This is a genomic window from Mucilaginibacter lappiensis, assembly GCF_050433765.1.
Lineage (GTDB): Bacteria > Bacteroidota > Bacteroidia > Sphingobacteriales > Sphingobacteriaceae > Mucilaginibacter > Mucilaginibacter lappiensis_A.
Genome location: NZ_JBNPWP010000004.1, coordinates 1 through 57,671, shown reverse-complemented (window position 1 = coordinate 57,671; position 57,671 = coordinate 1). Strand labels below are relative to the sequence as shown.

The following is a 57,671-nucleotide window of genomic DNA, read 5'->3' as shown; positions in this document are numbered from 1 at the left end:
CCTTGAAATAGGCGAGGGGCTGATAGATGGCTTAAAGCGTGAGTTTGTAGAGGAGTGCGAGGCAGAGATTGAGGTGACAGGGCATTTTTACACAACTGATTTTTTTGTACGGTCGGCTTTCAATAATTCACAGATTATCAGCGTGTATTATAAGGTGAAAAATATAACACCATTAAATTTTTCCGTAAAAACCATTGCTTATGATTTTGATGGTGAAGGCGACGTGCTGCAGGCTTTCAGATGGATAAAAATTGCCGATCTAACCACTGATGATGTTACCTTCCCTACAGATAAGCGTGTTGTAGAACTATTAAGAGCAGAACTATGAATTTGACTGAGCGTGACCTTAAAGTAATATGGCATCCGTATACCCAAATGAAAACGGCTGCCCCCCCAATAGGTATTGTACGGGGCGAAGGTACCTGCCTGTTTGATGAGCAAGGCAAAAAATATATCGATGCGGTATCGTCATGGTGGGTAAATATCCACGGCCATGCGCATCCGTACATAGCCCAAAAAGTATCAGAGCAATTGCATAAACTGGAGCATGTGATATTCGCAGGCTTTACCCATGAAGGCGCGATTGAACTGGCCGAAAGACTGCTGGCCATTTTACCGGATAACCAGCAAAAAGCATTTTATTCAGATAATGGATCAACCGCTATTGAAGTGGCTATAAAAATGTGCCTGCAATACTGGCTTAACAATGGTGATCAGCGTACTAAAATTATAGCATTTAAAAACGCTTATCACGGCGATACCTTTGGTGCCATGGCCGTGAGTGGTCGCAGTGCATTTACCGCCGCATTTGATAGCCTGCTGTTTGAGGTAGAGTTTATTGATACCCCAAACAAAGACAATATGGAAAGCCTCAAAGCTCAGATCTCACATCTGAAATCTGAGACAGCATGTTTCGTATTTGAACCGCTGGTACAGGGATCAGGAGGGATGCTGATGTACGATGCCGGATACCTGAACCGGTTAATGGCTCACTGCCGGCAAGAAAACGTATTGATGATAGCTGATGAGGTATTTACCGGGTTCGGTCGTACAGGTAAGCCTTTTGCCAGCAACCATGTACAGGTACAGCCCGATATTATGTGTTTTTCAAAGGGTTTAACAGGCGGTACCATGGCTTTAGGCTTAACCACCTGCACCCAGCAGATCTATGATGCTTTTTTATCAGATGACAGGTTGAAAACCTTGTTTCACGGACATTCGTTTACTGCCAACCCTATAGCCTGCGCGGCGGCATTAGCAAGCCTCGATCTTTTCCTGGAGCCTGCAACCGCGGCTAATATCAGCCGTATTGAAACGTCACACCGGCAGTTTGCAGCTAAAATACAGCATCACCCTAAAATAAAAGTTGTAAGGCAAACCGGCACCATCGTAGCTATGGAATGGGAAACCGGTGATAATACTTCCTATTTTAATTCGCTGCGCGATAAATTATACCAATACTTTTTAGCCGAAGGTATTATATTGCGTCCGCTGGGCAATATCATATACATTTTACCTCCGTATTGCATTACTAATGCCGAACTCGATTATGTTTACAGCAAAATTGAACAGGCGCTTGAAGAAATATAATTATGCTGTTGAATACACTATTACCCCGAATAATTGCTGATAACGAATTGCACTCACGCTGGTTAAATACACTGTCGCTGATGGAAAATACTGGCGCACGCAAAATATCGGCCAGTGAGGATCCGCTTACTGTTACCTACATTATATTAAAACACGCCGCCGAGGAGCACCGTCATGCTTTTTATCTTAAAAAACAGCTGGAAAAAACCGGTGTAGAGTTACCAACTTATGCCGCCGAATACCTGCTTGCCCCGGGTTCGAGCAAATATTATTTAAATCAGCTGGATATTGATGTTTGCCGCTACCTGAAAAAGGAACTTAACCTAAGCGGCAGCGAACTCCGTTTTGCGGCCTATTTATTGGTTACCTACGCCATTGAAGTACGTGCTGATGAACTTTACCCCATTTATCAGGATGCACTTGATGAAGCAGGGAGCAAAGTAAACGTAAAATCGATTATTTTAGAGGAAGAAGGCCATCTGGAAGAAATGCTGAACCAGCTGCACAAATTCTCGCCCGATTGGGAGCTTCACGCCAATAAAGCCGTTGAATTTGAAACCCGCCTGTTTAATCAATGGGTGGAGCAACTGGGGAAGGCTTTAGGATAAATGTGCAGAGATTGTCTGAACCTGGATTAAGCAGATTAAGAGATTTTTAGGATTTTTATATATACATTGTCATTCGCTGCGCTCAGGATGACAAACCCTTTTAATCCAGGTAATCCCTAAATCCTAAAAATCATGGTTCCGACAAAAAATCTGCGAAATCAACGTAATCCAACCAATCAACGGTCAAAAAGCCATATACTCCGTATACACCTGCTGCAAAAACGCTTTGCCGTATAATAGTGTTTTATCTGTGGTCTTCTGGTCAATGCCTTTATTACTGGTATAAACAATCCTGCGGCCCGAATTATCGTAGGCTACAGTTTGGTGTGGCAGCATAAAGGCAAAGCCATTATCCCAATCAAAAAAGGCAAAATCGGCCGACTGTGGGTTAAGCAGATCCTTTGACCATTTAAACTGATCATGTGGCATACCCAACTGCGATAGCAGGGTGGCGGCAATATCCGTTTGTCCTCCTAATTTACTGATCTTTTTGCCGCGGTATTCGGGCTTTATCACATCGCCAAAAAACAATAGCGGGATATGATATTTGGCCGGATTATAAGCCTCAGATATATTACGCGGCAGGCGGTGACCATGATCGGCCACTAAAATAAACAGGGTGTTTTTATACCAGGCTTGCTTTTTGGCCTGCTCAAAATAAGCGTTAAGGCATGAATCGGTAAAGTAGGCGGTGCTCCTGAACTTATTGCTCGCATCACCTTCAGCATCATCATCCGGATAATGTGCTTTTACAGGCAGCACAAAAGGCTCATGGTTGGTTGATGTTTGCAGATATGAAAAAAATGGTTGTTTTTGATGCTCATTATATTGTAAATGCTTGCTTAAAAGCACATCATCATACACGCCCCATTCTGTTTTTACCTGACCTTTATTAAAGCTAAATTCATCAATAATATGATCAACCAGGTGGCTTTTCATAAATATGTTAAAGTCCATATAGGTGCTTTTACCACCATAAAAGTAAGTGGTTTGATATCCCGCGTTTTTAAAGACGGTGGATAATGCCGGCAGCTTTTTTTGCTTAATGGTATCGGCCACCACAGTACGGATAGCCTGCGAGGGAAAGCCGCTCATGATAGATATGATCCCTTTGTCGGTACGGTCGGCAGATGAGTAGATATTGTTAAACAGGATACCGTTATGGATGAATTTTTCAAAGTTTGGGGCTACGCCCTTATCTCCGCCTAATGATTCAATAATGCTTGCCGTATAGCTTTCCAGCTGAATGATCACCACGTTGGGCCGGTTGGTGGTAAGTACCTTTAGTGTAGAATCGCCTTTTACACTAAATATATCTTGTACCAGTTGCGCCGCGCTGCCGGGCTGCATAAACACATAAGGATTATATGGCCTGCGGAAATTTTCGAAAATGTTGTTAAATAAGTTCCATTCTGTATTTAAGGCACATTGGTTCATGATCTCCTTATCAGAAAAGTAAGCCGCGTTTTGATTTACAGGCTCAGTTTGTAAGCCGCCCCTCATCAAAACAAAGTTTGCGAATAACAGTAAACATATGGCAACAGTTTTAACGCGTGGTTCGGTAACGGGCTTTTTAAAATTGTAGTTTATAATGTAATTGGATAGCAATATACCCGTACCAAGCAGTAATATGCCAATGGTGATACACCTGGCTACAGGAGAAGACCCGGTAGAAGCCAGGGCCTCTGATGGGGCATGATATAACGAGCTAAACACCCTGAAGGTAACCTTTGTACCCCACTCCCTGAAAATGTTAAAGTTAAGTATCGTATTTAATGATATGCAAAACAAGCAAAACCAAACGTAACCTTTAAGCCATATGGGTTTAACTGAGCGGGAAGGGATACACCAGTAAACAACGAATACAAGTAAAGGGATGATACAGATATAAGCGGCAGCCGAAGCATCCAGACGCAGGCCATAGAAAAACGTTTGTAGTATTTCACCAAAACCTGCTCCGTTAAGCTTGTGAAAAAAATACAATTCAAATGTTACCCTGGTGATTGCGAAAAACACCAGCCAGAAAACAAAAAATCTGACTATACTAAAAAGGTTTCTTAACATATGGGGGTACAAAAATAGTACTTTAACCGCAATGTTAAGAAACCTTTAATGAATTGTTAGTGAAGACGCTTATCGGCCTCCACTCATGGCTTTAAGATCGTCCATAGATATTTTCTCAAAATCAGCAGGGATGCCAAATGTACCGGCAGGTGCTTTTCCTTCAGTTACACTTTTTACAGTAACCTCGGTGCTTTGACCCTGACTAAATGAGGTATATTGGATAGGGAAACCACCGGCTTCTCTATAATATTTAGCTATACCGGTAATAGGCACTTCAATATCATTGGTAACCCAGATATCATAAGTTTTTTTAGTTTTTGAATCTGTAGCCACTACTTTTTTACAGTTAAAGCCCGATATCTGTTTGGTTTCGGTACCTGGTGCAAAAGTGAAAGTTGGCATTGCTGCTATAGCCTGATCAACTTCGTCGGGATTGGCAATTGCTGCTTTTTTAATATTAGCAACAGGTACATCAACTAAAACAGCCATTGATTTTCCGCCGGCATCTGTTAATATTTTTATGGTTGCCGGTCCGGTGGTAAAAGCGAATGCACTTGAATCGGCCCTGAAGTAGCCTTTAGCATCAACCTGCTGGCCCTGCATGGCCGTAGAAAGTACTACTACACCTTCTGTGTATTTTTTTTGTGCGCTGGCGCTCATGGCTGTTGCGGTAAGAGCAAGGCCCAATGCAACGTTGAAAAATTTAATATTCATGTTTTTAGTTTGATTTATACCAATTTACTGGTTTTAGGTTAAAAGACAAATTTTTTGGTATTTGGTTTAATTTTTTTCAGTTAGATAGTGCAATTAACGAATTGTTACGCTTTAATATGCTATAATTTATATGCATTTCCTTTGCTTCGCCTTCAAGTTGATTAATTAATTTGCTGGTATTACTGCCATCGATCACAAGCACCTGGTAATCATAATTTTTGCCGATCTGGTGCAGATCAGTATGCGGGTTACCGGTAATGTAAAGGTAATCGGTTTTTAGTTTTTGGGGTAGTTGTATGTTTGGCAGTTCGCTGTTGTATATCAATATCCTTTTATCATAAAACTGGATCAGGTTACCTTGTTTTTTGAAATAAGGTGTACTAATGCCCTGTTTAAGATCATACAACTTTGCATTGCTTACTTTGTTGCTGTCCAGATAGGGCTGTACCGAATAGCTGTAGTTTTTGTCGGTATCGGCAAGGTTACTTAGTATAATGGCATTGTTACCGCTTTTAAATACCAATCCGGTGTTTTTGCGCAGGTTTAAAAAGGCAATTGATTTGGTATTGGTCAAATCATATCTTTTTATGCTGATACTTATACACAGCAACAGCAGGCAGCCTATACTTAACCGTAGCAGCCAGGGCTTTTTATCGTACAAAAAATAAAACAGGGTGATGAGGAAGGCATAGGTAAGCAGATACTCGGTTGTGGTGAACCATATTTTACCAATGCTGGCAAAAGGGGCATGTTCAATAAGTGCCAGCGCTTTATTCATGAACAGGATAGTATTTTCAAGTACCCAGGCCAGTAGTGTTGACAGTATAGGCACCCACGAAAAAAGCAGATAGCATAATCCGCTATATATAATGATCATGGTTGGTATAATGATAAGCAGGTTGCTCGCCAAAAAATAAACCGGGAACTGGTGAAAATAAAACGCGCTTAACGGAAAAGTAATTACCTGCGCCGCTATAGATACCGAACACAAGGCCCATAATTTATCGACCCATTTGTTTTTAAACGTTACCCATTTATATACTACCGGCTGTAAAACGATCAGACCTGCAACAGCGAGATAGGAGAGCTGGAAACCGACATCTGTTATAAAAAACGGATCATACAGCAACAATAAAAAGGCTGATATGGCCAGGATATTCAGCATATTAATATACCGCACAAAGGTGTTGCCGATGATAACCATGCTGATCATGACCGCGGCACGGCAAACCGCCGGCGAAAAGCCTGTTAACATGGCGTAATACCATACCAGCAGGATAATGACCGTTGTTTTTAAAGCTTTACCGTACTTGTACCGGTTCAAAAAGCCAAGCATCCACTGTAATAAAAAATATATAATGGCCACGTGCGCTCCCGAAACCGATAAAACATGAATGGTTCCCGTTTTTGAATAAGCCTGTAAAACATCATTACTCAGGTCGGCTTTGTAGCCCAGTATCAGGGTTGAAGCCACAGCAATAGCATCGGGGTTGTGCAGTTGTTGTTTAAATTTTGCCACCATTTGCTGCCTTAACTTAAGAGCATAGGCAATGAGCGGGTTGCCTTTGTTGTGTTGTAATACCCGGTATTGCCCCGGATATAAAAACAGCTGGTGATAAATATTCTGATGGGCCAGGTATTTTTTATAATTAAATTCTGCCGGGTTAAAGGGTGGGTCGATAGGGGTGTATGTGGCCGGTACCAGTAGTTCATCACCATATTGCAAGCCTATGGCGGCGCTATCTTTCAGGGTAATAAGCAGCGTTCCTGTAACTGCTGTAGCTTGCTTACGATTGATGCTTTGCTGAACCGTAGTTGTAAACCGGATGAGTCCGTTCTTAAGCTGAGGTTCATTATTGATCTTTACCGATAAGTATGGTGATGGTAACTTTGAAAAATGATGCCGGTTATTTAGTTCGTTATAACTGATCGCGCTGATCCATCCGGCCGCCAGTAAAATAAGGCTAATGAGCAGACCGCCAAGCCATCGTCGTTTATAAATTTTTAGCCGCTGATAGTTTAAATTAAGTACTATAAATACAATACTTAAACCAATAAAAGCACCAAGTAAAAAAGGTAAATAAACTGCCGAAATAAAGCTGATACCTAATGTTATGCCTAACAACCAGGGCATCAGCAGTACAACAACAGGTATTTCGCCTTTATGGTTTGCGAGCATGTATATCAATAAAAAATAAAAATATGATTTAGTATCAAGTAGCGAGTATCAAGTATTAAGATTTTTGGAGGTATTATGAAAAAATATCACTGTCGTGATACCTGATACTCGTTACTTGATACGATGTGCACACCTACAACTGGTCGCGCACTTCGAGCAGGAATTTTTTTATGTTTTCGAGCGAATCAATAACACGCTGATTTTCTTTGGTATCGGTCATGTTATGCTTTAAATGCTCTTTGGCTCCGTTCAGGGTGTAGCCTTTATCGCGTATGAGGTGAAAAATGATCTTAAAATTCTCAATGTCCTCGGGAGTAAAATAACGGTTGCCTTTTTTGTTCTTTTTGGGCTGCAGTACATCAAACTCCTTTTCATAGAAACGGATAAGCGACTGATTAACATCAAACATGGCCGATACCTCGCCCATGGTGTAATACATTTTGCTTATCTCGCGGTCTTTGTAAGGCATATGCAAATGTATTTGATAATTTCGAAATTTTTGGCTTGTTGTTTATTTTTTAGGGGTACTCAGGAAAACTCCGCTGTTTCGGAATGTCAATTTCGGAGTTATAATTTTAGTAAGGATATTATGATTTACCCTCGTCCCAGGGCAGAGATGATGTTTTACCGCTCAGCAAATCGGCTTTACGCTCATCCAGATCTTTTAACGGGGGTGTGGTTACATCAATATCCTTATCAATGCTATATTGATAATTCAAACTGTCTAAAAAAGCCAGGAGTACTTTTTTTTCCTGATCATTTTGAATGTCAACTCTCAACGTTTCCATAAGCGAATTTAGTTTTTATTTTTCATAATGAGAACTACCGTATTTTAAAATAATAACGCATAAGCATGTGAACGGCTGTCAGAACCGGGATTTATTGGATTAAAGGATTACCCTGATTTTTTATTTAATCCTGTTCAGCTAATAAATCCCATAAACCGCGAAGCCATCTTGAATTCCGTTAAAAACAAACAACATGTGAAAAATCTCGGTTCAGACAAAATCCCGGTTCAGACAAATCCCACAAATCCTGACCCGACCAAACAAAAATTCTGTCAATTCATTAATTCTATACATTCAGGTTCAGACAAATTCCGACTAATAATTACATTTGCACACTATGACAGCTTCACAAATACGACAGGCTTTTCTTGATTTTTTTGTTTCTAAGGGACATATCATCGTTCCTTCTGCGCCAATTGTAATAAAAAACGACCCAACCCTCATGTTCACCAATGCGGGGATGAACCAGTTTAAAGATATATTTTTGGGCGAAGCACCTGCAAAAGCGCCGCGCGTGGCTGATACTCAACGCTGCCTGCGCGTATCAGGCAAACATAACGATCTGGAAGAGGTGGGTATTGATACTTATCACCACACCATGTTCGAGATGTTGGGCAACTGGAGCTTTGGCGACTACTTTAAAAAAGAAGCCATTGCCTGGAGCTGGGAACTACTTACCGAAGTTTATAAACTACCTAAAGACCGCCTGTACGTAACCTATTTTGAAGGCGACGATAAGGAAGGTTTGGAAAAAGATACCGAAACCTACGAACTATGGAGAGCCCTGGTTGCTGAAGACCATATCCTTCGCGGCAATAAAAAAGATAACTTTTGGGAAATGGGCGAAACCGGTCCATGTGGTCCATGTTCCGAGATTCATTATGACAGCCGGCCGGATAATGAGCGTGCCGAAGTAAGTGGTGCCACCCTGGTAAATGCCGACCATGACCAGGTGATAGAGATCTGGAATAACGTGTTTATGCAGTTTAACCGCTTAAAAGGTGGCGCGCTTCAACCATTGCCAAACAAGCATGTGGATACTGGGATGGGCTTTGAACGTTTGGTGCGTGTGCTGCAAGGCAAAACATCCAACTATGATTCAGATGTTTTTCAACCGATGATCCAGTTTATTGCTGAAAAAAGCGGCAAGAAATATAATGGAAGTGCTACAAAGGATAACAACACAAATTTTGAAAGTTTTGGAGAGTGGGATGAAGCTGTTTCGATGAGAGTTATAGCGGATCATATTCGGGCTATTAGCTTTGCCATTGCTGATGGACAATTGCCATCCAACAACAAAGCAGGTTATGTTATTCGTCGTATTCTACGCAGAGCTGTAAGATATGCTTATCAATATCTAAATTTTAATGAACCTTTTTTAAATCAATTAGTTCCATTGCTTGCTGAGCAATTTAAGGGCGTGTTCAATGAATTATATGACCAAAAAGATTTTGTCCAAAAGGTGGTTTTAGAAGAAGAAAAAAGTTTTTTAAAAACCTTAGCCGATGGTTTGCTACGAATTAGAACATTAAAAATCAACCACTATTTTGCAGAGTACGAGCGAGAATTTGGTAAACAAGACAGTAGAACTCAGACTGAAAAGGAATCTTACATCGCTGAAAAGATGGTTGATAACACAAGTTTTGAAGTCTCAGGCAAAAGCGCATTCGAACTGTATGACACATATGGCTTTCCAATAGATTTAACTCAATTGATTGCGAAAGAAATGCACTGGACTGTTGATATGGAAGGTTTTGAAGTCGCCCTCCAAGAACAAAAAACTCGTTCTCGCGCTGCATCCGTTATTGATACCGGCGATTGGGTGGTATTAAAAGATGTTGATTCAGTCGAGTTCACCGGTTACGAAGAAACTGAAACCATAGCACACGTAGTAAAATACCGCAAGGTAACCGCAAAAGGTAAAGAACAGTTCCAGATAGTTTTGGATAAAACACCGTTCTATGCCGAAAGTGGCGGTCAGGTAGGAGATAAGGGTGAGTTGGTGTTCCCGGATGGTGAGATCGTTAAAGTAACTGATACCAAAAAGGAGAACGGCCTGATCGTTCATTATGTAGATACCCTGCCCGATGATATTGACGATGCCCTTACCGCTATTGTCGACCCTTCATTGCGCAACCAAACCAATGCCAATCACTCGGCTACACACCTGCTGCACGCCGCTATGAAACAGGTATTGGGCAGCCACGTGAACCAAAAAGGTTCACTGGTAAATGCTGATTACCTGCGGTTCGATTTTTCGCACTTCGCCAAAGTAACCGATGAGGAACTTGGGCAGATCGAAGCCATCGTTAACCAAAAGATACGCCAGAACATCCCACTAAAAGAAGAGCGCAGCGTTTTATATGCCGAAGCCATCAGCAGTGGTGTAACCGCCCTGTTTGGCGAAAAGTATGGCGAATATGTACGTGTAATTACTTTCGACGATGAGTTTAGCAAGGAGCTTTGCGGTGGTACGCACGTAAATGCCACGGGGCAAATAGGCTATTTCAAAATAATTGCCGAAAGCGCCGTAGCCGCCGGGGTTCGCCGTATTGAGGCTATTACCGGTGTTGGTGCCGAAGTTTATATCACTAATCAAAACCAACTGGTAAATCAGCTAAAGGATCTGCTTAAAAACCCTAAGGACCTGACTAAAAGTGTGGAGAGTCTGCTTGACGAAAACTCCAAGTTGAAAAAGGAAATTGAAAAAAGCATTCTTGAAAAGTCATCAGGGTTAAAAAATGAACTGGCACAAAAGGCCGAGGCTATAGGCGATATTAACTTCATCGCCCAAAAAGTGGCCCTGCCCAATGCCGAAGCTGTTAAAAACCTGGCCTACCAGTTAAAAGATATTGTACCCAACCTATTCCTGGTACTGGCTGCCGATTTCGACGGTAAACCGAGCCTCACCGTAATGATAGCCGAAAACCTGGTAAAGGAAAAAGGTTTACATGCCGGTAATATTGTTAAAGAACTGGCCAAAGAAGTAAAAGGCGGCGGCGGTGGTCAGCCGTTTTTTGCAACTGCCGGTGGCAGCGATATAAGCGGACTGGATGCCGCGCTGGCAAAGGCTAAAAGCTTTGTTGGATAAACGAGCTCAAGTAAGAGCATTTCAACCACGCGTCATTGCGAGGTACGAAGCAATCTCTATACTATACAGAGCCACTCTGCTAATCAGGGATTGCCTCGTGCCTCGTAATGCCATGATGATTTAACAAAAAAGACCGCTAATCAGCGGTCTTTTTTGTTAATATATATTTTCTAACACTTTTAATAATTAACGTTCTTAGTGTTTGTCATGTCCTTTATGCCGGCCATTATCATGATGACCGTGTTTTTCTTTGTTTACATATTTTGTGCGGTTCACCACCCTTGTACGGTTTACCACGCGGGTGTGGTAATGGTCGCGGATAATTACCTGCCTGTCATGCGTGCCCCTGTAGCGGGAATAGCGGGCACGGTCATCATTATAATACCTATATGCACGTGGCCTGTTAACCGCTACTTTATAGCCATTTCGTATATTGTATGAACTATAACGTGGTGGTAAAGATTTTCTGAATACCCAGCTGTTGCCCTCTAAATAAACATATTGATGGGTTGGTACATAGTAATAGCTCTCTACATCGGGTAAATAGTAATAGTTAACGCCCGAGTATTCCGCAGGTGGGTCCCAAATACCCAGATTTACATTTACACTTACCTGCGCTTTTGTTTCGGTAACCGACGCTGCAAGTATAAAGCATCCTGCAAGCATTCCTAAAATTATCTTTTTCATAGTATCTTCTTAATATGCGGCTTATATTTCAATTATTGTGCCGAGTTATATGGTAGACGGGGTAATGCCGCAAAGGTTTAATAATAATGGAGAAGAAAGATGGGGAAACATGACGTGTTTGTTTTAGTTCCCCTCTTGAGAGGGGAGCGCAAGAATCGAGGGAGGCAGGGGTGTGTTTATACGTTCGATTAAAAGTACACACCCCTCTACTCCTCTCAAGAGGGGAACCGCACAACCCTCCGCTTCCTACGTCATTTAACCTTTAGATACCGCTGGTTTTGATATCTCAGGATGACAAAATTTCAACATTGATTTAAAGTTCTCCTTTCCATAAAGTGTAGGTTGAGTGCTTACACTTTAAACTATACAAAATCAATAGTTTTAATCAGCATATTTACCCCATTTACCGCTGTGGCAGCGGTATTCGCATAAATTTTATGGCATGTTTAATAGTAAAATGATGCTTATACTGTATTAACTTTTATATATTTGACCTTACAATCAGTAGTATTATAGCTGAATCTTTATTTTTATGACAGTTCTCACAAACGGGGTAAGTGACAAGTACGAAGTGGTTATAGGCCTCGAGGTACATGCCCAGTTATCCACTTTAAGTAAGGCATTCTCGGCAGATTCAGCTGCCTTTGGCGCCGAGCCTAATCACCACATTAGTGCCATATCGCTGGGGCATCCCGGCACCTTACCGTTTCTTAATAAACGAGCGGTTGAGTATGCGGTAAAAATGGGCCTGGCCTGTAACTGTACTATCAACCTTAATAATAGCTTTGCCCGTAAAAATTATTTTTACGCCGATTTGCCTAAAGGGTATCAGATCACACAGGATCAGGCACCGGTTTGTTTGGGCGGATATGTACCGGTGAGGTTAGCTGATGGTACCCAAAAAGATATTGCCATTCACCACATCCATATGGAAGAGGATGCTGGTAAAAGCATGCACGATCAGCACCATGCCGATTCGCTTATTGACCTGAACAGGGCAGGGGTGCCATTGGTAGAGATCGTATCGCAACCCGACATGAGGAGCGCCGAAGAAGCTGGGCAGTTTTTAACCGAAACCCGCAAAATACTGCGTTACCTTGACATTTGCGATGGCAACATGGAAGAAGGCAGCATGCGCTGTGATGCCAATATTTCGGTAAGGCTTAAAGGTGCAACCGAATATGGTAACCGTTGCGAAGTGAAAAACCTGAACTCGATACGTAATGTGCAGCGTGCCATTGAGCACGAATTTGCCCGTCAGGTTGATATTATTGAAAATGGCGGCCATATAGATCAAAATACATTGAACTTTAATGCAGATACAGGCGAAACATCGGTTTTACGCTCCAAAGAAATGGCTAATGATTACCGCTATTTTCCCGAGCCCGACCTGCCGCCATTGGTGCTTACCCAGCAATACCTGGAAAATATCCGCAAAACCCTGCCGGTACTGCCAAACCAGCTATACTATAAATATACCGAAGAGCTGGGCCTTTCGGCCTATGATGCTTCGGTAATAACAGCCGACAGGGACCTGGCTTTTTATTTCGAAGAACTGATAAAATTTACAGGCAATTATAAGGCTGCAGCCAACTGGTTAATGGGTGCGGTGAAATCATATTTGAATGATCATGACGTAACCATTAGCAACTTTGTTGTTACACCGCAGCATCTGGCCGGTTTGATCAAACTTGTTGACGCAGGGGTGATAAATAATTCTGTAGCTTCGCAAAAAATATTCCCGGCCATGGTCAAAGAACCGGGTAAAAACGCCGAAGAACTGGCTAAAGAACTTAACCTGCTGATCAGTTCGGATAACGACGAGGTGAGCCGCTTTATACGCGACGCCATAGCCAAATATCCGGATAAGGTTATCGAGTATCAAAAGGGTAAAAAGGGAGTTTTAGGTTTGTTTATGGGCGAGATCATGAAAAGCTCGAAAGGGAAAATTGATCCGCAAAAAACAAACCAGCTGCTGATAAAAGAATTAGAATCAAAATAAGAATGGGGCCCCACCCAACCCTCCCCGGAAGGGAGGGCTTAAAAAAGCGAAGTTAAAGTCTCCCCTACCGGGGGAGATTTAGAGGGGGCTAAATAGATTACAAATCAAAATAAGAATGAAGAATCGCATAATTGCATCAGGCATATTTTTACTATCTGTATTCCTGTTTTCGTGTAAGGACAAATCGGCATTTACCATCTCAGGTACCATTAAAAACCCATCAAGCTTAAAAATAGTGTACCTGCTTGAAGCCGACAGCAGCCAGGTAAAAGTTATTGATTCCACCACTTTGAGCGAAGACGGCAAGTTTAAGTTTAAGCACGAGGCACCTTATGCCAATTTATATAAACTGCGTACCGGCGAAAGTATTTATGACCTGATAGCTAAAAATGGCGATGATATTGAGTTTACTACCGATCTTAAAGATAATACCCATGCTTATACCATTACCGGGTCTGATGATTCTGATAAGATAAAGGAATTTAACAGGATCAGTAACCTTTACGGCGAAAAAAATAATAAGGTAGTTACAGAATACCAGGAAAAATCGCAGGCGCTGGGTAAGCAGTCTGATTCGTTGCTGAAAATATATATGCCCATATTTCAAAAGAACATGGGCGATTATAGCAATGCGGTATTGAAATTTGTTAACGATAACAAAAATTCACTTGCCGGTTTTTATGCAGCCACTTCACTGGATGTGTTTAAATATGAGCCACAGCTGGTAGCTTATGCCGATGAAATAAAGGGCAGCTTTCAGACCAACCCCGGGGTACAGCAATTCATCAAACAAATGGAAAGGGCCAAGCCGGTTTCTATTGGTCACAAAGCCCCTGATTTTACCACTGCCGGTATTGATGGTAAGCCGGTAAAATTAGCTGACTATAAAGGAAAATATGTAATGATTGATTTTTGGGCTTCATGGTGTATGCCTTGCCGCCAGGAAAACCCTAATGTGGTAAAACAGTACAATGCTTTTAAATCAAAGGGATTTAATATTTTAGGTATATCCTTAGATAAAGAGAAAAAAGACTGGCAAAAAGCTATTAATGATGATAAGTTGACCTGGGCCCATGGCTCAGACCTTAAGGGTTTTGAAGGCCCTACAGAAGAGCTTTATCATGTTGAAGCCATACCGTCAAATTTTATCATTGACCCTCAGGGAAATATCGTGGCAAAGAACATTACAGGTGCCGATCTTGAAGCTTTTTTAAACAAAACATTTAGCAAGCCTCAATAAATCGTTAATATAAGGTAACCTTTAACAATTTGTTAATATTAGCTTAACTTTTAGCTTTTGTAAAGCGTATACTTTTATACAAAAAATTTAACGTGCCATGAGCAACTCCTCCAAACAGAAAATACTTATTGTTGATGATGAACCGGATATTTTAGAGTTAATAGAATACAATCTGAAAAAAGAAGGTTATCAGGTGTTTTTGGCGCGTAACGGACAGGAAGCTGTTGCCGAAGCAAAAAAATCATTACCTGACCTGATTGTTTTGGATATTATGATGCCTAAAATGGATGGTATTGAAGCTTGTCGCATTATGCGTACCATGCCCGAGTTTAAAAATACTTTTATGGTGTTTTTAACGGCCCGCAGCGAAGAATACTCTGAAATTGCCGGCTTTAATGTAGGTGCCGACGATTATATTGCTAAACCGATAAAGCCGCGTGCCTTGGTAAGCCGCATAAACGCCATATTGCGCCGTAACGCCCCGGCCGAAGATGCACCTGATAACAAACTGGAAATAGGCAACCTGGTTATTGACCGCGAAGCTTACCTGGTTTATAAAGACGGTGTTAAAGTAGTTTTAGCTAAAAAAGAATTTGAATTACTTTATTTGCTGGCCTCAAAGCCCGGCAAAGTGTACACCCGCGAGGTGATCCTGAAAAACATTTGGGAAGACTCTGTAGTAGTTACCAACCGTACCATTGATGTGCACATACGCAAACTGCGCGAAAAACTGGGCGACGACTGTGTAGCTACCGTAAAAGGTGTAGGCTACAAGTTTGAAGCATAAACTTTTCGTTACGGTTTAAAATCTTGTCCAACTATTTAATTTTAGAATAGTTGGATTTTTTTTGGAAAAAGAATTACCTTTAAGGCAAACTTAAACCGATGAAAAAATATCTGCCTCTCTTGCTGGTGGTCTGTTTTTTTGCCTTCTCCTGTAAAAAAGACCACCATCCCGGTACAGATCCTGATGCTAAAACCTACAACGTAAAATTTAATTTAGCAGGCTTTACACAATCAATAACCAGCGCAACCAGCCATAAAATTGTAAACGGGATAAAAACCAATGCAACCCCGGTGCCTGTTACCAATGATTATTTTAAAATTATTAAATACGTTGTTTATGATGCCTCCGGACATGAAGTTCGTAATCTAAGTATAGATTCAACCGCGAGTAATTTCGGTACAATTTCAGATAAGTTGCCAGCCGGGACTTACACTATTGGAATTGGTGCAGGTAAAGGTGGCTTACAAAGTGTATTAAGGGATGTGGTTGGTAGTAATTATCGATATTTTTATGGAGTTAATTCTAATTCCCCAAAGTTCCCCTGGGGAGATACATTTGTTGACAAGTTTAAAATAACCGTACAGGGTGATATTAACCAGGCCGTTACATTAAGCAGAATAGTAGGTCAATTAGAAGTAAATATTGAAGATGCAATTCCGGCTAACGTTAAAACCATTGTGGTAACGGTAAATAAGGATTACTATTATTACACATTTGGAGCAGAACAGCCTGATGTTCCCGATTTGGCTACTTTAACAACAATTGTTCCTGATGCTGTAAAAGGAACCACCAATTTTAAAATTGATAATATAATTTGTAATACCATAACCCCGTTTTCGGTAACTATTACTCCATATGATGCCAACCAAAAAAAAATAAATACAGGCGTTATCGTAACTAATGTAACATGCGAAAAAAATAAAAAAACAATATTGTCAGGGAAATTATTCAATAGTCCGGTCAATAATGGCTTCTCTATCGGTATTAATGATTGGGATCCTAATACTAATACTATCCAATATTAATTATTGATTTTTTAGCCGCCAACAAATAGTTGTCAAATTAAACTTAAAGAAATGAAAAGGAATTTTTTCGCTTTGATGCTTGTTTGCCTGATCATGTGGTCTTGTAAAAAAGAAAGCTCAAAGGATACTACAGATACCGGAGGTAAAAGCTCCCACAAAATTACCTTCATGGTTGGGTTTTCAAAGCAAACTACCGATTTTAAAACCAACGGTTTAACTGTTAATAGCACCAATCGACCGCTTAGCACACAAGCCCTTGCAGATCAGGTTGACGTTATATATTTTGCAATTTACAATAACAAGGGTAATAAAGTGAAAGTTACCAAGCAGGTATCAACCGATGCCGGTTTTGGAACCTTTACAGAGGGGTTAACTACCGGAAATTACACCATAGTAGTAGCAGCCGGAAAAACAGGTTTAGCCCTGGCAAATGATATTTCTGTTGATAGTAGCAGTTTAAACACGGATATATTAACATATAGTCCTTTAAATCAAGGCGTACTATTTAATAAAGATGCGTTTTATAAAAAAGTTCCCTTAACAATTCCTGGCGATGCATCGCAAACAATTAACCTGGATAGGATAACCTCAGAAATGAAGGTCGTAATAAAAGATGCTATCCCCTCAAATGCTAAAATATTGAGTATTACTGTTGCAAAAATTGCTAATAAATTTTATATAGGTAGTGGTACTGCCGCAAGGACAATTGGCGGCTTAGAGCTAAGGAGTACTTTTACACCCACAGATATTGGTGCCTTAAATTATACAGTTAGCAGCCAACCTTTTTTGGCTCTTCCTAAATCAGATGTAACACTTTATTGCTCATCAGGTCAAATCAATGATGGTATATCGAGAGCTGTAGTAGCCGATGTAATGTACATGCCTAATAAAAGAACAGTTTTAACCGGTAGTTTATTTGGCGGTGCAGGTAATCCTGTTGGTAACGGTTTTCAGCTTGTTGCTGATACCAGCTGGAATGGAACTCATAGTAATAACCCATTTTAAGAATAAGTTAGCCTCTCAAAATAAAACTAAACCGATGAAAAAATACGCGCCTCTCTTATTATTGGTTTGCTTTTTTGCTTTTTCCTGTAAAAAAGATCACCGTTCCGGTACAGACCCTGATATTAAAACTTATGATATAAAATTTAACTTATCGGATTCTACCCAATTAATAACCAACGCAACCGGCCATAAAATAAAAGTAAACGGTGTAAAAACAAATGCAACGCCGATACCAATTACCAATGATTATTTTAAATCTATTCGATACGTTGTTTATGGTGCTGCTGGAAATGTATTTCGCGCACTTAATATAGATTCAACCGCGAGTAATTTCGGTACTATTTCGGATAAGTTGCCAGCCGGGACTTACACTATTGGAATTGGTGCAGGTAAAGCCGGGTTAAAAAGTATATTAGGGTATCCTGCGGTTGGTAGTGATTATCAATATTATTATGCAGATAATAATAATTCTAATGCTGCCGTATTTCCCTGGGGAGATACATTTGTTGGCAAGTTTAAAATAACCGTACAGGGTGATATTAACCAGACCGTTACATTAAGCAGAATAGTAGGTCAATTAGAAGTAAATATTGAAGATGCAATTCCGGCTAACGTTAAAACCATTGTGGTAACGGTTAATAAAGATTACTATTATTACGCATTTGGAGCAGAACAGCCTAATTACTCTGGTTTGTCTACTTTAACAACAGTTGTTCCTGATGCTGTAAAAGGAACCACCAATTTTAAAGTTGATAATATAATTTGTAATACTATAACCCCATTTTCGGTAACTATTACTGCTTATGATGCTAACCACAAAAGCGTAGGTGCCGGCGTTACCGTAACTAATGTAATATGCGAAAAAAATAGAAGAACAATATTGTCAGGGAAATTATTCAATGGCTTGGTCAACAATAATTTCTCTATAGGCATTAATGATTGGGATCCTGATCCTATTAATGTCGAATATTAATTACTGATTTATTTAGCCGCCAACAAATAGTTATCAAATTAAACTTAAAGAAATGAAAAAGAATTTTTTCGCTTTGATGCTTGTTTGCCTGATCATGTGGTCTTGTAAAAAAGAAAGCTCAAAGGATACTACTGATACCGGAGGCAAAAACTCCCATAAAGTTACCTTTACAGTAGGGTTTTCAAAGCAAACTACCGATTTTCAAACCAACGGTTTAAAGGTCAATAGTGCAAATCGTCCGCTTACCACTCAAGCCCTTGCAGATCAGGTTGAAGTTATACTTTTTGCTATATATAATAACAAGGGCGATAAAGTGAAAGTTATCCAGCAATCATCAACTGATGCTGCTTTTGGAACCTTTGCAGAGGAATTACCTGATGGGAGTTACACCGTAATAGTAGCAGCCGGAAAAACAGGTTTAGCACTGTCAAATGACCTTGGTGAAGATGGTAGTTATTATGTTGCCAAAAGCAGTTTGACTACAGATATATTAACCTATGGAACAAGTCCTGAACGTATTTACCCCACTATATTTGATAAAGAGGCGTTTTACAAAAAGGTCCCTTTAACAATCCCCGGCAATGCCCCACAAACTGTTTATCTCAATAGGATAACCACAGAAATACAAGTAATAGTAAAAGATGCTATCCCTCCAAATGCCAAATTTTTCGGGCTCGCAATCGAGCAGGTTGCTTATAAATTTTATGTCAGTTGCGGTTGTTCCGCAAGCATAACCGACAGCAGGCTTCTCGGCTTATATCGTAGTTTGGATATTTCCCCAACAGATATAGGGACCTTAAATTATACATTTAGCCAACCTTTTCTGGCTCTTCCTAAATCAAATGTAACACTTTATTGCTCATCGGAAGATCTGGGGAGCAATAGTGATAGCTGGAGCGGTGATATATCGACAGTCCTAATACCCAATGTAACTTGTTTGCCTAATCAAAGAACAATTTTAACCGGTAATTTATTTGGTGGGGGAGGTAACCCTGTTAATAATGGTTTTCACGCTGTTGCCGATACCAGCTGGAACGGAACCCCTATCACCAAACCATTTTAATAGTAAGAGGCGTAAGTTCTGCGTCACGGTTAAAAAAATGAAAGGAAAATATACAGAGGGTATTTGTTTGGTACGCCAACCAATGGTTCAGGCTTCCAAGTAACCATCAATCCAGGTTGGAGTACAGATCCCTCCAATAATCAGAATTTTTGATTCTGCGTAATAAAAAAGCGACCTGTATTAAGCAGGCCGCTTTTTTTATATCCTAAGCGATAATTATTTAGCTGCTGAGGCCTTTTTCTTGACCGTTGTGGCAGCTTTAGCTGTTTTGGTGGCAACAGCTTTTTTGACATTAGTTGCCTTTGCTTTTGCATCAGTAGTTATCGCTTTTGCTTTGGCAGTAGCTTTTTCTTTCACGGCAGTCACGGTTTTTTTGGCTGCAGCAACTTCGTTATTAGCTTTGGCAGTTATAACTTTTGCTTTGGTATCGGCCCTGGCTTTTACGCCGGCAGCCGCGGTTTTGGCTTTGGTTACGGCAGTGTCGGCCTTTTTAGTAACGACAGCTTTGGTTGCACTGGCTTTTTTAGCAACAACTGGTTTTTTAGCAGTTGCTTTTTCTTTTATCTCTTCTATTTTCTCTTCGGCTTTATCTTTTAGTTCTTCGGCTTTGTCTTTAGTGCTATCCCAAAATTCCTCGATTGTTTCTTTTACCTTTTCAAAAAATCCCTTTTCTTCAGGTTTGGTTGTTTTATTACTCATTTTGTTTAATAGATAGGTGTTTGTATTTGTTAGTTATGGTATTTAACCATTGTGGTTAATGTTTGTTTTACAGTGTGTTAACAAATGGTGTTTTACGCTGGTAACTGTTTAAATTATAAACCGTATTTTTGCCGGCTATATTTAAAATATGAAGTTCCCGAAATTTGCCGATCTGATATTGTTTGAGAATGATGATGTGATTGTAGTGAACAAGCCACCCTTTCTAAGTTCGCTTGACGAGCGTGAAGGGGGCGAGGTTAACTTGTTGCGGTTGGCTAAGGCTTATTGGGATGATGCCCAGATCTGTCATCGGCTGGATAAGGAAACGTCTGGTGCGCTTATCATCGCTAAAAACCCTGGGTCATATCGTATGGTATCTATGCAGTTTGAAAAACGGCAGGTAAAAAAAGTTTATCACGCGGTAATTGATGGTACACATACTTTTGAAAATCTGTTGATTGATTTGCCTATTTTAAATGTGGGCAAAGGCAATGTTACCATAAGCAGGCAGGAAGGCAAACGTGCCGAAACCTGGTTTCAGTCGTTAAAATACTTTAAGCATTATACATTGGTAGAGTGTCGCCCGGTAACCGGTCGTATGCACCAGATCCGTATACACCTGGCCACACAGCGGGCATCAATTGCTGGGGATGATATGTACAAAGGCGAGCCGGTTTTTCTGTCAAAAATTAAACGTAAATACCATTTGGGTAAAGATCAGGAGGAATTACCTATCATGAAACGTTTTGCCCTGCATGCATATGAGGTTACTTTCAAAATAAACGCCGAGACCGAGATCACTATACATGCCCCATATCCCAAAGATTTTGAAACGCTGTTAAAGCTGCTCGAAAAATTTGATAGTTAGTTAATAATATGTGTAATGTTTGCTTTTACCATGCGCAAGCGTAAATTTATATTTTATATGAAAAATATGCCTGCATGTTAAAAATGCTACGCTTAACGCTATCAATTTTATGCATATGCTGCTTTAATGCTGCTTTTTCAAAGCCTCTTATTGAAAAAGACAGCCTTTTAAATTTTATTCGGCTAAAGGATAAGGATCTGCGCGAGCAAAAATTAGTATATTATATCAAATGGCATATTCAGGATCTTCCGCTTAATGGCCTCGCTTTTAAAAAAGATTCTGTTACCAGGACAATTTCTGGCAGCAATATCGAAAACAAGCAGGCGCTGATACTTTTAATAGAGAGTATTTACCTGAAACGTCTGTTGAGATTTGATGAAGCGCAGCAAGTATTAGTAAAAGCAATTGAGGAGCAGCAAAAAAAATCAAATCACTTTTTGCTATATACGTTTTTTAGTCAACTGGCATTTATACAAACTGATGCAGGTAATGCCATTGATGCGATTTATAGCTATTCTTTGGCAAAAAATGAGGTTAAAGAACTTCATGATCCCTTTTTAGAAGCATTGCTTTACGTTAACATTTCTGATATATATTATAAAAGCGGCTTATACAGCCAATCGTTATTTTATTTGGATGAGGCACAAGACTTATGCGACAAGTATAAACTAAACTCCATCATTATTTTAAGGCTCATAAACTATAATAAAGCCGAAAACTATTTCAGGGCAGGTAAGTATGATTCATTAAGCATGTATCATGAAAAATTAAACCTGCTTAAAGATCAAACCAATAAACTATACACCTCTCAAAAACGTACCGGCTATTATTTGCTGTTGTTAAAACGTGATTATAAAGCGGCTATACCAGTTATAAATGCTTTATTGAAAGATAGCTTGTATATAAAAGTTGATATTGATGAGCAATGCCTTGCTGACGCTTATTTTAATAACGGACAAATTGATTCGGCCAGGTATATTATAAATGAGCTGCTTGCCCGGCCTTTATTAGGCAATCATCCCGAAATAAAGTTTCATTTGTATGAGATGCTTGGTGAAATCGCTCAACTTAAAAATGATAGTAAAAAGGCCGCTTATAATTTTAAACAGGCCTTGCAGCAATCAAAACAGAATGTTAATAACCTTACACAGGTTGGGAATATATCATCGCAAGTGAAAATTAATGATGTGCAAGGCCTGTATTACGAAAACATGCTGCTTTACAAAAAAGAGCAGCTAAAGCTCAGGTTTATTGTAGCCCTGGCATTTTTAATAGTTGTTGTAATAGCCATTTTTTACCGCAGCAACAGGCAAAAACGACACTATGAAAAGCTGTTATATGCAGCACAAAAGCATGAGCTTGCCACCATTAATTCGCACGAGGTACGTAATCACCTTTCAAATATATTGGGTCTGCTTGATTTGATGAATGATAAGAGTAATAAAGGGGCTGAACTTTTACAAACAAAAAATTACCTGAAATACTCTGCCGAACAATTGGATAAGGCCCTCAAAAATGTATCGCAAAAACTAAGCGATTAAGCGGATATATATTTTGCCTGTTTTTCATAATTAGTAAATTTTTTAAGTCAAAAAGCTCCTAAAATAGTCTTTATTTCAATATTTTACATTTTTGATAAAAAATCAATGATTTTAATGCTGTAAAATATGAAAATGTTAAAAATGATATTTGTTAACCTTGTTTTTACGTATTTAAGCTTAAAAAGTAGCGTTTGTGGAAAAAAATTGTAAAAATTTCACAAAAATGTAATGATTTTTATAAAAATAATTTAAATTCGCCTTAATAATTAGTCAGATTAACAGAAAAACTATAATTAGAACCACAACTTTACAAATTAATTTAAAAATGGCAACTAAACTCGAGTACATTTGGCTTGATGGCTATAAACCAACCCAAAGCCTGCGCAGCAAAACAAAAATTGAAAAAGATTTCAGCGGTAAATTAGAAGACTGCCCGCTTTGGAGCTTTGATGGTTCATCAACTGAACAGGCACCAGGTGGCTCATCTGATTGCGTTTTAAAACCGGTTTTCATTTGTAAAGATCCTCAAAGAAAAGACGCGTTCCTGGTAATGTGCGAAGTGTTGGATTCAAAAGGTGAAGCTCATGAGTCAAACGGTCGTGCTCATATTGAGGATGATGATAATGATTTTTGGTTTGGTTTTGAGCAGGAATACTTTTTATGGGATCCTAAAACTAACAAACCTCTTGGTTTTCCGGCAGGTGGTTACCCAGGTCCGCAAGGCCCCTACTACTGTTCAGTAGGTGCAAACAATGCTTACGGTCGTGAGATTGTTGAAGAGCACTTAGACGTTTGTTTAGAAGCTGGTTTAAATGTTGAAGGTATCAACGCCGAGGTAGCAGCAGGTCAGTGGGAATTCCAGATCTTCGCTAAAGGCGCTAAAGAAGCTGGTGATCAAATTTGGGTTGCCCGTTATTTATTGGAAAGAATTGGCGAAAGCTATGGTGTTGCCATCAACTGGCATTGCAAACCATTGGGTGAATTAGACTGGAACGGTTCTGGTATGCACGCTAACTTCTCAAACACAATCTTACGTACTGCAAACAGCAAAGAAACATTTACTGCTATCTGCGAAGCATTCCGCCCAGCAGTTGCTGAGTGTGTTGCTGTGTATGGTGCTCATAACGAACTGCGTTTAACAGGTAAACACGAAACTGCTTCAATCAATGATTTTAGCTATGGTGTATCTGATCGTGGTGCTTCTATTCGTATCCCTTTATATACAGTTGATCACAACTGGAGTGGTTACCTGGAAGATCGTCGCCCTAACTCAGCTGCCGATCCATACAAAGTAGCTGCAGTTATCATCAAAACTGTAAAATCAGCGAAAGTTTAAGCCCCTTTATATACTTTAACTTCTTCCTCCGGCCCAAAAGGCCGGGGGATTTTTTTTGTTATTGCTGTTACCCTATTTCAAATACCTTCCTGATCTTATCCTGGGCAAATGCTCAACCGCTAAATTGTAAACATACACCCAGCACTCAACCGTGTTGGTACCGGTTTCAATATCTGCTTGTATCCTGATAAATAAATTGGGCTGGGCCTGGTCATCACCAAAACCCTCATAATCATCAATAAATTCCAAAATCTTTTCAGGCTCATCCATTAAATAAATGCTACCATGAACATACTCTTCACTATCGGTATCAGCAATGGCGCCGGGATAGTCGCCAATATCATAAAGCCTGCCTTTAAGTTTGCCTGGCTGCAATAGGGTACAATGCTGCTGTAAATAGGCGCCGTAACTATTGTTGTTATCAAGCAGGGTGCCATAAACAAATAAATGCGGGTTGGTTTGCTCCATTAATTAGCTGATGTTATAAACAAAGATAAGCTCAAATTCGTAATGAATATCTATAAACACTAAAGGCAATTTTTTATGTTTACATCATAATGGTTATCTTGCTAAAGTATAACCTGCCTTATATATTATACCATGAACGAGGAACAGATCAAAGCATATTTAGAAGAAAATAACATACAGAAAATAAAATTCGCCTTTGCCGATATTGATGGCGTTTTGCGTGGCAAGGTGATCCACCCTAAAAAGTTTATTGATGGCCTGCAAAGTGGTTATGGCTTTTGCGATGTGGTTTTTGGCTGGGACAGCAGCGATGCTTGTTATGATAATGTACAGCTTACCGGCTGGCATACCGGTTACCCTGATAAGCTTTGCCGTATAGATCTTTCAACATTGCGCAACATCCCCTGGCAGGATAATATCCTTTTCTTTTTGGCCGATTACAGTGATCCCAAAGGTGTTGATCTGCCGGCTTGTCCGCGCAGTTTACTGAAGCACATCTCCAAACAATGCGTGGATATGGGCTACCATGCCGAGTTTGCGCAGGAGTTTGAGTGGTTCAATTTTAGGGAAACTCCACAGTCTGTCAACGACAAAAATTTTACCAATATAAATACCCTTACGCCGGGTATGTTCGGTTACTCCATACTACGCACATCAGAGAACAGTGATTTTTATTATGATCTGTTTAACCTGCTCACGCAGTTCAATATCCCAATCGAGGGCTTGCATACGGAAACTGGTCCGGGTGTATATGAAGCTGCTATATTGCATGATGAGGTTTTAAGCGCTGCCGATAAAGCTGTGCTGTTTAAAACTGCTGTAAAGGAAATTGCCTACAAACATGGCATCATGGCATCGTTCATGGCCAAATGGACCGAAACCCTGCCGGGCTGCAGCGGGCACTTGCACCAAAGCCTGTGGAGCATGGATAAAAGCGAAAACTTGTTTTACAGCGCCGGTGACGAACATAAAATGAGCGATCTGCATAAGCATTACCTTGCCGGGCAATTGCATTGCCTGCCTCATATATTACCCATGTATGCTCCCACTATAAACAGCTATAAACGCCTGGTTGAAGGCGCCTGGGCGCCAACCACCATTACCTGGGGGGTAGATAACCGCACCACAGCCCTGCGGGTGATCAATACAACACCAGCCTATACCCGTTTAGAAACCCGCATCCCCGGCTCTGATACCAACCCATATCTGGCTATGGCCGCTGCGCTGGCTTCGGGCCTTTACGGTATAAAAAATAAGCTGGCATTAAATATTCCGCAAACCGTAGGTAATGGCTACCAGGATAAAAGGAACGGCGTACTGGCCACTAACCTGCATGATGCCGCTGTAACCATGCAAAACTCACCTATAGCCAAAGAGCTTTTTGGCGAAGGCTTTGTGGAGCACTTTACCCAAACCCGCCTTTGGGAGCATCGCCAATATGCTAAACATGTAACTGACTGGGAACTGAAAAGATACTTTGAGATTATTTAATTGTCTGAATGTGTCTGAACCGGGATTAGTCTGAACTCGGATTATACAGATTTATCAGATTCATTGGATTTTGATTTGTAAAAGGAGAAAAATCGTGGTTAATCCTTTAATCCGAAAAATCCCGGTTCAGACAAAAGGCTCAGACAAAAATAAAAATCCTAATAAATAACAATGTGGATCAACTGAAGCACGATGAAATAATCCGAAGGATCATAGGATGTGCCATGAAAGTTCATGCTGTGCTTGGTAACGGATTTCAGGAGGTAATATATCAACGGGCGCTTGAATTAGAAATGGCTTTTGAAGGCCTTGTTTTTGAGCGTGAAAAAGAAATGCCGATTTATTACCGGGAGGAGGAAATTGGAACCCGCAGAGTTGATTTTTTTGTTGAGGGATTAATAATGGTCGAGTTAAAAGCCATTATCGAGTTAGAGCCTGTTCACTTGGCTCAGGGTATTAATTATCTTGAAGCTTATAATATGGAAATCGGTTTACTCATAAACTTCGGCAGTAAATCATTAATGTTTAAACGATTATTGAATAAAAAGTTTAGACAATATTAAATTGTCTGAACCTGGATTAAACAGATTAACAGATTTATCAGATTTTTTGGATTTTGATTTGCAGGTAAAAAATCATGGTTAATCTGTTTAATCTGAGTTCAGACAAAAAAGTTCAGACAAAAGGCTCAGACAAAAATTCGTTATTCGATATTATTATTTAATCTTTGTAGCCTAAATTATGTAAATGGACTATTCAGTCATAGTTAAAAAAGCATGGGAGGGTTATGATGCCTCAAAAACCATCAGGCTTATTGAAGATATCAGCGCCATGGTATCAACCAACCATGTTTATCGTATCACTTTTGATGACGACGATATTATTATTGCCAAGCTGTCTTACTTCGGTAAGTTTGAGCATTTTAAAGAAGATCACCGCATTATCCAAACGTTAGCAAATAACCTGCTTTATCCGTTCGAAAACCTGCTGGCGCGCTCTTTATTAAAAAATAACCGGGTTTATATTTACCATTATAAACATGGCAAAACAGATGCTTGGGTGGTTTTTTATAATCCAACACGCATATTGCAACGCATGCCGCGCAGGCTCGATGAAAATCAGATTAAAAAACTGGGGCAGCAGGTTGGCAAGTTCCATAAAGCTTGTTCAAGGGTTAAAAATGTGTTGCCTAAATCGTCAAAAACGCTGCGTACTGATATTTCTGCGCTGTTGCACCAACTGGAGGATAACGAAGAAGAGTTTGGAACAGCCATGCAGGCCGACTTTTTAAAATATCATTGCGAAACTTTTTTAAAGAACCGCTCAAAATATAATATGAGCTCGTTCGAGATTATCCCGGTATTTATCGACTGGAATATTGGCAACTTTTCGGTTACCCCAAACCTGGAATTGTATTCGCGCTGGGATTACGACTGGTTCAGGATGAGTTACCGTGTGCTTGATTTTTACTTTTTCAGCAGGGTGGTATCTGATATTGGCGACCGTACGGTGTTTAGTTATGTGATCAACACCATGATGGAAGACCGCTTCATCATCTTTTTGAAGGAGTATCATAAAATAAACCCGCTAACCGCCGACGAGATCAGGTTTATGAAAGAGGCTTACCGCTTTTTTATATTGAATTATGTAATTAAAGATGGTAAACACTTTTTTAGCGAGCAATATGCGCAAAAGTTGCAGGCAGAGGCATTTAACGTATACCTGCCATCGGTTGACAGGGACTTTGATGCTGAAAAAATTATTGAAGCGTTGAAATTAAAATAGGCAGTGGTTTAATATTTAAGCATATTGCGACAATATTAAATTAACAACACCAAAAGCATGAAAAAAATAGACAACTTTAAATCCATTATTGACAGGTACAAGGTTGTTTTTTTTGATGCTTTTGGTGTACTGAAAAACTATGAAGGCCTGTTGCCGGGTATTGAACGTACGTTTGCTTATCTTGAACAGCAAAATAAGGAATATTATATTGTTACCAATGATGCTTCACGCAGTCCCACACAATTAGCCGAATCATACCATAAAGCCGGTTTAAACGCGATTACAGCCGACCGTATAGTTTCATCGGGCATGCTGGCCAAAGAGTATCTTGATCTTAAAGTGAACGATGGCATAGTGGCCTACCTGGGTACCGAAGATTCTGCGCATTATATTGAGCGTTCGGGCCTGCATACGCTGCCCATCAGCCAGATAGACAGCAGTAATATTGAAAAAGTGAATGCCCTGGTATTCCTGGACGATGAAGGTTTTAGTTGGGTTAATGACCTGAATAAAACTGTGAACCTGCTGCGTAAACGCACTATCCCTGCCATAGTTGCCAATACTGATCATGCTTACCCACTGTCGGTACATGATGTGGCCATAGCAATAGGGGGAATAGCCCGGATGGTGGAGAATATTGTGGGCAAGGAGTTTATTCGCTTTGGTAAACCCGATTCGCAGATGTTCATGTTTGCTTATGATTTGCTGCGCGAAAAAGGGCCTATCAGCAAGCAGGATATTGTGATGGTGGGCGACACTCTGCAAACGGATATTTGGGGTGGTAATAAATTTGGACTGGATACCGTATTGGTATTATCAGGCAATACACAACCCAAGGATGCCGAAAACCGCATAACCGCAACCGGCATTGTTCCAACCTATATTTGCGATTCAGCCGTTGTGGAATACGACGAGCTGGGGTTTTAAATGTTCGGTATCATAGAAGGTTAAATCCAATTTTCCTTGTCATTTCGAACGATAGAGAGAAATCTTATACAACATACACAGTTCGCATGAAAAGTCGTGGAAGATTTCTCTTTCGCGCTTCCCTCATTCCCCTTCTGACTCTATCGTATGACATTTTAAAAAAGAAATTCACATTAGTAACCCGTAGGGAGGGAATCAACCCATCCAAACAAATTAAAATGTCTTCCTGACAAATAAATTTATTTTAAATGTATGTCTTACATTTATTTTTTTATTTTTGGATCGATAAAGGCATTAACCCCATGCTTATCACCCAACAAAACCTAATTAATTTAAACTTGATGAGTAACGAAAACTTTGACCTAAAAGAGCATCCGCACAGCCGTTTGAATATTTTAACCGGCGACTGGATATTAGTATCCCCGCACCGTACAAAACGACCCTGGCAGGGTAAAGTAGAAGCTGCCCAGGCCGATGAAAGACCCGAATACGACCCCAACTGTTACCTGTGCCCCGGCAATAAAAGAGCCGACGGGAGCGAGAACCCAGATTATGAAGGCAGCTATGTTTTTACCAACGACTATTCATCCTTATTGTTAAATACGCCGGATGGCGGGCTTAATGATGATGAACTGCTGGTAGCCAACAGTCAGCGGGGGATTTGCAGAGTGATCAGTTTTTCGCCGCAGCATGACCTTACACTGCCCCAGATGGAAACCAAAGATATCAGGAAAGTGGTTGATGTGTGGCAAACAGAATACCAGGACCTGGCAACCTACCCATGGATAAAGCACATCCAGATATTTGAGAACAAAGGCGATATTATGGGCTGCAGTAATCCGCATCCGCATGGCCAGATCTGGGCGCAAAACAGCATCCCGGTTGAAGTGGATAAGGAAACCCAGCAGCAAAAAAACTATTTTGAGCAAAAAAGCCGCAGTCTGCTTGGCGATTATGTAAAGCTGGAGTTAAAACGTCAGGAACGCATTATTTTTGAGAACGAGCATTTTGTTGTACTGGTACCCTTTTGGGCGGTATGGCCATATGAAACCATGATAGTAAGCAAAAGACAAATCACCAGTTTGCTGTATTTTACTGAGGATGAAAAAACAGCCCTGGCCGATGCCATTAAACGCCTCACCGTAAGATATGATAATATGTTCGAAACGTCGTTTCCATACTCATCAGGCATGCACCAGGCGCCGGTAAATATGGGTGAGCATCCGTACTGGCACTGGCATATGCATTTTTACCCGCCATTATTACGGTCGGCAACGGTTAAAAAATTTATGGTAGGTTACGAGATGCTGGCTAATCCGCAGCGTGATATTACTGCCGAGTTTGCCGCCGAAAAACTAAGAAATTTAAGTGAAGTGCATTATAAAGTGAAGGGATAAGTAAAAAATATTAATTTTAAACCAACAATATAAACCATCTCCTTTATGAACCAATTATTTAAAAACCTCTCCTTTGTAATCTTGCCGGCCTGCGTATATTTGGCCGCCTGTAATCAATCATCTGACAAGAAAAAAACAACTATGACGGATAGCACCCAAACACCAGCCTCTGCATTCGAAAAAACAATCGATGGAAAACAAACACATTTGTACACCCTTAAGAACAAAAATGGGATAGTTGCCACGTTTACCAATTACGGTGGCCGTATAGTAAGCCTGCTGGTACCTGATAAAAATGGTAAGCTTACTGATGTAGTTTTAGGTTTTGAGAGTGTGGAAGGTTTTGAAAAATCGACCGAACCTTATTATGGTGCTACCATTGGCCGCTATGGAAACCGCATAGCCAAAGGCAAATTTAAAATTGATGGTACAGAATATCAGTCGTCCATAAATAATCCGCCTAATACGCTGCATGGTGGCAAAAACGGCTACCAGAGTGTAGTATGGGATGCCAAACAAATTGATTCCTCAACATTGGAACTTACTTATCTGTCAAAAGATATGGAAGAAGGTTTCCCTGGCAACCTGAGTGTGAAAGTTATTTATAGCTTAACTGATGATAACGAGTTTAAAGCGGTTTACGAAGCTACAACCGATAAAAAAACCGTAGTGAACTTAACCAACCATGCCTTTTTTAACCTTAACGGCGAAGGCAGCGGAACTATTCTTGATCACCTGGTACAAATTGATGCCGATAATTATGTTCCGGTTGATTCTACCCTGATCCCTACCGGCAAAATTGAAAATGTACATGGTACCCCATTTGATTTTACCAAATCAACCACCATTGGCCAAAGGATAAATGATAACAACGTGCAACTAAAAGATGGTAAAGGTTATGACCATAACTACGTACTGAACAAACACGATATTAAAACCCCTATAGCCACCGTAATTGGTGATAAAAGCGGTATAAAAATGGAAGTGTTTACCGAGGAGCCAGGCTTACAGTTTTACAGTGGCAACTTTATGCAAGCCAAAAATGCCATGAAACGCGGTATAAAAGACGAATTCCGTACCTCATTTGCTATGGAAACACAGCATTATCCTGATTCGCCAAACCAACCGCAGTTCCCGTCAACCGAACTTAAACCAGGCCAGGTTTACAAAACACAATCGTTATATAAATTTTCGGTAGCCAAATAAGCCGGAGGGTTTCCTTAATAACAAAAAAAGTGCTGCCATTGGCAGCACTTTTTTTGTTATCCTTTATACCGTCATTGCCTCACCCAACCCTCTCCAAAGGAGAGGGCTTTAAAATACTTTTTTAAAGTCTCCCCCTTTGGGGGAGATTTAGAGGGGGCTTCTTGCTTCGTTCCTCGCAATGACGCGTTTTATTTATACTCTTTCTGTATTGCTTACTTCCGCTCTCCCAACCCCTCATAATCATCCATAGTATCAATATCAATAGCGCCTAAGGGGAAAGCCACCGGTAAAACATCATGGGAAAAAGCTTTAATTAGTTTTTTAGCACCTTCTTTACCTTGCAGCATGAGTAGCTGTGGAAAATAAGAGGCATCAAATAAAGCCGGTACTCCCAGTGTATCTTTGTAGGCGCAAGCAACAATGCCATTATTATTCTCTGCTTTTCTTTCAGTTAACTGGTATATCAGTAAAGGGTCAACAAAAGGTTGGTCGCACAACATTAAAATAGCTGCTTTTATGTTGGGTTCAAGCTTTTGCAGCTCGGTAATACCTAACCGTATGGAGGAAGCTATGCCTTCCTGCCAGTTTGGGTTATAAGTAATATGTATCTGATGATCAGATATATTCGGACGGATCACACCCTCGTTGGCCCCCAATACCACCACGATCTTTTCGCAACATGCTGAAGTTAAAGCGGTGTGGATGGCCCGTTGCAGTAAAGTTTGTCCCTGGTAAATAAGGTTTTGCTTGGGTGTACCCAGCCGGCTTGATGCGCCTGCCGCAAGTATGATCAATCCAGTCATATCATATTAATGCAAAGTTTGCTTAATAATATGCCCTGTATGGCGGTTATGGATCGCATTTTTATGGCGTAAGGATGTACCCATCCTGTTATTTAATACTGCCTGCATTTCGGCAATGATGGATAGGGCAATTTCATCCGCATTCTCTGATCCTATATCTAATCCCGTCGGTCCGTAAACACTTGCCAATTGTTCATCTGTAATTTCCATACCCTCATCTCTTAGTTCTTCCAACATACGCAACAATCGTTTTTTTGGCCCCAGCGCCCCCACATACGGTAATTGTAGCGGTAGTAATTGCTTTAATACGGCCATATCGTAAATATAGTTGTGGGTCATGAGTACAATTACTGTGCGGTCGTCAATTACTATTTGAGCGAGGGCGTTTTCCGGCCTGGCCATGATTATCTTTTTAGCCAGCGGAAACCTTTCGGGTATGGCATAATTGGAGCGGCCATCAACAATATAAATATGCCAGCCCAATACGTCTGCCAGTTGCACCAGCGGTATAGCATCGTTACCGGCCCCAAATAACACCAGCGAAACCGCAGGCTGCAACAGCTCAATAAAGCAGGTAAATTTATCACCATAGATATAGGTTTTAGTGACCGAATTGCCGTTTACTAAAACATCTTTGGCATCGGCCAGTAACATATCTTTTATGGCTTCATCAGGGAAAGTACCTTTAATATCCGTGTTTTTGGTCAGCAATAAACAGGTACCTGGTTGTGAGGCCTGCTTATCGTTCATGGTAAACAGCGTAATAAGCACAACCGGTTCGCGCTTGCTCAAAAATAGCTTAAAAAGTTGTATAGGGTTATCCTGCCTGTCGGTCAGTATAGGTTCTATCAGTATATGGATAATGCCGTTACAACCCAAACCAACACCCAACTTGGCATCATCATCATCGGTAGTATCGTAGGTTACCAGCATAGGCTTGTTTTGGGCCATCACCAGGCGGGCTTTGCGCAGGGCATCGCCCTCCAGACAGCCACCACTTATGGCGCCGGTAAGCTCTCCATCTTCGGTAATGAGCATCCGGGCACCGGCGCGGCGGTATGAAGAACCTTCTACATGCACCACGGTAGCCAATGCCGTTTGCTTTCCATTTTTATCAGCTTTATCAAAAGCCTGCACAATATCCTGTAGTTCTTTCACAATTGGTAATTAATATTAATTCTTTTTAACGGTTTTCCAATTAGCAGGATCCCAAACATCTAAGCGGGTAACATCTTTTATGCTGCCACTATTCATAGCCATATGTCCGTTCATGTGGCTATCATAAGTGCCTTCCATAATTACGTAATGATCGCTATATTGTTTTAAAGTGCTAACCTCGGGATGTTTTGGACCCACGCTAACCCAAATAGAATTTTTATCGATAGCATGGTCATAATCTTCTTTATGAAGATATAACCCGTTGCCTTCAAATTCAAGATGTAGATAACCCATAACCCGGATCTTTTTCCCGTTGTATTTATCAGGGTTAGCTATTAAGCTGATCAATGAGACCTCTGGACTTTGATACAAAACAATACTATCGCCTTTAGTTAAAGGTTTATGTATGCTGTTTTTTGATTGTTGGTTACAGGCAATAGTTAAACATATAATTGGTAATAGCATATAGCCTGTAACTTTCATAACTCAGGTTTTTAGGTAGCGTAAATATATAAATCAAAGGTATTAATATCGATAGAATATCGGATATCACCAATTTTGTAGAACAAAAAGTACAATTAAAAAACATTACAGCCATTTGTAATATTTAACTTTACAATGCTTAATTTTCAAAGCAAACGTTGTCTTAAATAAATTTTACCTTGCTAACAGATAATCACGGCCGAACAATCAATTACCTGCGCCTCGCGGTGACAGACAGGTGCAACCTGCGCTGTTTTTATTGCATGCCCGAAGATGGTTTGAACTGGCTGTCGCGTAAGGAACTCATGAGCTATGAAGAAATGCTGCAAAGCTGTGCCTTACTGGTTAAAATGGGTATCGAAAAGATCCGTATTACCGGCGGCGAACCTTTTGTGCGTAAGGATATCATGCAGTTGCTCACCTCTTTATCGCAGTTAAATGGTTTAAAAGAGTTGAGCCTAACTACAAACGGGGTTTTAACCGCGCCCTATGTGCCCGAATTGAAAAAGATAGGGGTACGGTCGGTAAACCTGAGTTTGGATACGCTGGATGCCAACCGTTTTTTCACCATAACCCGCCGCGACGAATTTGCCAATGTGATGGCAGCGTTAGAAGCTTTGCTCAAGCATGATATTGAAGTAAAAATAAATGCCGTAGTAATGGACGGCAAAAACATACAGGACATAATCCCGCTGGTTGAAATGACCAAAGATATGCCCGTGAGTGTAAGGTTTATTGAAGAAATGCCTTTTAATGGTGATGGCCACATTTACACCGGCCTGCAATGGGATTACGTGCGCATACTTGACGAAATAAAAAGTAAATATCCGCAGATACAAAAATTAACTGATCCGTCATATTCTACATCGTATAACTATCAGATACCTGGTCATCAGGGCACTATAGGTATCATAGCAGCCTATTCCCGTACCTTTTGCGGTACCTGCAACCGTATCAGGATAACCCCGCAGGGTGAGCTCAAAACTTGTTTATATGATGATGGCGGACTTAATATTAAGGATCTGATGCGTAACGGTGCAACTGATGACGAATTAAAGGCAGTGTTACTGAATGCATTTGGCAGCCGCGCCATAGATGGATGGGAGGCCGAGCGCAAACGGGTGATACATCCGGGTATTCACGAATCGATGGCCACTATAGGCGGTTGAACAGTATAAAAAAGTATCAAGTAGTTAGTATCAAGTATCGAGATTTTTGATATTCTCATAAAACAAATGCAGCTGTCGTGATACTTGATACTCGCTACTTGATACTAAAAAAACTGATATATGATATGACAACTGTTGAACAAGCTGAAAAGCTGATACTGGCACAATTAAAAGATTATGGTACCGAAAGCCTGCCGTTTGAACAGACCCTGGGCAGGGTATTAGCCGAAGCTATAAAAGCCGACCGTGACTTGCCACCCTTTAACCGGGTAACCATGGATGGCATAGCCATTAACTACCAGGCCATTGAAAACGGCATCCATACATTTCATATTAAAGCTACCCAGGCCGCGGGCGATGAACCTGCAACAATTAATGAACTGGATGAATGCATCGAGATCATGACAGGCGCTGTAATGCCGGCATCGGTTAATACGGTGATCCGTTATGAAGATGTAGAGATACGGACCGGCCTGGCCAGTGTGCTTACACGAGATATAAAAAAGGGGCAGAACCTGCACTTGCAAGGAGCTGATAAAAAGCAACATGATATTCTGGCGGCAGCTGACCGAATAATTACACCGGCTATTATCAGTTTGGCGGCATCGGTTGGTAAAACTCATTTGTTGGTAAAAAGAATGCCCCGCGTGGTCATCATATCATCGGGCGATGAACTGGTTGATGTGCATCAAACACCATCACCTTACCAGATCAGGAAATCAAATAACTATACAATAAAAGCGGTTTTACAGCAACACGCGCTGCAGCCCGATATGATACATATCCCCGACGATCCTGATGTTACACGGCAGCAAATACAGCGATGCTTGCAAAATTATGATGTGCTGCTGCTTAGTGGCGGTATATCTATGGGTAAGTTTGATTATATACCCCAGGCGCTCCAGGACTCGCAGGTTGAAAAGGTTTTTCATAAAGTGGCGCAGCGTCCCGGTAAACCTTTTTGGTTTGGCGGGCATCAGAACGGTGCTATTATTTTTGCTTTTCCGGGGAACCCTGTGGCCACATTCATGTGCCTGCACAAGTATTTTTTACACTGGCTAAAGGCAACCTTAAGCTTTGCAGAACAATTGCCCGTGTACGCGGTTTTAGATAAAGATTTTACTTTTCAACCGGCTTTGAAATATTTTTTGCAGGTGAAACTGCACAGCAACCCACAAGGGCAGCTCATGGCATCGCCAATTGAAGGAAATGGTTCAGGCGATTTTGCTAACTTAGCAGATACAGATGCTTTTTTAGAATTACCCCTGGAAAGGAGCGATTTTAAAGCAGGAGATGTGTTTAAAGTGTTGAGGTTCGATTAAATTTGTCTGAACCAGGATTTATGGGATTTATGGATTAACAGGATTTTTTATTGATAGGGTCATGGAAATCACAAAATCAAGCTAATCAAGGTTCAGAAAGCAAAATCCCAAAAATCTAATAAATCTGTTTAATCCAGGTTCAGACAAAAACATCACACAAAAAGAAAACAAATAATGTTAACCCATATAGATAAACAAGGTAACCCGGCAATGGTTGATGTGACCGAAAAACAGGTTACTCACCGCACTGCCACGGCGCGCAGTGTAGTTGTTTTGCCTGATGAGGTGCTGCAACACCTGGTTGACGGTGATTTGATGAGCAAAAAAGGTCCGGTGTTTCAAACGGCTATCATTGCGGGTATTATGGCGGCCAAAAAAACCGGCGACCTGATACCGCTTTGTCATCCTTTGGGTATGGATAACTGCAGCATAACCATTCAGGTTAATGAGCAGCAGGAAATAGTAATTGATTGTACGGCAAGCATTACCGCTAAAACCGGTATTGAAATGGAGGCGCTGGTAGGTGCATCCATTGCGGCGCTTACTGTTTATGATATGTGCAAGGCCATGAGCCATGACATTGTAATAAAAGAAACCAAACTGATAGCAAAAACAGGAGGTAAACGTGACTTTAAACGAGCATAAAAAACACGCTAAACTGGCAAGGCCGGAATCAGGCAACTTCGGCCGCAATGAGTGGGCCATTGTGGGTGGGCCGTGCACGGTTATAAAATTGCTGGCCGATGATGTTATCCGGGCGTTATCGCCAACCTATAAATGCGCTTACGCCGATACATCACACAATGATGATATTACGCTGGTACCCGGCAGGCTCACTAATGGGGCCGTGCTTGATTATACCGATCAGATAAATTACCAGCAGTACAATTTTCAAAACCCGGTGATGCCCTATCAGCTTAAACAGCAATTTGCCAACGCCGATCTGGTACTGGTAAATGGTAATCACCAGCAAGCTAAAGCGCAGGTGGTCATTATCGATATTAACAAAAGGGCATCGCTGCTAAAAAGACTTGAACAGTTAACCAACGTGCAATTGTTTTTATTAGCCGATAACAGCGACGAGGTTTTTGATTTTATACAGGAAGCCATGCCGCACTGGCAGGATATACCGGTTTACAGGCTATCAGACAGGGAAAGGATTATCGCTTTTTTTGAAACCAATTTGAAGCTGGCCAGGCCCGTATTGAATGGCCTGGTGCTTGCAGGTGGTAAAAGCCAGCGGATGGGTTTTGATAAAGGACAAGTTAACTGGCACGGTAAGCCGCAAAGATACCACATGGCCGATATGCTGAAGCCTTTTTGTAACGAGGTATTTATATCCTGCAGGTCTGGTCAGCATGGCGAGGTTGATGCACAATACCCTGTTTTGGTTGATACATTTACAGGTTTGGGGCCTTTTGGGGCAATCTTGTCGGCCTTCCGCGAAAGACCTGATAACGCCTGGCTGGTAATAGCCTGCGATTTGCCGTTGATGGACGAAGCCACCCTGCGCAACCTGGTTGCCTGGCGCAACAGTTCATTAACCGCCACAGCTTATCACAGTCCGGTAACTGATTTTCCAGAACCGTTGATCGCTATATGGGAACCTAAAAGCTACCCCATATTGTTGTCGTTTTTGGCGCAGGGGTATTCGTGCCCGCGCAAGGTGCTCATTAATACCGGGATCAACCTGTTAAATGCACCAGATCCGAAGGCGTTGACCAACGTGAACACACCCGAGGATATGGAAAAAGTAAAAAGAGTTCTCCATCAAAAAACCGCTGCTAACTGATAATCATGGATATTTCAAAATATAGCTGCCAAATAGCCCTGCCCGGTTTTAGCGAAGAAGCACAACTGCTTTTGCAGCAGGCCCGGGTATTGATTGTTGGTGCAGGCGGACTGGGTTGCCCGGCCGGTCAGTATTTAACGTCGAGCGGTATTGGTACTTTGGGCATTGCCGATTATGATGTGGTATCCATGAGTAATTTGCACCGGCAAATATTGTATTCGCCTGCTGATATAGGCCAAAGTAAGGTTGACATAGCCTGTGAGCGTTTGCAGAAGCAAAATCCGGATGTTAAGCTGGTGCCACATTCCGAAAAGATCACGTCAGATAATGTATTAAGCATTATTGAGCGATATGATATTGTGGTTGATGGTACCGATAACTTTGAAACCAGGTATTTATTGAATGATGCTTGCGTAATGACAGGCAAGCCGCTGGTTTATGGTGCTATTTACCAGTTTGAGGGGCAGGTTGCGGTATGGAATATAGTTTATGATGAAAATTCCAGATCGCCCAATTACCGCGATCTTTTTCCGCAGGTTGATGCTACTCAGATACCCAACTGTACCGAGGGTGGTGTGATTCCCACGCTGGCGGGTATCATAGGTTGTATGCAGGCAAACGAAGTAATAAAATACATCACCAAAACCGGCGAACTGCTGGTTGGGAAAGTATTGATTTTTGATGCGCAAAGTATGCAGACCCGTATCATCAAAATTGGCAATACTTCAAAAACGTCGGTCAGGGGGCTTTCTGCAACGGTAAATAGTCCCACTATATCAGTAACCGAACTAAAAAAATGTATAGAAGAGGATCTTATTGAACTGGTAGATGTACGTACCGAACAGGAGCGCGACGCCTTTGACATCGGCGGCATTCACATCCCTTTAGACGAGCTGGAAGGCTACATGGCCTACTTTACCGATCCCAAACCCAAAGTACTTTATTGTGCAACAGGCAAACGAAGCGAAGAGGCCGTAAAGCTCATCCTAAAAGAAATTCCCGACGCCCAGGTATTCTCCTTAGCAGGCGGCTTAAAGGCATACCTGGAAGATCAATAATAATTTCGGATTTGGGATGTTCGATTTCGGATTTGCAATATCGGATTTATCATCCTGAGTTTTAAAATTTCAAGAAATTCTTACTCATACCATCACATGGTATCATTGCGAGCGTAGCGCGGCAATCTCATAGGACAAGTAACGAACTTTGCCTATGCAACCTGTATGGTGAGATTGCCGCGCTACGCTAGCAATGACATATTTGTTAGTTGTGGCGGTTAAAACGTCATGGGTATCGTAGCGAAGAATCTATTCGTGAAACTATGCATGTCTGCCAATAGCTGCTTCACTTAGTTCAGCATGACAAGTTGGTAAATTAAACAAAAGTAAATTGATCAAAATCCGAAATCGAAAATCCCAAATCCGAAATCAAGGATGTGCTGCCACCCAAATATCGCCATCCTCAAAAGCTTCCTTTTTCCAGATGGGCACGGTTTGTTTCAGGGTATCTATAATGTAGCGGCAGGCGTCAAAAGCGGCGTCGCGGTGAGCGGCGGATACGGCTATAATCACCGGTACTTCGCCAACCTGTAATGCACCGGTACGGTGATGGATCAAAACCCTTTGCACCGGCCATTTATCAAAAGCCTGCTGTACTATCTTCTCCATTTCGCTGATGGCCATGGGTTCGTAAGCTTCAAAATCGAGCTTTAAAACAGCTTTGCCTTTGGTGGCGTTGCGTACGGTGCCAATAAATACATCTACCCCCCCTGATTCGGGCGACATGACCCAATCAATGCAGGACTGAATGTTCAGGGTTTCGGCAGAAAGTAATATTTGTGTATTGGTCATGTGATACTTTGATTAAGGATGAAAAGATAAAGGATAAAGGACTCCTTTGTCTTTCTATCTTTTATCTATCTGTCCTTGTTCTAATAATCCTTGCTCCAATGATCCTTGCTCCCCAAAATTATCCTCCGCTTACCGGCGGAATAATGGCAATTTCATCTCGTTCATGTATGGTATCACCGGGCAGGGCATACTCATTATTAACCGCAACCATGTATGATGCCAGTTGTTTCAGGCGCGGATATTGCTGCTCCAGCAAGTATTTTAAATTGTAAATAGTGGCATCGTTTGTTAATTCAAGGCTAACCAGCGAACTCCCAAATATTTCCTTTGCCACACCAAATGCCAGCACGTTGATCTTCATATCTCAAAATTAGGGCAAAATAGGATATAAAGAGCAGGAAAAGTAAATTATTTGGATGATATTAAAAGTGCATGGTCACTTGGTTTCGGCCCAAAAGAAAGCTTGGGGTCAGTGCGATTCCTTCCCTTGGGAAGGAGGAGGTAGGGGTTTATGCGCTATAAAGGTATTTTAATCGCGCGCAGAAACCCCTCCCTGCCGCTTCACATCCCAACACACCCCTCCCGTGGGGAGGGAATTAAAAGATCTTCCGAACATCTGAGGGCTTGAGCTGAGTGACGGCTGGTAAATGCAGAGACGCATCACATGCGTCTCTAATCAGGTGGGAGACACATGTGATGTGTCTCTGCAAAATCCAATATTCCCCTTTTTCAGGAGGTGAGGATTAAACAAATCAACACCCTAAATTGTATATTTACACATGGCCATTAATTCCACATATAGTACCCGGGTTATAAAAATAAATGCCAGCGCCGGCGAGACAACTACCGACGCTGTTGCCATTGAAGAGCCACTGGAGATCAGGTTGGAGCACGGGCCGGAGGGGCAAAGACAGGTGCAAAATATATCAGTTACCATGCGCACCCCAGGCCATGACGCCGAACTGGCAACCGGTTTTTTATTTACCGAAGGCATCATCAAAAACCCGGAAGATATTGCCAAAACGGAGCATTGTTTTATTGCCTGTGCCGAAAATAAGGAGAACGTGATACAAGTAAGTTTAAGTCCTGATACTTTGCCTCACCTGCAAAATACGGCGCGTAATTTTTATACCACGTCAAGCTGCGGGGTTTGCGGCAAGGGCTCTATCGATGCTATCCGCACGGTGAGCAGTTTTGCAGGGCAGCAGGCAGATCAGGATACGGTGCAAACAGCTGTTTTATACCAACTGCCTGTTATATTGCGCAAGCACCAGCGGGTGTTTGCAGATACTGGTGGTTTACATGCATCGGCCCTGTTTACCACTATGGGCGAGCTATTACTGCTGCGTGAGGATGTGGGCAGACATAACGCGCTCGATAAACTCATAGGTGCCGCGCTTATTTATAACTGGTTGCCCCTGCACCAAACGGTGCTGCTGCTAAGCGGCAGGGCAAGTTTTGAGCTGGTACAAAAGGCGGCTATGGCAGGCATCAATATTATCGCGGCTGTAGGGGCGCCATCGAGCCTGGCCGTGCAATTGGCTGAAGAATTTAATATTACCCTGATAGGTTTTTTACGCGACGAGCGTTTTAATATATATACCGCGGCACACCGCGTACTGATACCAGGCGATGAAACCATCATTGATGATAATTTCATCACCATTAAAAACGAATAAAACTGATGAAAATACGTATTAAAGGCAATTCATTAAGATACAGGCTTACCCGTACCGATACAGCCCAGCTGGCCGAAGAGGGATATTTACAGGAAGAAGTTGATTTTGGCAGCCAGCAACTTTTTTATGCGCTGCGGGTGATAGATGAGGAGCAATTATCAGCAACCTATAAGGACAATACCATTACCATGTATGTGCCTAAAAGATTGATAGTGGAGTTTGCTGATACCGACAAGGTAGGCTTTGAAGGTACGCATGGCAGCCTGCACCTGCTGGTTGAAAAAGATTTTACCTGTTTGGATAACGTGGCCGAAGACCAGAGCGATAATTACCCCAACCCATTAGCGGCAAAAAAGAAATGAGCAAGGAGATAGACGAACAGCCGGCAGCAGAAAATCCCGAAGAACTGCTTGACCTTAAATTAGATGATCAAAAAGAATGGGCCGCAGGCATACCAGCGGTAACGGCGGCCATGGTTGATATTTTACACGAGGCTGGTTTTGTGCGTGGTATGGAGGGCCTGTTTAAAATGAACAAGAAGGGCGGCTTTGATTGTTCAGGCTGTGCCTGGCCTGATCCGGACGATGATCGTTCACCCATTGCCGAATATTGTGAGAACGGGGCAAAGGCCCTGGCCGAAGAAGCCACCACTAAAAAGCTCACAGCCGAATTTTTCGCCCAAAACTCCGTGACTGATCTGGCCAAATTAAATGACTATGAGATAGGCAAAAAGGGTCGCATAGCCCAGCCGGTTTATCTGCCCAAAGGCGCAACGCATTACCAGCCCATTAGCTGGGATGATGCTTTTAAAAAGATAGGGGATAAACTGAATGGCCTGGCGTCGCCAAATGAGGCGGCTTTTTATACCTCGGGACGTACAAGTAACGAAGCGTCCTTTATGTATCAGCTGTTTGTGCGCGAATACGGTACCAATAACCTGCCTGATTGCTCAAACATGTGCCATGAGTCAACCGGTGTTGCATTAGCCGATTCCATTGGTATAGGCAAGGGTACCGTTACCCTGAATGATTTTTATGACACCGAAGTAATCATCATCATAGGGCAAAACCCCGGCACCAACCACCCGCGGATGCTTACCGCATTGCAAAAGGCAAAGGAAAAAGGATCAAAGATCATTGCCATAAACCCGCTGTACGAGGCCGGACTGATGGGTTTTAAAAATCCGCAAACAGTTAAAGGCTTGTTGGGCATCACTACTCACCTGGCCGATCTGTACCTTCAGGTAAAAATTAACGGCGATATGGCGCTGTTAAAAGCCATAGAAAAGTTATTGTATAAAGCCGAGCTGGAAAACCCCGGCAAAGTTTTCGATCATGAGTTTATAATGAATAGCACCAAAGGTTATGTGGCGTTCCTTAACCATTTAAACCAGTACGATATTGATCACCTGGCGCAGGAAGCAGGCGTGCCGCTGGCACAAATTGAGCAGGCTGCTGATATGCTAAAAGATAAAACCAGGATCATCATTTGCTGGGCTATGGGTGTTACGCAACACAAAAACGGGGTAGATACAGTGAAGGAGATCGTTAACTTAATCATCCTGAAAGGAAGTATTGGTAAGCCGGGTGCAGGTTTATGCCCCGTACGCGGACATAGCAATGTACAGGGCAATCGTACCATGATGATATATGATAAGCCCTATCCCAAACAGATGGATAGACTGAAGGAGGTTTTTGGGTTTGAGCCACCGCGCGATCATGGGTATGACGTAGTAGAATCAATACAGGCCATGCATGAGGGTAAATTGAAAGTGTTTTTCGCGATGGGAGGTAATTTCCTTTCGGCTACGCCGGATACTACCTATACTGCCGAAGCACTGCGTAAACTCGAAATGTCGGTTCACGTATCCACCAAGCTTAACCGGAGTCATTTGGTGCATGGTGAAGAGGCGTTGATATTGCCAACCCTGTCGCGCAGCGATAAAGATGTAGTGAATGGCGAAGCACAATTCATCAGTTGTGAAAATTCGATGGGGGTTATCCAAATGTCAAAAGGCATGCTGGAACCCATTTCAAAGGATATGATGAGCGAAAACCAGATCGTGTGCCGCCTGGCTAAAGCAACCCTGGGAAGTCGTTCGGTAGTCGACTGGGATAAATACGAAAAAAGCTACGATGCCGTGCGCGATGTAATTGCCAAAGTGATACCCGGTTTTGAAGGTTATAACCAGAAGGTACGTACGCCCGGAGGCTTTTACCTGCCCAACGCCCCACGGACAGGTAAGTTTGAGAGTGAAAAGCATGGCAGCAGGATCTTATTCAACCTGGCCGGTCTGCCGAAACATGAAATGGCTGCGGATGAATACCGCATGACCACTATTCGCAGTCACGATCAGTTTAATACCACCATATATGGTTTAGATGATCGCTACCGTGGTATCCATAATGAACGCCGGGTAATATTCATGAACGAGCAGGATATGCAAAAGGCCGGATTTAAATCGGGCGAGCAGGTAGATCTGTATAATAACTTCGGTGGCGTTGAACGCGCGGCTCATCTGTTTGTAGTAGTACCTTACAGCATTCCTCAGGGCTGCACCGCTACCTATTACCCCGAAGCCAATGTTTTGATCCCCATAGACAGCGTAGCCAAGCAAAGTAATACGCCTACATCAAAGCTGGTGTTTATTAAGATTAAAAAGCATAAGGCTGGGTAAGTATAAAAGTGTTTATTGAGGCATAGGCTTCTTCGATATATAAATTAAAGCTGGTGTGGTTACCGGGCAACAATCAAATGTGTCGGTATTCTCGTTATAAGTGCCACCGGAAGCGGTTACATACAAACGACTTTCTTTATCAAGATATAAGTTTTCGAGCCGGCGCTTGAATGGGAAGCTGATGATATTTCCGTTTTTCAATATATCAGTAGGGTGATGGATATATATGTCAGGGCCCGGAATGGATGTAGTATTAAATTTCAACTTGTAAGTTGCCTTATTTATTGGTGATTGAACAATGCCTATCAGTTGGCTTATATTAGTTGCATTTCTGTTATTATAAGTGTACCAGGTTTTTCCGAAATTAAGTGTATAGTACTGGGCTGATATAGCTTTGTAAATACCATCAGCTTGAATGTCATTAAAATGCATTAAAGCCATAACAGTGTCGCCACTCATATATAAGCCTTCTACACTGGTGTCAAAAGTCTTTGATTCTTGCCAGGTTTTTCCCCTATCGGCAGTGAAATAAGCTTTGGTCCAGGTGGCTACCAGTAAAGTATCATCAATATCACCGGCTACAGCGTAGGCCTCACGGGCATTAGGTATTTCCAGTTTTATCCAATCATCCTCCTTATTAGTAGTTGATGAATTGTTATCCTTTTTGCAGGATGCAATAATAAAAGAAATAATAACAGCGATAAGGAGTATTCTTTTCATAACCAGAAAAACCATGTCAATAATACAATATTATTGACATGGTTTGCAGTATGTTATTTAATTTAATGAAACCTTAATAAAAAATACTTACTGCGCCAGCCTCAAACGCCATGAAGTACGGATCCGCCCGGCCTTTCTTAAATTGGTAAACTGTTCCTCTGTTGCACTTTCTGACAAATATTTTAATGAACCTAATGCTTGATGTCCGCGCTCTGCTTCTTTGTCAATTATAAAACCTTCGTTTTTGAAAAAAGCTTCGGCCTCTTCAAAACTTTCAAATTTGTTTTCTTCAATGCGGTGTTCCTTGAAAAATTGCTGTAACTGATCGTTCGGGGTTAAGTTGGAGAGCTTCCTTTCCGATTTAACATAAATATCAGCAGTGATCCAGTATCCACCTCTTTTTTTAAGCACACTGCGGATGTTATGGCATAGCTTTTTCTTTTCGTTCATGTCAAGATAAACCAGTAAGCCTTCGTTTACAATTACAATTTCATCTTCGGGGAAATGATTGGCAACGGCAGTGAAATCAGCTTCATTCAGCGCGTTCAGCGGCAAAGTTTCCAGTTTGCCCTTTGATGTTATATTGTGTTGCAAGGCTGCCAGAAGGTTTAACTTGGTATCAATTACATCAGGCAGATCGGTGTCTACATAATAAATATCATTATTAATAACCGTATTTAACCCACGGAAAGAAAATCCCGATGAAAGCTCTAATACATTTTTAACAGGCAGATCTGATAATAACTGATTAATACTCTTATACCGGGATTCAAAATGCAGCACCCTGGCCCAAAATGCAAAATCCTTGATATTAAAATCAGGTTGGTAAGCATGTGGCCGACTAATTAACTCAGCCGCTTCGCGGGCAAAGGGAATGTCCGTTAAACCTTTTAACAATAATAACGACCTTGCTGAGGGACTGATAGAACTGTAATCGCGGTCTTGTAAAGATGGTTGTTCATTTGTCATGGGTATCATGCGGGGGTAGGGTATATTGATATGGTTGTTGTATGATAATACAAACCGAAGTTTCATCGTGCAAGGCAAATTCCTTTAATCCCCAGGGCTGGTGCTTGATTACTTTTAAATTAGGGTGAAGAATTTCGGGATGTTTAGTGCTGATCTCCTCATAAAAATCTTCAATATCATCTGTCTCTATCCTGTACTCCGGCCTGTCGCCTATGGTAAAGTTTTCTTCACTTACCACCAGTTGAATGGTTACATCATTGCGCTTCATAATGTAAAATCCATCTTCGCTGTACTTTACTTCAAAACCGAGGGCGGTAAAAAACTTTAGGCCGATACTAATATCGTCATAAATGATCTTCGGGATTATTTTAAGCAGACTCATTTTGTTGGAATGTTGAAATAATGATTAATTAAGATGATCATGAAACCGGATTATAACAGATCTCCCAATAATTGTCTTCGGGGTCGGCTATTATACCTCCGTAACCGCCCCAAAAAAACTGTTGCGGTTCTTTAATAATATTTACGCCTTTAACTTTCAGTTCTGCGAATAAATCATCAGTTTGCCGGTGCGAATCGGTATTTATAGTCAGATAAAATTTGGGGTGATTATATTCTCCTTGCTGTAAGTCTAAATATTTTGCATGATCCTTTTTCTTGTAAAGTGTCAAAATGATGTGATCTAATCTAAACATCACAATATCTGGACTCTCATCCATGATTTCCCATTCAAACAGTTCAACATAAAATAGCTTCAGTTTCACTATGTCTTTTACAGCAATGGTTATAGCATTCAATTGTGGTTTCATACAATCCAAATTTGTATCACAAAACTCAGTAGTATTAATTAAAAAGTATTTAACAAAAGTTAAATAATACAAATGATCATTTGATCTTATTCCTGATGCGACTTAAGGATACCTGCGTAATGCCCAGGTACGAAGCTATGTGCTGCAATGGTACACGCCTTATCAATTCAGGTTTTTCCTTTAACAGGTTTTCATAACGCTGTGTAGGGCTGTCTTTGAGGTATGAGAAAAAATGCCTCATAAATTCGGCTTGCTTTTCGGCAGCATGCTCAATCATTGAATGATATAATACTTGCTCTTTTTTAACCATTTCCATATCCCCCACGTCTAACCAGCGTAACGCAGATGGTTCCATAGTTTCGATGCTGAATATACTTGGGGTGTGTTTACGAAAACTTTCAGAAGATGAAACCACATCACCCTCAAAGAAAAACTGAAAGCTGATCTCCTTGCCATCGTGATAAAACCAGGTACGGATACTGCCCTTCTCAATCACAAAAACCTTACGGCTAATATCACCTTCTTTTAAAAGTAAATGTTTGGCAGGTACCTCGGCAACCTTCCACAAGTGCCGATATTTTTTCCATGCCGACAGCACGGCTGGTTGAGCTAATAAAGGTTTTTCTTTCATTCGCAATAATTTGATAATAGACGCAATTGTTATATCAAATATATAGTAAAGCGCTAATGTTAGCTTACCATGTAAATTGTATCCTTTCTAAATACAGTCTGGTCAAAACAAAAGCTGCTCCTGATGTTTTTATCAATAAAAAAAGCATTATGTCATTTGATCAATACCACGAGCCTGCGCACGAACTATCTGCCGAGACCAGGACATTTGCCAGGATGATCGTATCCTTAACCGAAGAGGCCGAAGCCATTAACTGGTACGAACAGCGCATAGCTGTTGAAACCGATAAAGACGCCAAAGCTATCATGCAAAACGCCCAACAGGAAGAATTTAAACATTTTGGCATGGACCTGGAGTTTTTACTGCGACAAAAACCGGTTTGGCAAACCACACTTAAAGCCATATTATTTCAAAAGGGCGATATTGTAAAGCTTGGTACAAAAGGCGAAGAAGCCGCGGAGTAAATGCATATAGTATGACCATTAACAGAATAGAACTTATACAGGACGATATCACCAAAATTAAGGCTGATGCCATTGTAAATGCCGCCAATACCTCGTTATTGGGTGGAGGTGGCGTTGATGGTGCCATACACCGGGCAGGTGGCAAAGCCATATTGGAGGAGTGTATACAGATCCGCAACCGCCAGGGTGGCTGTAAAACGGGTGAAGCAGTGATCACCACAGCAGGTAATTTACCCGCCAAATATGTGATACATACTGTTGGGCCGGTTTATAACGATGGTAGCAAAGGCGAGGATAAACTACTGGCCTCTGCCTATCTGAACAGCCTCAAATTGGCCACCGAAAACCAGGTAACAACCATCGCTTTTCCTAATATCAGCACGGGCATTTACCACTTTCCGAAAGACAAAGCTGCCGCCATCGCCATAAAAACGGTAAAAGATTATCTGATTGATCATAATACCTTAAAGCAAGTGATATTTGTTTGCTTTGATGATGAAAATTACGGGATATACAAGAAATTGCTGGAATACTGAAGGGGGGTATTTATTTACGGAGAGAGGCCGCTTTTCAAAAACTCCCCCTTCAGGGGGTTGGGGGCTAACAAATAATGCTTATGTTAGCATATATGCACCCGGCATTAAAAAAACAATTTGAAGGAAAAATCAATCTTTCTGCCGAACATGAGCAGTTGATTGACAGATGCTTTAAGCCAAAATCAACCAAACGCAACGAGATACTGGTTGAAAAGGGAAGCATTGTAAGGCAGTTGTTTTTTGTGATACAAGGCTGTCTGCGGGTGTTTTTAATTGATGACGATGGAAATGAGTCGACCAGGTTCCTGATATTTGAGGATCATTTTGGAACCGCTTTCCCCAGTTTCATACAACAACAACCATCATTAGCAGCCATACAAAGCCTTGAACCATCAGAACTTTTGGTATTAAGTTATGCCGACCGGCAACTGTTGATGGACAAGATACCCGGCTGGGAAACCATGTACCGTATAGGCCTTGAGCAGGATTATATAGCCGCCATTCAACGCATAGAAAGCCTTATTACCATGGATTCAAAAGAGCGCTACCAGATTCTGATGAAAACCCAGCCCGAGATCATACAAAGACTACCCGGCAAAATCGTAGCCGATTACCTGGGCATATCACAGGAAACCCTGAGCCGCCTTAAATCAAAAAAATGATTTATTGACTATTGTCAATCTTTTTAGCGGGTTTAATAGCTTGTTTTGTACTGTTTAAACCAATAGCACTATGTACAAATCAATTTTTACTGCGTTTATAATCAGTCTGTTCAGTCTTTTTACGTTTGCGCAGGACCTAACTACCAACATTGGGCAGCGTACTTTCCGTTTTAAGGACGAAAAGCGCAACCGGCTTTTAATTACCGAAGTTTGGTACCCCACAGCCGATACCCTGAAACAAAGCGACAAAGCTTTTTCGCCCTTTACCCGCGTAAATACAGTGCGCGATGGTAAGCTGTTATCAGTTAGGCTGCCATTGATCATGCTGTCGCACGGTACGGGTGGTAGCCGCCTTAGCCTGGAGTGGCTGGCCGATGCCTTAGTAAAAAGCGGTTTTATTGTTGCCGCCGTTGACCATTGGGGCAATACTTATGATAATAAAATCGGCATCGAATTTGTAAAACCCTGGGAGCGTCCGCAGGATATTAGCTTTGTATTAACAAGCCTGTTGAACGATCATGATTTTAAACCGATTATTAACCAGGATAAAATAGGTGCAGCCGGATTTTCGTTCGGTGGGTTTACGGTTATAGCGCTTGCCGGTGGCAAGTTTGATTTTATGGCCCTCCGTGCCTATTATAAAACTGCCGGAAAAAAAGAACTGGAGATCCCCGAATACCCAAACCTTGCAAAATATCTTGACGACAGTACGTTGCTGGCCGGGGCTAAAAACTATCCGCCATTGCATGACAAACGCATAAAGGCGTTCTTTTCTATTTCGCCGGCTTTAGGTCCGGGATTTATATCAGCTAAGCAGGTTAAGGATATCGCCGGTCCGGTTTATATTGTTGGTTCCCAAAGCGATAGTATAGCACCCATTAAAACCAACGCGCTGCGCTACCGTGAGTTTATTAAAGGTTCGCAATATTATGTTAATCCGGGTAAAACCGGTCATTACGTAATGCTGCAGGAAGCCATAGATGAGGTGAAAAAAGAGGCTCCTATTTATTTTACAGATGATCCATCGGTAAGCAGGCACCAGGTGCATTTGAAGGTTGATAGCCTGGCTGTAGGTTTTTTTAAAAAAGAATTGGGTGCCCCGGCTCCTTAATGTGGAAAATGTCTTAAATATAAAATACAACCTAAAAAAGGCTGTCATGCTGAGCCTGTCGAAGACGAAGGCCTCTGCTGTTAACCCTTCGACAGGATGACAGGCTGTTTGTTAAACGCTTATAAATGAGGCAATATCGAACTGTCCATATCTGCTTTGAGTTTCAAGATTGCCATGATATCGCTACTCATTACGTGTTTGTTTTGTCGAAGAGTACACCCCATCGGGGTATCGTGTTTATAGAATGACAATATCAGGATGTCAACTCCATAGGAGCTTCCTATAACGTTATTAAGGTTTGTCAGGGAGCTCCTATGGAACTGAAGATGTATTTCATAATTGCTATAAACACGATGCCCCGATGGGGCGTGGATAAGCAAGGCATTCCTCCTTCAGCGTTTCCCGGATTTTAAAACTCAATACTCCTACTAAATGCGTATTATTTATCATCAGGCACAAACGGATTGAGCCCTCGCAATCGTTTTCGTAACTTCTGTAATATACTCAAAACACATCTTCACAAATCATCTATATTTGAAATTACTAACCGCAATTTCATCTGAATGAGAAAAAAGTATTTATTGCCACGCGTCAGCATGGTATCTGCCCTTATTGCCGGGCTCACGCTAACAGCATCGGCACAACAAAAAAACATTTACCATAAAGGCTGGATAGATTTTAATAAGAACGGCCGGATGGATGTTTTTGAAGATCAGTCACAGCCTATTGAAAAGCGGGTTGCCGATTTGCTGAGCCAAATGACCGTTGAAGAAAAAACCTGCCAGATGGCTACCCTATATGGCTATAAAAGGGTTTTGAAAGACGAAATGCCTGTGCCTAACTGGAAAAACGAAGTTTGGAAAGATGGCATTGCTAACATTGATGAGGAACTGAACAACCTGACTTCCACAACGGATAAAGCAACTACAGAATTTTCCTATCCTTACAGCAAACATGCGTCGGCTATAAATACTATACAAAAATGGTTTGTGGAAGAAACACGCATAGGTATCCCTGTTGATTTTACCAACGAGGGTATTCACGGCCTTAACCACGACCGTGCCACACCTTTGCCGGCTCCTATATCCATAGGCAGTACTTTTGATAAACAACTGGTACGCCAGGCCGGGCAAACCGTTGGCCGCGAGGCAAAGGCCCTGGGTTATACTAACGTTTATGCCCCCATACTTGATCCTGCCCGTGATCAGCGCTGGGGCCGTGTTGTGGAATGCTATGGCGAAAATCCTTTCCATATTGCGGAACTGGGTAAACAAATGGTTTTAGGGATACAGGAAGAGGGCGTAGCCTCAACCCTGAAACACTTTGCGGTATATAGTGTACCTAAGGGAGGTCGTGATGGCAGTGCCCGTACCGATCCGCATGTGGCGCCGCGCGAAATGTATCAGATCTATCTATACCCATTCCGCCGGGTGATACAGGAAGCACACCCAATGGGCGTTATGAGCAGTTATAATGATTGGGATGGCGTGCCTATAACCGGCAGCTATTACTTTTTAACTGAGCTGTTGCGTCAAAAATTTGGTTTTAACGGCTATGTGGTATCAGACAGTGAGGCGGTGGAATATCTATATTCCAAACACCATGTAGCAGGTGATTATAAAGAAGCTGTAAGGCAGGTGGTAGAAGCGGGATTGAACGTTCGTACCAATTTTACCATGCCGCAAACCTATATTATGCCGCTCCGCGAGCTGATCAAAGAAAATAAACTGTCCATGAAACTTATTGATTCAAGGGTAGGTGATGTACTGCGGGTTAAGTTTCGCCTGGGTTTGTTTGATGATCCTTACGTGAAAGATCCAAAATCGTCTGATAAAAAGGTGCATACCGCGGCTGATGATGCGATGTCGCTTAAAATGAACCGTGAATCAATGGTATTGCTTAAAAACGAGGGCGATCTGTTGCCGCTGGATAAAAGCAAGCTTAAAAATATCCTGGTTACCGGTCCGCTGGCTGCCGAGGAGAACTATGCAACCAGTCGTTACGGCCCGTCGCACAACCCGGTTACCAGTGTGCTTAATGGTATTAAAAACTATGCAGGCAAGGGTATAAGCGTTAATTATGTTAAGGGCTGTGATGTAGTTGACCCCACCTGGCCCGAAAGCGAGATCATCGAAACGCCTTTAACAGCGCAGGAGCAAGCCGGTATTGATTCGGCAGTAGCGCAGGCCAAACAAGCCGATGTAGTGATAGCCGTTGTGGGTGAAGACGTAAAACGTGTAGGAGAAAGCCTTTCACGTACAGGGCTTAATCTTCCCGGCCGTCAGCTCAAACTGATCCAGGCTTTACAGGCTACCGGCAAACCTGTAGTTATGGTAATGATAAACGGACAGCCACTCACCATTAACTGGGAAAATAAATTTGTACCGGCTATTTTGGAGGCCTGGTTCCCTGGTCCACAAAGCGGACAGGTAGTTGCCGAAACCTTATTTGGCGATAATAATCCGGGCGGTAAGCTGCCTATTACCTTCCCAAAAACTACAGGGCAAATTGAGTTTAACTTTCCGTTTAAACCAGCCTCGCAGGCAGGCCAGGGTGGCGATAACAGCTGGGGGCATACCAGCGTTAACGGCGCCTTGTACCCTTATGGTTATGGGTTAAGTTATACCAAATTTGAATACAGCAATCTGCAGGTATCGCCCGAAAAAGAAAATTCACAGGGCAATGTGCAGGTAAGCGTGGATGTAACCAATACCGGCAGCCGCAAAGGCGATGATGTGGTGCAGCTTTACCTGAAAGATGAAGTAAGCAGCGTTACTACTTACGAATATGATCTGCGTGGCTTTGAACGTATTAACCTTGCCCCCGGCGAAAAGAAGACCGTGCAATTTACCCTGCACCCTGACGACCTGGCCCTGCTGGATAAAAACATGAACTGGACTGTTGAACCGGGTAAGTTTATGGTGATGATCGGCAGTTCATCGATGGATATTAAGTTGAAGAAGGAGTTTGAAGTTCAGTAAGGAGCTGAAAGGTTAAAGCAGAGAGCTTAAAGCGAAAAAATAAGCCTGATAGCCTTCCGAAGTTTTTAAAACTTCGGAAGGCTTTGCACGTTCAAGCGTCCACGCTTGAACGAAAGCTAATATGAGCGTCCACGCTCATGTTTAAATAATAGTAAGCGTGGACGCTTACCTGAATGTGAGTTCAAGCGTGGACGCTTGAACCGGCGGTACTGACCAAAAAAGCCTTCCGAAGTTTTTAAAAACATCAGAAGGCTTTTTTGTATTTGGGTACTGTCATGCTGAGCTTGTCGAAGCATCGTGGACAGGCCTCTCCGCACGATCCTTCGACACGCAATTGCCGACTTATGAACGAGCTAAATATGCTTGTGAATATTTATATTTATCTCAGATATGAAAATCCCAACCATTACAGGAATAATTGACAGGCGTATACTGGTTAACTTTACGGTTGATATGGATGTGGCCAAAACCATAGTACCGGCACCTTTTACGCCAAAAGCGGTTAATGGTAAGGCCATAGCTGGCATCTGTTTGATCAGACTAAAGGATGTAAGACCTAAAGGGCTCCCGGCATTTATCGGGATAGGTTCAGAGAATGGGGCTCACCGCATAGCCGTGGAATGGCAGGAGGATGGCCAAACAAAAGAGGGTGTGTATATACCCCGACGCGATACCTCATCACTCTTTAATACGCTTACTGGCGGGAGGATATTTCCCGGCAAACACCACCATGCTAAATTTAATGTTGATGAAAAAGGGGATGACTATCATGTAGCTTTTGAAAGCTCAGATGGAACCATCATCAGCATAGATGCAAAACGAACCGAGACGTTTAATCCTCAATCGGTCTTTAAAAGCCTTTCCACGGCTTCGGAGTTTTTTAAGGCAGGCTCAACAGGATATTCGCCCAATGGCAACAAATACGAAGGCTTGTTGCTTGAAACCGATAAATGGGAGGTAAAGGCCCTGGAAGTAAGCCAGGTAAGGTCAAGTTATTTTGAGGATGAATCGGTATTTCCCAAAGGTTCGGTTCAGTTTGATAATGCTTTGCTCATGACCAATATACCGCATGAATGGTTATCAAAATCGGATAAGCAGGTAACAGATAAATGATCTTTTATGAGTAACCCAACCCAAAAAATTATACCCATGCTGGCCTATGAGGATGGCATAGCGGCTTTGAATTGGTTATGCGAGGTTTTTGGATTTAAGGAAGTAACCAGAATGACGGACGATAACGGCCGGTTAAGTCATGGCGAAATAGCCATGGGCGATAGTATTGTTATGCTGGCCGAACCTACTCCTGATTATCAGGGGCCTGCCCGTCATGCCCAAAACTACGCTATCGCTGCCAAATGGTACGGTGTTCCTTATGTCATTAACGGTGTATTAGTTTATGTAGATGATGTGAAACAACATTACAAACAAGCTAAAAACGGTGGAGCAACCATTCTATCTGAGCTGGAGGAAGGCTACCCCGGAACCCGTTATCGCGCCGCCGATCTGGAAGGCCAGCGTTGGATGTTTATGCAAGAGGATAGCGGATCTAAATAAAAAAATAACTTATCTAAATTTGATAAGAAGTTCCGCCAATTCAAATAAGAAAACTTAAATTGGCGAGGATAAGAGCTTTATGAGACCTTTCACTAAATTAATCTTGTTTTGTTCCATTATACTTTCAGGTTGTGCCTCACCACCCCAAAAGGTCACTTCAAAAAAAGTCAATAAAAAGTCGGTTAGACACTCAATAGCTATAAAAAATAATGTCGACAAACAGGATACTCTAACTGTTGATTCAATAGCCGCGGTATTTACTAAAGTGGATGCTGTTGAAATTGAAAAGCGAAGAAAAAAATATGGCGACGATGCCTTTTACGCAAGTGCAGATGATGCCGTGTATTATTCAAGTCAATCACATGAATATCTTAGCAAGCAAAAGCTCAGGATCATTGATGCACAGGATCAAAAGTTTTTAAAATTTGTAAAAGCTGATAAAACGGTAATGATCATTAAGCTGGATACTGTTGCTCAATTATTTAATTTGTACCTTTTTGACCCTGCTAAAGTGCCTGTAAACGTTGATATGACCAACATTGAAGATGATTACAAAAAGTATTTTAATGTGCAGTAATAGGGTAAACAGATTATAAATATGGCTGTACTCTTTCATTTCCTGTTCGAAATAGTAAAAATAGTCATACTGGGACTTATTTATACGGCGGTGATTTTTTCAATAAGGGCCATTATCAGGAAACTGCAGAAAAAGGATACGGATTTTAAGTGGTACAAATTCCTGATAGTTTATAAAGTTTTAGCCGCTGTGCTGTTTGTATTCTCTTTTACTTATTACGGGAACCACGGGCTTGGCGATGATTCCTATATTCCGCTGGGGCATGGCGAAACCATGAGTGAAGGTGATACCTTTGCTTATTTTGTGCCTGATGGTAAGTCTGAACAGATCCACATTGACACCTATCTGGTTAAATATGATGACCTGTGCGCCTCTGTCGATTCGGGGTATATGGTGTATAATTTAAAAACTAAGCAGCTCAATAATTTCGGTACCGAACAGCTTTATAACACTTTCGCCTCCGCGCATAACCTGCCTCCCATTAAACAATTTCGTGATTTTGATCGCCAGTACAATAACTATTGGAATGGCTGGCGGTTTTGGATGATGCCTTGAGCTCTAAAAGATGTTGATTTGTAAAAATATTTCGCTTAATTGAAAGATATATAATAATAACTTTTTATTTAATTTTTGTAGGCAATTGTTTCATTAATTTTGTCAACTAATCAAACACTTACTAACTGTGATTTTTACAGTTGTACTTAAATACTTTATTTATATTTTTATACAATTCAAAACACTAAGGCATTGCCTGTTATAAACCAATTATTAATTATTGAATGGAACTGGAGAATAAAGGTGTAAAGGGCAGTCAGCTAAAGAATATGATCATCAAAAAGCTTTACTTTAATAAAGCGATGTCATGTGCGGGGTTGAGCGAGTTATTTGATAAAAGCATACCATCAATAGCCAAAGCTGTAAATGAATTAATGCACGAAGGCTTTGTTGTTGAGGATGGTTATGCGCCATCCAGCGGAGGCCGCCGCCCGCTAATGTATTCTGTAAAATCAAGTGCCATGCATATCCTGGCCATAGCGTTAGACCAGCTAACAGCACGTATACAGTTGTTTGATCTGCTGAATAATCCAGTGGCTGATATGCTTACTTTTGAGCTTAAGCTGCTGAATAACCCCGATGCTTTGGCTAAATTGATTGAGCAGATCAATGGATATCTTAAAAATACAGGTATCGCTAAAGAAAAAATTGCTGGTATAGGAATAGGTATGCCGGGTTTTATAAACGTAACCGAGGGTATTAACTACACTTATCTTGATGCCGGCGGACAAAGCCTTACTGCTTACCTTACTGCTAAAACTGGTATCACCACATATATTGATAACGACTCGAGTTTGATAGCCCTTGCCGAACAAAAATTTGGCATAGCCAAATCGCAAAATGAAGTAATGGTTATTAACCTGGGCTGGGGTATAGGCCTGGGGATGATTGTAAATGGAAAGCTGTTCAGAGGATATAATGGTTTTGCAGGCGAACTAAGCCACATACCACTATCAGAGGATGGCGCGCTTTGCGAATGCGGTAAACGCGGTTGTTTGGAGGCCGAAGCTTCATTACTGGTAGTGGCCCAAAAGGCTATTGCAGGTATTCAGCAGGGCCGTATTACCAGTTTAAAATACAATAGTAATGACCACTCTAAATTGGTGGGTGATGCTATTCTGGAAGCTGCCAACAATGGCGATCAGTTTGCCATTGAACTGCTATCTGATGCCGGATATAAAATAGGGAAGGCCCTGGCTATCCTGATCCACATCATGAACCCGGCTATTATTGTATTGAGCGGCAGGGGAGCAAAAGTTGCCAAAATATTAATGGCACCTATACAGCAGGCGCTGCATAAATATTGTATCCCAAGGCTTTCGGCAGGTACGGAATTGTTGGTATCTGAGCTTGGTTTTGATGCCGAACTGATAGGCGCTGCTGTGCTGGTAATGGAAAACTTTGATAAAACAGTAAAAGCAAAGGTAAGCAAGGCCGCTAAAGCAGTGGCGTGAAATTGATGCGCGGATGAAGTAAGATGTGCAAGTGAGCAGATCTCAGATGTGCAAATGTTAAGCTGTGTTTACCACAACGTCATTGCTGTAAGGGTTTAGTAATTCGATGACAAGGTAGCAGGTTTATTTTGTGTTGTTTAAGGTGATCATATCAATAGGTCTTTTTCCACCAATACCTTGG

At 41.6% G+C, this 57,671-nt stretch carries 56 protein-coding genes (1 of these 56 running past the window's edge); 38 read left to right on the top strand and 18 right to left on the bottom strand.

Going from position 1 to position 57,671, the window contains the following annotated elements:
* The 3 genes in view from M2273_RS13475 to M2273_RS13465 are tightly spaced (at most 2 nt apart) and all read left to right on the top strand, a layout consistent with a single transcriptional unit that may run on beyond the window.
* Positions 1–328 carry the 3' portion of an NUDIX domain-containing protein gene (locus tag M2273_RS13475; protein ID WP_429397613.1) on the top strand. Its footprint begins 113 nt before the window's first position, so 328 of the gene's 441 nt are visible here — the last part of the coding sequence; its start codon lies beyond the left edge, outside the window; the stop codon is at positions 326–328.
* Positions 325–1,590 carry an adenosylmethionine--8-amino-7-oxononanoate transaminase gene (gene bioA / locus M2273_RS13470; protein ID WP_429397612.1) on the top strand — a complete coding sequence of 422 codons (1,266 nt, stop codon included), beginning with the start codon at positions 325–327 and terminating at the stop codon, positions 1,588–1,590. The genes M2273_RS13475 and bioA overlap by 4 nt, the downstream gene beginning before the upstream one ends.
* Positions 1,591–1,592: 2 nt before the next feature.
* Positions 1,593–2,198 (top strand): hypothetical protein, encoded by a 606-nt coding sequence (locus M2273_RS13465; protein ID WP_429397610.1) that lies wholly within the window; start codon positions 1,593–1,595, stop codon positions 2,196–2,198.
* A gap of 183 nt (positions 2,199–2,381) precedes the next feature.
* Here the strand turns inward: M2273_RS13465 and M2273_RS13460 are convergent, their stop codons facing one another.
* From M2273_RS13460 to M2273_RS13440, 5 genes are all read right to left on the bottom strand, one after another.
* Positions 2,382–4,262 carry an LTA synthase family protein gene (locus M2273_RS13460; protein WP_429397608.1) on the bottom strand — a complete coding sequence of 627 codons (1,881 nt, stop codon included), beginning with the start codon at positions 4,260–4,262 and terminating at the stop codon, positions 2,382–2,384.
* A gap of 69 nt (positions 4,263–4,331) precedes the next feature.
* Positions 4,332–4,976 (bottom strand): hypothetical protein, encoded by a 645-nt coding sequence (locus M2273_RS13455; protein WP_429397606.1) that lies wholly within the window; start codon positions 4,974–4,976, stop codon positions 4,332–4,334.
* Positions 4,977–5,052: 76 nt separating this feature from the next.
* Positions 5,053–7,155, bottom strand: a complete 2,103-nt coding sequence (locus M2273_RS13450) for a ComEC/Rec2 family competence protein (protein ID WP_429397604.1) — start codon at positions 7,153–7,155, stop codon at positions 5,053–5,055.
* Positions 7,156–7,288: 133 nt separating this feature from the next.
* The gene (locus tag M2273_RS13445; protein WP_429397602.1) at positions 7,289–7,624 is read right to left on the bottom strand and encodes a MerR family transcriptional regulator; all 336 of its coding nucleotides are present in this window, start codon (positions 7,622–7,624) and stop codon (positions 7,289–7,291) included.
* Between the two features lie 118 nt (positions 7,625–7,742).
* Positions 7,743–7,943 (bottom strand): hypothetical protein, encoded by a 201-nt coding sequence (locus tag M2273_RS13440; RefSeq protein ID WP_429397600.1) that lies wholly within the window; start codon positions 7,941–7,943, stop codon positions 7,743–7,745.
* Between the two features lie 337 nt (positions 7,944–8,280).
* On the opposite strand from M2273_RS13440, the gene alaS reads away from it, so the two are divergent.
* Positions 8,281–11,034: an alanine--tRNA ligase gene (alaS, locus tag M2273_RS13435; protein WP_429397598.1), complete on the top strand. Its 2,754-nt coding sequence runs from the start codon at positions 8,281–8,283 to the stop codon at positions 11,032–11,034.
* 195 nt (positions 11,035–11,229) lie between these two features.
* Here the strand turns inward: alaS and M2273_RS13430 are convergent, their stop codons facing one another.
* Positions 11,230–11,721 carry a hypothetical protein gene (locus tag M2273_RS13430; protein WP_429397596.1) on the bottom strand — a complete coding sequence of 164 codons (492 nt, stop codon included), beginning with the start codon at positions 11,719–11,721 and terminating at the stop codon, positions 11,230–11,232.
* Between the two features lie 532 nt (positions 11,722–12,253).
* Between M2273_RS13430 and gatB the strand changes: the two genes are divergently transcribed.
* The 7 genes from gatB to M2273_RS13395 all read left to right on the top strand — a co-directional run bounded on the left by gatB (position 12,254) and on the right by M2273_RS13395 (position 19,816).
* Positions 12,254–13,723 (top strand): Asp-tRNA(Asn)/Glu-tRNA(Gln) amidotransferase subunit GatB, encoded by a 1,470-nt coding sequence (gene gatB, locus M2273_RS13425; RefSeq protein ID WP_429397594.1) that lies wholly within the window; start codon positions 12,254–12,256, stop codon positions 13,721–13,723.
* A gap of 115 nt (positions 13,724–13,838) precedes the next feature.
* Entirely contained in the window at positions 13,839–14,963 is a 1,125-nt protein-coding gene (locus M2273_RS13420) for a redoxin domain-containing protein (protein WP_429397592.1), read from the top strand.
* A 97-nt stretch (positions 14,964–15,060) separates the two neighbouring features.
* A complete protein-coding gene (locus M2273_RS13415) occupies positions 15,061–15,750 on the top strand; it encodes a response regulator transcription factor (protein ID WP_429397590.1) in 690 nt (229 codons plus the stop codon).
* Positions 15,751–15,848: 98 nt separating this feature from the next.
* On the top strand, positions 15,849–16,775 hold the full coding sequence (locus tag M2273_RS13410; RefSeq protein ID WP_429397588.1) for a hypothetical protein: 927 nt from the start codon (positions 15,849–15,851) through the stop codon (positions 16,773–16,775).
* A gap of 51 nt (positions 16,776–16,826) precedes the next feature.
* On the top strand, positions 16,827–17,780 hold the full coding sequence (locus tag M2273_RS13405) for a FimB/Mfa2 family fimbrial subunit (protein WP_429397586.1): 954 nt from the start codon (positions 16,827–16,829) through the stop codon (positions 17,778–17,780).
* 34 nt (positions 17,781–17,814) lie between these two features.
* Complete coding sequence (locus tag M2273_RS13400; protein ID WP_429397584.1) at positions 17,815–18,753, top strand: hypothetical protein; 939 nt, start codon at positions 17,815–17,817, stop codon at positions 18,751–18,753.
* Positions 18,754–18,805: 52 nt separating this feature from the next.
* A complete protein-coding gene (locus M2273_RS13395; RefSeq protein WP_429397582.1) occupies positions 18,806–19,816 on the top strand; it encodes a FimB/Mfa2 family fimbrial subunit in 1,011 nt (336 codons plus the stop codon).
* Positions 19,817–20,032: 216 nt separating this feature from the next.
* Here the strand turns inward: M2273_RS13395 and M2273_RS13390 are convergent, their stop codons facing one another.
* Positions 20,033–20,515, bottom strand: coding sequence for a hypothetical protein (locus M2273_RS13390; RefSeq protein WP_429397580.1), 483 nt, complete (start codon positions 20,513–20,515; stop codon positions 20,033–20,035).
* Between the two features lie 148 nt (positions 20,516–20,663).
* On the opposite strand from M2273_RS13390, the gene M2273_RS13385 reads away from it, so the two are divergent.
* The 3 genes from M2273_RS13385 to M2273_RS13375 all read left to right on the top strand — a co-directional run bounded on the left by M2273_RS13385 (position 20,664) and on the right by M2273_RS13375 (position 24,260).
* Positions 20,664–21,383 carry an RluA family pseudouridine synthase gene (locus M2273_RS13385; protein ID WP_429397578.1) on the top strand — a complete coding sequence of 240 codons (720 nt, stop codon included), beginning with the start codon at positions 20,664–20,666 and terminating at the stop codon, positions 21,381–21,383.
* Between the two features lie 83 nt (positions 21,384–21,466).
* Positions 21,467–22,924 (top strand): hypothetical protein, encoded by a 1,458-nt coding sequence (locus tag M2273_RS13380; protein ID WP_429397576.1) that lies wholly within the window; start codon positions 21,467–21,469, stop codon positions 22,922–22,924.
* Between the two features lie 325 nt (positions 22,925–23,249).
* Positions 23,250–24,260, top strand: coding sequence for a glutamine synthetase beta-grasp domain-containing protein (locus tag M2273_RS13375; protein WP_429397575.1), 1,011 nt, complete (start codon positions 23,250–23,252; stop codon positions 24,258–24,260).
* A gap of 72 nt (positions 24,261–24,332) precedes the next feature.
* On the opposite strand, the gene M2273_RS13370 is transcribed toward M2273_RS13375, so the two are convergent.
* Entirely contained in the window at positions 24,333–24,728 is a 396-nt protein-coding gene (locus M2273_RS13370; RefSeq protein ID WP_429397573.1) for a gamma-glutamylcyclotransferase family protein, read from the bottom strand.
* Between the two features lie 132 nt (positions 24,729–24,860).
* Between M2273_RS13370 and M2273_RS13365 the strand changes: the two genes are divergently transcribed.
* From M2273_RS13365 to M2273_RS13340, 6 genes are all read left to right on the top strand, one after another.
* On the top strand, positions 24,861–26,219 hold the full coding sequence (locus tag M2273_RS13365; RefSeq protein ID WP_429397571.1) for a glutamine synthetase family protein: 1,359 nt from the start codon (positions 24,861–24,863) through the stop codon (positions 26,217–26,219).
* A gap of 173 nt (positions 26,220–26,392) precedes the next feature.
* On the top strand, positions 26,393–26,782 hold the full coding sequence (locus M2273_RS13360; RefSeq protein WP_429397569.1) for a GxxExxY protein: 390 nt from the start codon (positions 26,393–26,395) through the stop codon (positions 26,780–26,782).
* A 184-nt stretch (positions 26,783–26,966) separates the two neighbouring features.
* Positions 26,967–28,004, top strand: coding sequence for a hypothetical protein (locus M2273_RS13355; protein WP_429397567.1), 1,038 nt, complete (start codon positions 26,967–26,969; stop codon positions 28,002–28,004).
* 57 nt (positions 28,005–28,061) lie between these two features.
* Positions 28,062–28,931, top strand: a complete 870-nt coding sequence (locus tag M2273_RS13350) for an HAD-IIA family hydrolase (RefSeq protein ID WP_429397565.1) — start codon at positions 28,062–28,064, stop codon at positions 28,929–28,931.
* A 341-nt stretch (positions 28,932–29,272) separates the two neighbouring features.
* Positions 29,273–30,328: a UDP-glucose--hexose-1-phosphate uridylyltransferase gene (locus M2273_RS13345; RefSeq protein WP_429397563.1), complete on the top strand. Its 1,056-nt coding sequence runs from the start codon at positions 29,273–29,275 to the stop codon at positions 30,326–30,328.
* A 45-nt stretch (positions 30,329–30,373) separates the two neighbouring features.
* Entirely contained in the window at positions 30,374–31,534 is a 1,161-nt protein-coding gene (locus tag M2273_RS13340; protein ID WP_429397561.1) for an aldose epimerase family protein, read from the top strand.
* A gap of 212 nt (positions 31,535–31,746) precedes the next feature.
* Here the strand turns inward: M2273_RS13340 and M2273_RS13335 are convergent, their stop codons facing one another.
* From M2273_RS13335 to M2273_RS13325, 3 genes are read right to left on the bottom strand one after another with little or no spacing between them, the layout of a single operon-like run.
* Positions 31,747–32,337: a nucleotidyltransferase family protein gene (locus M2273_RS13335; RefSeq protein ID WP_429397559.1), complete on the bottom strand. Its 591-nt coding sequence runs from the start codon at positions 32,335–32,337 to the stop codon at positions 31,747–31,749.
* Positions 32,338–32,343: 6 nt separating this feature from the next.
* Positions 32,344–33,495, bottom strand: a complete 1,152-nt coding sequence (locus M2273_RS13330) for an XdhC family protein (RefSeq protein WP_429397557.1) — start codon at positions 33,493–33,495, stop codon at positions 32,344–32,346.
* A gap of 15 nt (positions 33,496–33,510) precedes the next feature.
* The gene (locus tag M2273_RS13325) at positions 33,511–33,978 is read right to left on the bottom strand and encodes a hypothetical protein (RefSeq protein WP_429397555.1); all 468 of its coding nucleotides are present in this window, start codon (positions 33,976–33,978) and stop codon (positions 33,511–33,513) included.
* Positions 33,979–34,157: 179 nt separating this feature from the next.
* Here M2273_RS13325 and moaA point away from each other — a divergent pair, with 179 nt between their 5' ends.
* The 5 genes from moaA (at position 34,158) to M2273_RS13300 (ending at position 39,319) form a co-directional block, all read left to right on the top strand.
* Positions 34,158–35,147, top strand: a complete 990-nt coding sequence (gene moaA, locus M2273_RS13320) for a GTP 3',8-cyclase MoaA (protein WP_429397553.1) — start codon at positions 34,158–34,160, stop codon at positions 35,145–35,147.
* Positions 35,148–35,272: 125 nt separating this feature from the next.
* The gene (locus tag M2273_RS13315) at positions 35,273–36,469 is read left to right on the top strand and encodes a molybdopterin molybdotransferase MoeA (protein WP_429397551.1); all 1,197 of its coding nucleotides are present in this window, start codon (positions 35,273–35,275) and stop codon (positions 36,467–36,469) included.
* A 174-nt stretch (positions 36,470–36,643) separates the two neighbouring features.
* On the top strand, positions 36,644–37,114 hold the full coding sequence (moaC, locus tag M2273_RS13310) for a cyclic pyranopterin monophosphate synthase MoaC (RefSeq protein ID WP_429397549.1): 471 nt from the start codon (positions 36,644–36,646) through the stop codon (positions 37,112–37,114).
* Positions 37,095–38,261 carry an NTP transferase domain-containing protein gene (locus M2273_RS13305; RefSeq protein WP_429397547.1) on the top strand — a complete coding sequence of 389 codons (1,167 nt, stop codon included), beginning with the start codon at positions 37,095–37,097 and terminating at the stop codon, positions 38,259–38,261. Before moaC ends, M2273_RS13305 begins: the two co-directional genes overlap by 20 nt.
* Before the next feature lie 5 nt (positions 38,262–38,266).
* Positions 38,267–39,319 (top strand): ThiF family adenylyltransferase, encoded by a 1,053-nt coding sequence (locus M2273_RS13300; RefSeq protein WP_429397545.1) that lies wholly within the window; start codon positions 38,267–38,269, stop codon positions 39,317–39,319.
* 369 nt (positions 39,320–39,688) lie between these two features.
* Here M2273_RS13300 and M2273_RS13295 read toward each other — a convergent pair whose 3' ends face one another.
* The gene (locus M2273_RS13295; RefSeq protein WP_429397543.1) at positions 39,689–40,111 is read right to left on the bottom strand and encodes a molybdenum cofactor biosynthesis protein MoaE; all 423 of its coding nucleotides are present in this window, start codon (positions 40,109–40,111) and stop codon (positions 39,689–39,691) included.
* Positions 40,112–40,229: 118 nt separating this feature from the next.
* Positions 40,230–40,472 carry a MoaD/ThiS family protein gene (locus tag M2273_RS13290; protein ID WP_090464779.1) on the bottom strand — a complete coding sequence of 81 codons (243 nt, stop codon included), beginning with the start codon at positions 40,470–40,472 and terminating at the stop codon, positions 40,230–40,232.
* A gap of 418 nt (positions 40,473–40,890) precedes the next feature.
* Here M2273_RS13290 and fdhD point away from each other — a divergent pair, with 418 nt between their 5' ends.
* Genes fdhD through M2273_RS13275 form a run of 3 tightly spaced genes read left to right on the top strand, consistent with a single transcriptional unit; the run spans position 40,891 to position 44,467 of the window.
* Positions 40,891–41,790, top strand: coding sequence for a formate dehydrogenase accessory sulfurtransferase FdhD (gene fdhD, locus M2273_RS13285; protein ID WP_429397541.1), 900 nt, complete (start codon positions 40,891–40,893; stop codon positions 41,788–41,790).
* Between the two features lie 5 nt (positions 41,791–41,795).
* Positions 41,796–42,152, top strand: a complete 357-nt coding sequence (locus M2273_RS13280; protein ID WP_429397539.1) for a DUF7009 family protein — start codon at positions 41,796–41,798, stop codon at positions 42,150–42,152.
* Positions 42,149–44,467: an FdhF/YdeP family oxidoreductase gene (locus tag M2273_RS13275; RefSeq protein ID WP_429397537.1), complete on the top strand. Its 2,319-nt coding sequence runs from the start codon at positions 42,149–42,151 to the stop codon at positions 44,465–44,467. Before M2273_RS13280 ends, M2273_RS13275 begins: the two co-directional genes overlap by 4 nt.
* Positions 44,468–44,479: 12 nt before the next feature.
* Here the strand turns inward: M2273_RS13275 and M2273_RS13270 are convergent, their stop codons facing one another.
* From M2273_RS13270 to M2273_RS13250, 5 genes are all read right to left on the bottom strand, one after another.
* Complete coding sequence (locus M2273_RS13270; protein ID WP_429397535.1) at positions 44,480–45,187, bottom strand: hypothetical protein; 708 nt, start codon at positions 45,185–45,187, stop codon at positions 44,480–44,482.
* 87 nt (positions 45,188–45,274) lie between these two features.
* Positions 45,275–46,165, bottom strand: coding sequence for a hypothetical protein (locus M2273_RS13265; protein WP_429397533.1), 891 nt, complete (start codon positions 46,163–46,165; stop codon positions 45,275–45,277).
* A complete protein-coding gene (locus tag M2273_RS13260; RefSeq protein WP_429397531.1) occupies positions 46,146–46,538 on the bottom strand; it encodes a hypothetical protein in 393 nt (130 codons plus the stop codon). Before M2273_RS13260 ends, M2273_RS13265 begins: the two co-directional genes overlap by 20 nt.
* Before the next feature lie 37 nt (positions 46,539–46,575).
* The gene (locus tag M2273_RS13255; protein WP_429397529.1) at positions 46,576–46,965 is read right to left on the bottom strand and encodes a VOC family protein; all 390 of its coding nucleotides are present in this window, start codon (positions 46,963–46,965) and stop codon (positions 46,576–46,578) included.
* Between the two features lie 76 nt (positions 46,966–47,041).
* Positions 47,042–47,596, bottom strand: a complete 555-nt coding sequence (locus M2273_RS13250) for a Crp/Fnr family transcriptional regulator (RefSeq protein ID WP_429397527.1) — start codon at positions 47,594–47,596, stop codon at positions 47,042–47,044.
* A 149-nt stretch (positions 47,597–47,745) separates the two neighbouring features.
* Here M2273_RS13250 and M2273_RS13245 point away from each other — a divergent pair, with 149 nt between their 5' ends.
* The 10 genes from M2273_RS13245 to M2273_RS13200 all read left to right on the top strand — a co-directional run bounded on the left by M2273_RS13245 (position 47,746) and on the right by M2273_RS13200 (position 57,490).
* Positions 47,746–48,060, top strand: a complete 315-nt coding sequence (locus M2273_RS13245; RefSeq protein ID WP_429397525.1) for a hypothetical protein — start codon at positions 47,746–47,748, stop codon at positions 48,058–48,060.
* 11 nt (positions 48,061–48,071) lie between these two features.
* On the top strand, positions 48,072–48,596 hold the full coding sequence (locus tag M2273_RS13240; RefSeq protein WP_429397523.1) for an O-acetyl-ADP-ribose deacetylase: 525 nt from the start codon (positions 48,072–48,074) through the stop codon (positions 48,594–48,596).
* 80 nt (positions 48,597–48,676) lie between these two features.
* A complete protein-coding gene (locus tag M2273_RS13235) occupies positions 48,677–49,258 on the top strand; it encodes a Crp/Fnr family transcriptional regulator (RefSeq protein WP_429397521.1) in 582 nt (193 codons plus the stop codon).
* A gap of 70 nt (positions 49,259–49,328) precedes the next feature.
* Entirely contained in the window at positions 49,329–50,369 is a 1,041-nt protein-coding gene (locus M2273_RS13230) for an alpha/beta hydrolase family protein (protein WP_429397519.1), read from the top strand.
* A 563-nt stretch (positions 50,370–50,932) separates the two neighbouring features.
* Complete coding sequence (locus tag M2273_RS13225; protein WP_429397517.1) at positions 50,933–53,350, top strand: glycoside hydrolase family 3 N-terminal domain-containing protein; 2,418 nt, start codon at positions 50,933–50,935, stop codon at positions 53,348–53,350.
* A 390-nt stretch (positions 53,351–53,740) separates the two neighbouring features.
* Positions 53,741–54,463: a DUF2071 domain-containing protein gene (locus M2273_RS13220; protein ID WP_429397515.1), complete on the top strand. Its 723-nt coding sequence runs from the start codon at positions 53,741–53,743 to the stop codon at positions 54,461–54,463.
* 6 nt (positions 54,464–54,469) lie between these two features.
* Positions 54,470–54,904 (top strand): VOC family protein, encoded by a 435-nt coding sequence (locus M2273_RS13215; RefSeq protein ID WP_429397513.1) that lies wholly within the window; start codon positions 54,470–54,472, stop codon positions 54,902–54,904.
* 79 nt (positions 54,905–54,983) lie between these two features.
* On the top strand, positions 54,984–55,481 hold the full coding sequence (locus tag M2273_RS13210) for a hypothetical protein (RefSeq protein WP_429397511.1): 498 nt from the start codon (positions 54,984–54,986) through the stop codon (positions 55,479–55,481).
* Positions 55,482–55,502: 21 nt separating this feature from the next.
* Entirely contained in the window at positions 55,503–56,036 is a 534-nt protein-coding gene (locus M2273_RS13205; RefSeq protein WP_429397509.1) for a hypothetical protein, read from the top strand.
* Positions 56,037–56,260: 224 nt separating this feature from the next.
* Positions 56,261–57,490, top strand: a complete 1,230-nt coding sequence (locus M2273_RS13200) for an ROK family protein (protein ID WP_429397508.1) — start codon at positions 56,261–56,263, stop codon at positions 57,488–57,490.
* Positions 57,491–57,671 lie beyond the last annotated feature (181 nt).

What these genes read in the sequence shown, in the direction of transcription:
- M2273_RS13375 (WP_429397575.1), top strand. Translation starts at nt 23,250, where the DNA reads ATGGCAACTAAACTCGAGTACATTTGGCTTGATGGCTATAAACCAACC.
- M2273_RS13460 (WP_429397608.1), bottom strand. Translation starts at nt 4,262, where the DNA reads ATGTTAAGAAACCTTTTTAGTATAGTCAGATTTTTTGTTTTCTGGCTG.
- M2273_RS13385 (WP_429397578.1), top strand. Translation starts at nt 20,664, where the DNA reads ATGAAGTTCCCGAAATTTGCCGATCTGATATTGTTTGAGAATGATGAT.
- M2273_RS13280 (WP_429397539.1), top strand. Translation starts at nt 41,796, where the DNA reads ATGAAAATACGTATTAAAGGCAATTCATTAAGATACAGGCTTACCCGT.
- M2273_RS13430 (WP_429397596.1), bottom strand. Translation starts at nt 11,721, where the DNA reads ATGAAAAAGATAATTTTAGGAATGCTTGCAGGATGCTTTATACTTGCA.
- M2273_RS13420 (WP_429397592.1), top strand. Translation starts at nt 13,839, where the DNA reads ATGAAGAATCGCATAATTGCATCAGGCATATTTTTACTATCTGTATTC.
- M2273_RS13290 (WP_090464779.1), bottom strand. Translation starts at nt 40,472, where the DNA reads ATGAAGATCAACGTGCTGGCATTTGGTGTGGCAAAGGAAATATTTGGG.
- M2273_RS13355 (WP_429397567.1), top strand. Translation starts at nt 26,967, where the DNA reads ATGGACTATTCAGTCATAGTTAAAAAAGCATGGGAGGGTTATGATGCC.
- M2273_RS13230 (WP_429397519.1), top strand. Translation starts at nt 49,329, where the DNA reads ATGTACAAATCAATTTTTACTGCGTTTATAATCAGTCTGTTCAGTCTT.
- fdhD (WP_429397541.1), top strand. Translation starts at nt 40,891, where the DNA reads ATGGCCATTAATTCCACATATAGTACCCGGGTTATAAAAATAAATGCC.
- M2273_RS13465 (WP_429397610.1), top strand. Translation starts at nt 1,593, where the DNA reads ATGCTGTTGAATACACTATTACCCCGAATAATTGCTGATAACGAATTG.
- M2273_RS13260 (WP_429397531.1), bottom strand. Translation starts at nt 46,538, where the DNA reads ATGAGTCTGCTTAAAATAATCCCGAAGATCATTTATGACGATATTAGT.
- M2273_RS13440 (WP_429397600.1), bottom strand. Translation starts at nt 7,943, where the DNA reads ATGGAAACGTTGAGAGTTGACATTCAAAATGATCAGGAAAAAAAAGTA.
- M2273_RS13350 (WP_429397565.1), top strand. Translation starts at nt 28,062, where the DNA reads ATGAAAAAAATAGACAACTTTAAATCCATTATTGACAGGTACAAGGTT.
- M2273_RS13245 (WP_429397525.1), top strand. Translation starts at nt 47,746, where the DNA reads ATGTCATTTGATCAATACCACGAGCCTGCGCACGAACTATCTGCCGAG.
- M2273_RS13220 (WP_429397515.1), top strand. Translation starts at nt 53,741, where the DNA reads ATGAAAATCCCAACCATTACAGGAATAATTGACAGGCGTATACTGGTT.
- M2273_RS13200 (WP_429397508.1), top strand. Translation starts at nt 56,261, where the DNA reads ATGGAACTGGAGAATAAAGGTGTAAAGGGCAGTCAGCTAAAGAATATG.
- M2273_RS13265 (WP_429397533.1), bottom strand. Translation starts at nt 46,165, where the DNA reads ATGATACCCATGACAAATGAACAACCATCTTTACAAGACCGCGATTAC.
- M2273_RS13275 (WP_429397537.1), top strand. Translation starts at nt 42,149, where the DNA reads ATGAGCAAGGAGATAGACGAACAGCCGGCAGCAGAAAATCCCGAAGAA.
- M2273_RS13215 (WP_429397513.1), top strand. Translation starts at nt 54,470, where the DNA reads ATGAGTAACCCAACCCAAAAAATTATACCCATGCTGGCCTATGAGGAT.
- M2273_RS13325 (WP_429397555.1), bottom strand. Translation starts at nt 33,978, where the DNA reads ATGAAAGTTACAGGCTATATGCTATTACCAATTATATGTTTAACTATT.
- M2273_RS13210 (WP_429397511.1), top strand. Translation starts at nt 54,984, where the DNA reads ATGAGACCTTTCACTAAATTAATCTTGTTTTGTTCCATTATACTTTCA.
- M2273_RS13295 (WP_429397543.1), bottom strand. Translation starts at nt 40,111, where the DNA reads ATGACCAATACACAAATATTACTTTCTGCCGAAACCCTGAACATTCAG.
- M2273_RS13390 (WP_429397580.1), bottom strand. Translation starts at nt 20,515, where the DNA reads ATGAGTAATAAAACAACCAAACCTGAAGAAAAGGGATTTTTTGAAAAG.
- M2273_RS13240 (WP_429397523.1), top strand. Translation starts at nt 48,072, where the DNA reads ATGACCATTAACAGAATAGAACTTATACAGGACGATATCACCAAAATT.
- alaS (WP_429397598.1), top strand. Translation starts at nt 8,281, where the DNA reads ATGACAGCTTCACAAATACGACAGGCTTTTCTTGATTTTTTTGTTTCT.
- M2273_RS13365 (WP_429397571.1), top strand. Translation starts at nt 24,861, where the DNA reads ATGAACGAGGAACAGATCAAAGCATATTTAGAAGAAAATAACATACAG.
- M2273_RS13205 (WP_429397509.1), top strand. Translation starts at nt 55,503, where the DNA reads ATGGCTGTACTCTTTCATTTCCTGTTCGAAATAGTAAAAATAGTCATA.
- M2273_RS13250 (WP_429397527.1), bottom strand. Translation starts at nt 47,596, where the DNA reads ATGAAAGAAAAACCTTTATTAGCTCAACCAGCCGTGCTGTCGGCATGG.
- M2273_RS13300 (WP_429397545.1), top strand. Translation starts at nt 38,267, where the DNA reads ATGGATATTTCAAAATATAGCTGCCAAATAGCCCTGCCCGGTTTTAGC.
- M2273_RS13400 (WP_429397584.1), top strand. Translation starts at nt 17,815, where the DNA reads ATGAAAAAATACGCGCCTCTCTTATTATTGGTTTGCTTTTTTGCTTTT.
- M2273_RS13405 (WP_429397586.1), top strand. Translation starts at nt 16,827, where the DNA reads ATGAAAAGGAATTTTTTCGCTTTGATGCTTGTTTGCCTGATCATGTGG.
- gatB (WP_429397594.1), top strand. Translation starts at nt 12,254, where the DNA reads ATGACAGTTCTCACAAACGGGGTAAGTGACAAGTACGAAGTGGTTATA.
- moaC (WP_429397549.1), top strand. Translation starts at nt 36,644, where the DNA reads ATGTTAACCCATATAGATAAACAAGGTAACCCGGCAATGGTTGATGTG.
- M2273_RS13255 (WP_429397529.1), bottom strand. Translation starts at nt 46,965, where the DNA reads ATGAAACCACAATTGAATGCTATAACCATTGCTGTAAAAGACATAGTG.
- M2273_RS13455 (WP_429397606.1), bottom strand. Translation starts at nt 4,976, where the DNA reads ATGAATATTAAATTTTTCAACGTTGCATTGGGCCTTGCTCTTACCGCA.
- M2273_RS13315 (WP_429397551.1), top strand. Translation starts at nt 35,273, where the DNA reads ATGACAACTGTTGAACAAGCTGAAAAGCTGATACTGGCACAATTAAAA.
- M2273_RS13410 (WP_429397588.1), top strand. Translation starts at nt 15,849, where the DNA reads ATGAAAAAATATCTGCCTCTCTTGCTGGTGGTCTGTTTTTTTGCCTTC.
- M2273_RS13395 (WP_429397582.1), top strand. Translation starts at nt 18,806, where the DNA reads ATGAAAAAGAATTTTTTCGCTTTGATGCTTGTTTGCCTGATCATGTGG.
- M2273_RS13450 (WP_429397604.1), bottom strand. Translation starts at nt 7,155, where the DNA reads ATGCTCGCAAACCATAAAGGCGAAATACCTGTTGTTGTACTGCTGATG.
- M2273_RS13270 (WP_429397535.1), bottom strand. Translation starts at nt 45,187, where the DNA reads ATGAAAAGAATACTCCTTATCGCTGTTATTATTTCTTTTATTATTGCA.
- M2273_RS13370 (WP_429397573.1), bottom strand. Translation starts at nt 24,728, where the DNA reads ATGGAGCAAACCAACCCGCATTTATTTGTTTATGGCACCCTGCTTGAT.
- M2273_RS13235 (WP_429397521.1), top strand. Translation starts at nt 48,677, where the DNA reads ATGTTAGCATATATGCACCCGGCATTAAAAAAACAATTTGAAGGAAAA.
- M2273_RS13335 (WP_429397559.1), bottom strand. Translation starts at nt 32,337, where the DNA reads ATGACTGGATTGATCATACTTGCGGCAGGCGCATCAAGCCGGCTGGGT.
- bioA (WP_429397612.1), top strand. Translation starts at nt 325, where the DNA reads ATGAATTTGACTGAGCGTGACCTTAAAGTAATATGGCATCCGTATACC.
- M2273_RS13340 (WP_429397561.1), top strand. Translation starts at nt 30,374, where the DNA reads ATGAACCAATTATTTAAAAACCTCTCCTTTGTAATCTTGCCGGCCTGC.
- M2273_RS13380 (WP_429397576.1), top strand. Translation starts at nt 21,467, where the DNA reads ATGCTACGCTTAACGCTATCAATTTTATGCATATGCTGCTTTAATGCT.
- M2273_RS13445 (WP_429397602.1), bottom strand. Translation starts at nt 7,624, where the DNA reads ATGCCTTACAAAGACCGCGAGATAAGCAAAATGTATTACACCATGGGC.
- M2273_RS13345 (WP_429397563.1), top strand. Translation starts at nt 29,273, where the DNA reads ATGAGTAACGAAAACTTTGACCTAAAAGAGCATCCGCACAGCCGTTTG.
- M2273_RS13415 (WP_429397590.1), top strand. Translation starts at nt 15,061, where the DNA reads ATGAGCAACTCCTCCAAACAGAAAATACTTATTGTTGATGATGAACCG.
- M2273_RS13225 (WP_429397517.1), top strand. Translation starts at nt 50,933, where the DNA reads ATGAGAAAAAAGTATTTATTGCCACGCGTCAGCATGGTATCTGCCCTT.